This window comes from Actinoplanes sp. NPDC049548 (assembly GCF_040676695.1).
Lineage (GTDB): Bacteria > Actinomycetota > Actinomycetes > Mycobacteriales > Micromonosporaceae > Actinoplanes.
Window position 1 is genome coordinate 1 of record NZ_JBFAPM010000024.1, and the last position, 56,316, is coordinate 56,316.

Sequence of the window (56,316 nt, forward strand, 5' to 3'; positions counted from 1 at the left end):
GATCAGGTCGTCGGTGGGTTCGCCGCGGCCGGAGTAGCGGTGGGCGAGGTGTCGCGCCAGCGGCAGCCAGGCCTCGATCGCCCGGTCACGCAGCGCCGCGCGGCGGCGGTCCCCGGCGGGGACGTCAGCCATGGCGTTGAGGAGATCGGCGGCGCTCTCCGTTGCGGAGTCACTCGCCGTGGTGGCAGGGATCGCGGTAGCGGTCATTGAGGAGGTCCTCCATCAGCGGGCAGAGAGCCGTGCCCGCACGCGGCGACCGTTCACTCCGCACCACGCTAGCCCTTCGGACCACCGTTGACCAGCCGAAAGTATGAGTCACGTACCGTCACGCGGACGATATGCCCCGCAAGGGGGACGATCCGCTCACGGCGTGAGGACGATCTTGCCGGCGACCGTTCCCGACTCGGCCAGGCGCAGCGCCTCGGCGGCCCGGGTCAGCGGCAGCTCCGCGGCGACCCGGGCGGTGAGCCGGCCCGCGGCCATCGCCTCGAGGACGGCGGTGAGGTCGGTCCGCAACCGGGCCTGGAACCGCTTGCGGTTCAGGGCCCGGCCGCCCCAGACGTTGTAGAACGAGGCACGCCGGCCATTGGGCAGCAGGTTCCACAGGTACAGGCGGCCGAGCAGCTTGAGGACCGGGAGCTGGCGGTTGCCGGTGTCGTCACGGGTCGACGCCGTGCCGTACGAGACGAGGGTGCCGCCGCGCCGCAGCAGCTTCCACGACGCGACGATGCCGGGGCCGCCGACGTGGTCGAACACGGCATTCACCCCGTCCGGCGCCACGGCGCGGACCTGGGTGGTGACGTCGCCGCGGTAGTCGACCGGGATGACGCCGGCGTCCCGCAACGCGTCGTGGTGCCGGGGTGATGCGGTGCCGATGACCCGGGCACCGGCGAGCCGGGCGAGCTGCACGAGGGTCGAGCCGACACCGCCGTTGGCGCCCAGCACCAGCACGGTCTGCCCGGCGCGTACCCGCGCGTGACGGTGCAGCATCTGCCACGCCGTGATGCCGTTGACGACCACGGTCTCGGCGTCGGCGGCCCGCAGCCCGGCGGGAACGGGCACGAGGTCCGCGGCGTCGCGCACCGCGTGGGTGCTCCAGCCACCGATCTTGGTCAGCGCGGCCACCCGGGTGCCGACCAGGCCGGGGTCCACTCCCGGGCCGGTGGCGGCGACCGTGCCGACGAGGTCGTAGCCCGGGATGAAGGGGTACGCCGGCTGGTCGTAGTAGCGGCCGCGGCGCATCTGCTGCTCGGCGAAGGAGACGCCGGTGGCCTCGACGCGCACCAGCGCCTCCCCCGGTCCGGGCGTGGGCACCGGACGGCTGCGGACCTCCAGGCCCTCGGGCTCGACGACGCCGGGGAGGATGATCTCGGTCATGATCATATCACTGCTCCGTTTCGTTAGAGGTTATAACTCGAGTATGCACTCCTCACCGAGGTGGGCGCAAGGCCCGTCGGCGGCGGATGGCACGATTCGATCCCGGGTGTGCGTGGGTACACACGGTGGAAACACATGTGAGACGGAGAGCGGGACATGGGCATCCTGGGCATCGACATCGGCGGGTCCGGAGTGAAAGGCGCACCGGTCGACACGGTGCGTGGGGAGCTGCTCGCGGAGCGGGTCCGGATACCCACACCGCAGCCCTCGGACGTGGCGAGCGTCGTCGAGGCGGTCGCCGAGGTCGCCGCGCAGTTCGGGGACTACGAGCGGGTGGGCATCACCTTCCCCGGCGTGGTGGTCGACGGGGTGACCCGTACCGCGGCGAACGTGGACAAGTCCTGGCTCGAGGCACCGGCCGCGCAGTTGTTCTCCGAGCGGCTCGGCAAGCCGGCGTCCGTGCTGAACGACGCCGACGCCGCGGGCGTCGCCGAGGTCGCCTTCGGCGCCGGCAAGGACCAGCGCGGCCTGGTCATGATGCTGACCTTCGGTACGGGCATCGGCAGCGCGCTGTTCCTCGACGGCACGCTGATCCCCAACACGGAGTTCGGCCACCTGGAGCTGGACGGGGCGGACGCCGAGCTGCGCGCCTCCGACCGCGCCCGCGAGCAGGAGGATCTCGGCTGGGAGGAGTGGGCCGGCCGGGTCCAGCGCTACCTGCGGCACGTCGAGATGCTGCTGTCCCCACGCTTGTTCATCGTGGGCGGCGGGGTGAGCAAGAAGTCGGACAAGTGGCTGCCGCTGCTCGACGTCCGGACCCCGATCGTCCCGGCGACCCTGCTGAACAACGCCGGCATCATCGGCGCCGCCGTCACCGCCGAGCAGGCGGCCGGGCACCCGGGCGCCGTCCAGGTCGAGGCCGACCGGCCGGGCGTCGTCGGCGCCGCGGTCGGCGAGAGCTGAGGAGCGTCGTGGCCCGCAGCATCGCCACCAACAAACGCGTCGGCCGCGAGGAGCTGCTGGAGTTCCTCCGCCCGCGGCATCACGCGATCCTGATGACCACCCGCGCGGACGGCCGGCCGCAGTCCTCGCCCAACACCTGCGGCGTCGACGCCGAGGGCCGCATCGTGATCTCCACGTATCCCGAGCGGGCGAAGGCCAAGAACATCCGCCGCAACCCACGGGTCAGCGTCTGCGTGCTGTCCGACGAGTTCGGCGGGGCGTGGGTGCAGGTCGACGGCGTCGCCGAGGTGCTCGACCTGCCGGAGGCGCTGGAGCCCCTGGTCGAGTACTTCCGGGTGATCTCGGGTGAGCACCCGGACTGGGACGAGTACCGCAAGGCCATGCAGGAGCAGGGCAAGTCCCTGATCCGCATCACCATAGAGTCCTGGGGCCCGATCGCCACCGGCGGCTTCCCCGCCAGACTGTGACATGGTCGCGCCTCCGACACGACATGGATTGCGCCCCGAGGAGGCGGTGTCGAGGACACCGAAAATGACCACGGCAAAGGGCGCCTTGTCATTTTCGGCGCCCTCGACACCGCCGGGCGCAATCCGTGGTGGTCAGCGTCCAGGCACCGAAGCCGTGGGAAGCAGGTAGAGCAGGTCGTCGCGGTGCATCTCGGCCACGGGCTCCAGGAGGTCGGGGTGGCGCAGGAGGAGGGCGGCGGCCTGCTCGCGGGCGTCGGGGGCGGTGAGCCGGCGGAACTCGGCCGGGAGGTCGCGGGCGGAGCGGCGGGGACGCGGGCGGGGGCGGTCGTCGGCGGTGTCGCTCGCCGGGGGTACGGCGGCGGCCACGGCGTCGACGGCGCGGGCGGCCAGGAGCGGGTCGGCGAGCAGGCAGGCCGCCCAGCTGACCACGACCTCGTCCACCCAGGTGCGCCAGCCCTCGTCCTCGGCGTGCTCGTCATCGGGCTCGCTGCCGGTGCGCCAGTCCAGGACCGCGGAGCCGCCCGGGCCGGCCATCGCCACCAGCTCGGCGTCGACCGGGGTCGGGTAGCGCAGCCACGCGGCCACGGTGACCGCCTGGCGGGCCTGCAGCTCGTTGAGCGTGGCCGCGGCGCTGTCGGCGCCGGTCCAGGGGTACGCCCGCACCAGCCAGTGCGTGCTGGCCGCGATCACCGGCGACAGCGCGGTCGACGGACCCGCCATGTGCTTCCCCCAGGGCTCGGTGCGCCCCTGCCTGGGGTGCGTCACCGGTACTCCTCGGCGCCGGGCCGGGGTGCTTGAGTAGCCTCCCCCCGATGGCAACGCACGGCAACCGACGGGCAACGATCTTCGCGCGGGTGGCGTCGGGGACCGCCACGCTGGAGCCCGACCCCGCCCGGGAGCAGGGCTGGACTGTGTGCGTGGACGGGGTGCCGCAGTCGTATGTCGATCTCGGCGATCCCACGTTTCTCGCCTTCGGATACGTGCGCCGCGTCGCCACGGTGCTGCGGTTGGTCGCGCCTGCGGCCGTACCGTTGACGGTTCTGCATCTGGGGGGCGGCGGCCTGACGCTGCCGCGCTGGGTCTCCACGACGCGGCCCGGGTCGGTGCAGACGGTGGTGGAGCACGATCCGTTGCTGCTGGCGGTCGTGGCCCGGACGCTGCCGTGGCCGGAGGCGGTGACGGTCGAGGTCGGTGACGCGCGGGCGTTCGTGGACGCGGCCGCGCCAGGTGGCTACGACGCGGTTGTGACGGACGTGTTCCAGGGAGCGGCGATGCCGGCGAGCGTCGCGGGGGTGGGTTTCGCGGCCGCTGCGGCCCGGCTGCTGCGGCCCGGCGGCGTGCTCGCGATGAACCTGACGGACCTGCCGCCGCTGTCCTACTCGCGGATCCAGGCGGCGACGCTGCGCGCGGCGTTCGGCGACGTCGCCCTGGTCGCTCCGCCGGGTCTGGTGCGGGGGCGCCGGGCCGGCAACGTGGTACTGGCGGCCGGCGTGGTTTCCGGCGATCTGCCCGTTTCCCGGCTGGCCGCCGCGATGGCGCGGGACCCCGAGCCGGCCCGGGTCTGGCACGGCGACGATTTGACCGAGTTTCTGGGTGGAGCAAAGGCGCGCCTCGACGGGTACGCGTGAGCGCGCTCCGGTAGGTTGAGGGCACCGGGTGCATCGCCGTTTGCGTTCCTCCACTGCGGAGAAACTAGCGTGGACGGTCGCTGCATTTCGCCCGTCTCCAAGTCCCCTCCCGCGCTTCCTGACTACGGTGGAGATCATGACCGGACGCTTTCCCATCGAAGACGTCACGCCGTCCGTGTCCTGCGGCCGCTATCCGGCGAAGGCGGTGGTCGGCGAGCTCGTGCCGGTCTCCGCGGTGTCCTATCGGGAAGGCCACCACGCGCTGGGCGTGAACGTGGTATGGACCGGCCCTGACGGCGAGGCCCAGCCGTTCACCCGGCTCAGCCCCGGCGAGCCCGGCCTGGACCAGTGGCACGGCGTCATCAAGCCGGACCGGGTGGGCCGGTGGACGTTCACGGTCGAGGCGTTCGACGACCCGTACCAGACCTGGCGCAACGCCGTCACCAAGAAGATCGGCGCCGGGCAGGGGCTCGAGGACCTGGCCAACGACCTGGCCGAGGGCGCCGAGGTGCTGGACCTGGCCGCCAAGATCGTGCCGCACGAGGAGGAGGAGCGGGTCCGCGACGCCGCCGCCGCGCTGCGCGACGACAACCGCTCGCTGTTCGCCCGGGTCTCCCCCGCCCTCGAGCTCGAGCAGCTGCTCTGGCACCACCCGGTGCGCCAGCTCGTGACGACCACCCGCTCCTACGCGCTCTGGGTGGACCGCCAGCGCGCCCTGTTCTCCGCGTGGTACGAGTTCTTCCCGCGCTCGGAGGGCGCGGAGGTCGGCCCGGACGCCACGCCGATCAAGCACGGCACGTTCGCGACCGCCGCCGAGCGGATCCCCGCCGTCGCGGCGATGGGCTTCGACGTGCTGTACCTGCCGCCGATCCACCCCATCGGCAAGGTCAACCGCAAGGGCCGCAACAACACCCTGGTGGCGCGCCCCGAGGACGTCGGCTCGCCCTGGGCGATCGGCTCCGACGAGGGCGGCCACGACGCCATCCACCCCCAGCTGGGCACGCTGGAGGACCTGCGGGCCTTCATCCGTACGGCGAACGACAACGGCATCGAGGTCGCCCTGGACCTGGCGCTGCAGGCCGCACCCGACCACCCGTGGGTCCGCGAGCACCCGGAGTGGTTCACCACCCGCGCCGACGGCACCATCGCGTACGCGGAGAACCCGCCCAAGAAGTACCAGGACATCTACCCGCTGAACTGGGACAACGACCCGAAGGGCCTGCGCGAGGAGGTCCTGCGCGTCGTCCTGCACTGGGTCGAGCAGGGCGTCAAGATCTTCCGCGTCGACAACCCGCACACGAAGGCGCTGAACTTCTGGCAGTGGTGCATCGCCAAGGTCAAGGCGGTCGACCCCGACGTGCTGTTCCTCGCCGAGGCGTTCACCCGCCCGGCGATGATGAACGGGCTCGGCAAGATCGGGTTCACCCAGTCGTACACGTACTTCACCTGGCGCACCACGGCCTGGGAGATGCGGGAGTACGTGAACCAGCTCAAGGCCTCCATCGACTGGATGCGCCCGAACTTCTGGCCCAACACGCCGGACATCCTGCCCGAGCACCTGTGGCACGGCGGCCCGCCGATGTTCAAGATCCGGACCGTGCTGGCAAGCATGCTCTCGCCGTCCTGGGGCATGTACTCCGGGCTGGAGCTCTTCGAGCACGTGCCGCGGCCGGGCTCCGAGGAGTACATCGACAACGAGAAGTACGAGCTGAAGCCGCGCGACTGGGCCGGTGCGGAGCGGGCCGGGCGGTCGCTGGCCCCGTACATCACCCGTTTGAACACCATCCGGCGTGAGAATCCCGCACTGCAGTGGCTTCGCAACATCGAGTTCCACGAGATCGACAACGGCGAGCTGCTCTGCTGGTCCAAGCGGGACCCGGAGAGCGGCAACACCGTTCTGGTGATCTGCTCGTTCGACTCGGCAAACGTGCAGTGGGGCAACACGACCCTCGACATGCCGGCCCTGGGGATGGACTGGCACGAGCGCTTCGACGTGGTCGACCAGATCACCGGGGCGGCGTACGAGTGGGGCCAGCACAACGCCGTACGGATCGACCCGTACGTCGAGCCGGCGCACGTGTTCGTGGTGCACCCGCGTCGCTGACGGCGCACGCGATTCAGTTCCTGCGGGGTGGGGTAGGTGAACGTCTGATGGACCTGGTCAACGATCTCGACGCAACCGTCGAGCACGATCCCGCGGAGGGCAGTCACGTCGAGGACGGTGTGGTCGAGCACCCCACCGCCGACGACTTCGGGCACGCCCGCACGCTGCCCGCGGACCGGACGTGGTTCAAGCGGGCCGTGTTCTACGAGGTGCTCGTCCGCGCGTTCTACGACTCCAGCGCCGACGGGTCCGGCGACCTGCGCGGCCTGATCGAGCGGCTCGACTACCTGCAGTGGCTCGGCGTCGACTGCCTCTGGCTCCCGCCGTTCTACGACTCGCCACTGCGCGACGGCGGCTACGACATCCGCGACTTCTACAAGGTCCTGCCGGACTTCGGCACCGTCGAGGACTTCGTCGCCCTGCTCGACGCGGCCCACAAGCGCGGCATCCGGGTCATCACCGACCTGGTCATGAACCACACCTCGGACTCGCACGCGTGGTTCCAGGAGTCGCGGCGCGACCCCGACGGCCCGTACGGCGACTTCTACGTGTGGAGCGACACCTCCGACCGGTACAAGGACGCCCGGATCATCTTCGTCGACACCGAGGAGTCGAACTGGACGTTCGACCCGGTGCGCCGGCAGTTCTACTGGCACCGCTTCTTCAGCCACCAGCCGGACCTGAACTACGACAACCCGGCCGTCCAGGAGGCGATGCTCGACGTCCTGCGCTTCTGGCTGGACCTCGGCATCGACGGCTTCCGGCTGGACGCGGTGCCGTACCTGTACGAGCGCGAGGGCACCAACTGCGAGAACCTGCCCGAGACGCACGCGTTCCTCAAGCACTGCCGCAAGGTGATCGACGACGAGTTCCCCGGCCGGGTGCTGCTGGCCGAGGCGAACCAGTGGCCGGCGGACGTGGTCGAGTACTTCGGCGACTCCGAGACCGGCGGCGACGAGTGCCACATGGCGTTCCACTTCCCGCTCATGCCGCGCATCTTCATGGCGGTCCGCCGCGAGTCCCGCTTCCCCATCTCCGAGATCCTGGCCCAGACGCCGCCGATCCCCGACATGGCACAGTGGGGCATCTTCCTGCGCAACCACGACGAGCTCACGCTCGAGATGGTCACCGACGAAGAGCGCGACTACATGTACTCCGAGTACGCCAAGGACCCGCGGATGAAGGCGAACGTGGGCATCCGCCGGCGGCTCGCCCCGCTGCTGGAGAACGACCGCAACCAGATCGAGCTGTTCACCGCGATGCTGTTGTCGCTGCCCGGCTCGCCGGTGCTGTACTACGGCGACGAGATCGGCATGGGCGACAACATCTGGCTCGGTGACCGCGACGGCGTCCGCACCCCCATGCAGTGGACACCCGACCGCAACGCCGGGTTCTCCACGGCCAACCCCGGCCGGCTCTACCTGCCCGCCAACCAGGACCCGGTGTACGGCTACCAGGCCGTCAACGTGGAGGCCCAACGCGACAGCGCGACATCGCTGCTCAACTGGACCCGTACCATGCTGGCCGTGCGGCGGCGCCACGAAGCGTTCGCCGTCGGCACGTTCCGCGAGCTCGGCGGCTCCAACCCGTCGGTGCTGGCGTACCTGCGCGAGGCCGGCGACGACGTGGTGCTCTGCGTCAACAACCTCTCGCGCTTCCCCCAGCCCATCGAGTTGAACCTGCAGCACTGGAACGGGTACACGCCGGTCGAGCTGACCGGGCACGTGAACTTCCCGCGCATCGGTCAGCTGCCCTACCTGCTGACCCTGCCGGGACACGGGTTCTACTGGTTCCAGCTCTGCGGGTCCGAGGAGAAGCAATGACGCTGCCCTTCGCCGAATGGCTCCCCCAGCAACGCTGGTACGCGGGCCGCAGCCGGACCCTGTCCGCCGCCGAGCCGGCCTCGGTCACCGCCCTGCGCGACGACCTCGACCTGATGCTCGTCGACGCGACCTACACCGACGGCAGCTCGGAGCGCTACCAGGTGCTGGTCGCCTGGGACAACGGGCCGATCTCGGAGTACAGCACCGTCGCCACGATCGGCACGGACCACGACCGGACGGGCTACGACGCCCTCTACGACACCGGCGCGGCGAAGCACCTGCTCGGCATGATCGACTCCGGCGCGACCGCCGGCGACATCGTGTTCACCAAGGAGCCCGGCATCACGCTGCCGCTGGACGCGGCGCCGCGGGTCTTCGACGCCGAGCAGAGCAACACCAGCGTGATCTTCGAGGAGGAGGCCATCCTCAAGGTCTTCCGGCGCGTCGACTGCGGGATCAACCCCGACATCGAGCTGAACAGGGTGCTCGGCCGGGCCGGCAACCCGCACGTCGCGCGGCTGCTGGGCTCCTTCGAGGTGGCCTCCGACAGCGCGCCGTGCCCGCTCGGCATGGTCACCGCGTACGCGGCCAACTCCGCCGAGGGCTGGGCCATGGCCACCGCCAGCGCGCGCGACCTGTTCGCCGATGCGGAGCTGCGCGCCGACGAGATGGGCGGCGACTTCGCCGGAGAGTCGTACAGGCTCGGCGAGGCCGTCGCGTCGGTGCACCGCACCCTCGCCGACGAGCTGGGCAGCGGCCCGTCGCCGTTCCCGGTCGACGCGGTGGTGGCCCGGCTGACCACCGCCGCCGGCGCCGTACCGGAGCTGCGCGAGTACGTCCCCATCATCGAGGAACGGTTCCGCAAGCTCACCGGCGAACAGGTGACCGTGCAGCGGGTCCACGGCGACCTGCACCTCGGTCAGGTGCTGCGCACCCCGCAGGCCTGGCTGCTCATCGACTTCGAGGGCGAGCCGGGCCAGCCGCTGGAGGAGCGCCGGCTGCCCGACTCGCCGCTGCGTGACATCGCCGGCGTGCTCCGCAGCTACGAGTACGCCGCGTACCAGCTGCTGGTGGACCAGGACGACGACGAGCACCTGGCAGCGCGGGCCCGCGAATGGGTCGACCGCAACCGGGCCTCGTTCTGCGACGGGTACGCGGCAGCCGCCGGCGCCGACCCGCGCGAGCATGCCGCGCTGCTGGCGGCGTACGAGCTGGACAAGGCGGTCTACGAGGCCGCGTACGAAGCCCGGCACCGGCCCGGATGGCTGCGCATCCCGCTGCGGTCCATCGCCCGGCTCGTCGGCTGACACCCCGGAGGAAAGAACCGATGATCGGGCAGACCACGCCACCGCCCTCGCCCGTCCCGGGCGGCGCTGACCAGCGCCTCATGCACGCCGTCATCTCCGGCGACACGCACGACCCGCACTCGCTGCTGGGCGCGCACCCCAGCGGCGGCCGCACGGTGATCCGCACCATGCGCAAGGGCGCCAAGAGCGTCTCGGTGGTGGCGGGCGACGAGCGCACCGAGATGACCCAGGTGCACCCCGACGGCGTCTTCGCCGTCGAGCTGCCCGACACCGTGCTCGACTACCGCGTCGACGTGGACGGGACGGTCTGCGACGACCCGTACCGGCACCTGCCGACGCTGGGCGAGCTGGACCTGCACCTGATCGGCGAGGGCCGGCACGAGAAGCTGTGGACGGTGCTCGGCGCCCACCCGCGCGGTGAGGGCGTCGCGTTCGCCGTCTGGGCGCCGTCGGCCCGAGGCGTGCAGGTGATCGGGGACTTCGCCGGCTGGGGCCCGTACGACGGCCTGCCGATGCGGTCGCTCGGCGGCAGCGGCGTCTGGGAGCTGTACGTGCCGGGCGCGTCCGCCGGCACCAAGTACAAGTTCAAGATCCTCGGCCGGGACGGCGTCTGGCGGGAGAAGGCCGACCCGATGGCCCAGCACACCGAGGTGCCGCCGGCGACCGCGTCGGTCGTCTTCGAGTCCGCGTACGAGTGGAACGACGGCCAGTGGCTGGCCGAGCGCGCCACCCGGCAGTGGCACCAGGAGCCGATGAGCATCTACGAGGTGCACCTGGGCTCGTGGCGGCCCGGCCTGTCCTACACCGAGCTCGCGACGCAGCTGGTCGACTACGTGGTCGACTCGGGCTTCACGCACGTCGAGATGATGCCGGTCATGGAGCACCCGTTCGGCGGCTCCTGGGGCTACCAGGTCACCGGCTACTTCGCGCCGACGTCCCGCTTCGGCAACCCCGACGAGTTCCGCTACCTGGTCGACAAGCTGCACCAGGCCGGCATCGGCGTGATCCTCGACTGGGTGCCCGCGCACTTCCCCAAGGACGAGTGGGCCCTGGCCCGCTTCGACGGCACCCCGCTCTACGAGCACGGCGACTGGCGGCGCGGCGAGCACCCCGACTGGGGCACGTACGTCTTCGACTTCGGCCGCAAGGAGGTCCGCAACTTCCTGGTCGCCAACGCCCTCTACTGGTGCGAGGAGTTCCACGCCGACGGCCTGCGCGTCGACGCGGTCGCCTCGATGCTCTACCTGGACTACTCCCGCAAGGACGGCGAGTGGACCCCCAACCAGTACGGCGGCCGCGAGAACCTCGACGCGATCAGCTTCCTGCAGGAGATGAACGCCACGGTCTACAAGAACAACCCCGGCGTGGTGACCATCGCCGAGGAGTCGACGGCGTGGCCGGGCGTCACCCGCCCCACCCACCTCGGCGGGCTGGGCTTCGGCTTCAAGTGGAACATGGGCTGGATGAACGACACCTTGTCCTACATGGAGAAGGAGCCGATCTACCGCCAGTGGCACCACCACCAGATGACCTTCGCCACCGTGTACGCCTGGAGCGAGAACTACATCCTGCCGATCAGCCACGACGAGGTCGTGCACGGCAAGGGCTCGCTGACCGGCAAGATGCCCGGCGACCTCTGGCAGAAGCTCGCGAACAACCGCGCCCTGCTCGGCTTCATGTGGGCCTTCACCGGCAAGCAGCTGATCTTCATGGGCGCCGAGATGGGCGACGAACGCGAGTGGAGCGAGGAGCGCGGCCTCGACTGGGACCTGCTCGCCGACGAGAGCCGCGGCGGCGGCATCCACCGCCTCGTCAAGGACCTCAACCGCACCTACCGTGAGACGCCGGCCCTGTGGACGCAGGACACGACGCCGAGCGGCTTCCGCTGGATCACGTCGGAGGACTCGCAGCACAACACGTTCTCGTTCCTGCGCTTCGCCCCGAACGGCGACACCCTGGCATGCGTGGTGAACTTCGCGGCGATCCCGCACGAGGACTACCGCATCGGCCTCCCGCGGGCCGGCGTCTGGCGCGAGGTCATCAACACCGACAGCACCCTGTACGGCGGTTCGGGCGTGGGCAACATGGGCGAGGTGCACGCCGAGGCGCTGCCATGGCACGGGCTGAACGCGTCGGCGGCGCTGCGGGTGCCGCCGCTGGGCGCGGTCTGGCTGCGCTTCGAGGGCTGACCTCGCTGTGCCTCACGGGCGCCTCCTGCCTCGGGTGGGAGGCGCCCGCTACTGTTCGCGGCATGCCTGACCCAGGGACTGTCCGTGAGTGGCACGAAGACGAGGGCTGGGGCGTGATCGACTCCGCCCGGACGCCCGGTGGCTGCTGGGCGCACTTCAGCGCCGCGGCCGTCGACGGATACGCGGCCTTCACCGCCGGTCAGCGGGTGTGGCTGGAGTGGGAGACGCCCGGCCAGGACGGCTTCGCCTTCCGGGCGGTGCGGCTGTGGCCGCTCGATCGTCAGCCGTTCGAGCGCCGGCCCGGCACCGATGGCGGTGCGTACGCCAGCAGGCTCTCCCTCACCTTCGACCCGCCCGCCGAGACCTCCTGAGCGCAACTGCGGCCGCAAACCCGGCTTCCTCGCCGCAGATGCGAGGCTTTAGGCTGGCAGAGTGACGCTCTTTCGGATCGGTGAGGCGGCGGAGCTGCTCGGCGTCAGCGCCGACACCATGCGGCGCTGGGTCGATGCCGGCCGGCTGCCGGCCGAGCGGGACGAGCAGGGCCACCGGATGATCAGCGGAACCGAGCTGGCGGCGTTCGTGCGGGCGCAGGCCGCGCAGCCGGACGGGCGGCTGGGCGCGTCGTCGGCGCGCAACCGGCTGCGCGGGATCGTGACCGCGGTGGTCAAGGACACCGTGATGGCACAGGTCGACATCCAGGCCGGCCCGTTCCGGGTGGTGTCGCTGATGAGCCGGGAGGCGGTCGACGCGCTCGACCTCGAGGTCGGGTCGGTGGCCGTCGCGGTGATCAAGTCGACCACGGTGGTGGTGGAACGTTGAAGGCACTACGAGCCGCGGCTCTGGCAAGTCTGCTCACCATCGGTGCGACCGGTTGCGGAGGCGGCACGGCATCCCCGGCAGGGAGCACGCCCGCCGGAACGGTGACCGTGTTCGCGGCGGCATCGCTGACGGAAACCTTCACCACGATCGGCAAGCAGTACGAGTCCGCGCATCCGGGGACCAGGGTGTCGTTCAACTTCGCCGGCAGCTCCGCGCTCGCGACGCAGATCAACCAGGGTGCACCGGCGGACGTGTTCGCCTCTGCCGCGCCGAAGAACATGGCCACCGTCACCGATGCCGGCAACGCCGCCGGCGCGCCGGTCACGTTCGCGAAGAACCAGCTGGTCATCACCGTGACCAAGGGCAACCCGAAGAAGATCGCCGGGCCGGCGGACCTGAGCAAGCCCGGCCTGAAGGTTGCCCTCTGCGCCGAGGCGGTGCCCTGCGGAGCCGCCGCCAAGACCGCACTGGAGGCGGCCGGGGTGAAGCTCATGCCGGTCACGCTCGAGCAGGACGTGAAGGCGGCGCTGTCCAAGGTCAAGCTCGGCGAGGTGGACGCCTCTCTGGTCTACCGCACCGACGCCAAGGTCGCGTCGGCCGACGTGGACGCCGTGGAGTTCCCCGAGTCGGCCAAGGCGGTCAACGAGTACCCGATCGTCGCGCTGAAGAACGCGAAGAACCCCGCGGAAGCGCAGGGCTTCATCGACTACGTGCGGTCCGCCGACGGCACGAAGGTGCTGACCGAAGCCGGCTTCCAGGCGCCATGAGCGGAGACCGGCCCCGGACCACCCGCGTACCGGTCGTGCTGCTGGTGCCGGCGGTGGCCGGGGCCGGGTTCCTCGTGCTGCCGCTGGCCGGGCTGCTGGCCCGTACCCCTTGGGCGACGCTGCCGCAACGGCTCACCGAGCCGGGCGTGCTGACGGCGCTGCGGTTGTCGATGGTCACCGCGACCGTCGCCACCCTGCTGTGCGTCGCCCTCGGGGTGCCGCTCGCCTGGCTGCTGGCCCGGGTCGACTTCCCCGGCCGCCGCCTGGTCCGGGCCCTGATCACCGTCCCGCTCGTGCTGCCCCCGGTGGTCGGCGGCATCGCCCTGCTGCTGGCCCTCGGCCGGCGCGGCCTCCTCGGCTCCTGGCTCGACGCCGCCTTCGGGATCACGCTGCCCTTCACCACCGCGGGCGTCGTCATCGCCGAGTCCTTCGTGGCCCTGCCGTTCCTCGTCATCGCCGTCGAGGGAGCACTACGCGGATCCGACACCCGGTACGAGGAGGCGGCCGCCACCCTCGGCGCCACCCGTTGGACCACGTTCACCCACGTCACCCTCCCGCTGGTCGCCCCCGGCATCGCCGCGGGCGCGGTGCTGTGCTGGGCCCGCGCCCTCGGCGAGTTCGGGGCCACGATCACCTTCGCCGGCAACTATCCGGGCGTCACCCAGACCATGCCCCTGGCCGTCTACCAGACCATGGAGAGCGGCGACCTCGAAGGCGCGGTGGTGCTCAGCCTCATCCTGCTGGCCGTGTCCGTCACGATTCTCGCCGCCCTGCGCGACCGCTGGCTGACCGCGCCGTGACCGGCCCCCTCCTCGAGGCCCACCTCGTCGTCCGCCGCGAGACGTTCGTCCTCGACCTCGACCTTCGCATCCACCCCGGCGAGACGGTCGCCCTCCTCGGCCCCAACGGCGCCGGCAAGACCACCGCCCTGCGCGCCCTGGCCGGCCTCACCCCGCTGTCGGCCGGGCATCTCCGCCTCGACGGCCGCGACCTCGACCGGCCCGGCGCGCGGACCTGGACCCCGCCGGAGAACCGGCCGATCGGCGTCGTGTTCCAGGACTACCTGCTCTTCCCCCACCTGAGCGCCCGCGACAACGTGGCCTTCGGCCCCCGCCGCCACGGGGCCGACCGGCGTACCGCCCACACAGTGGCCGACCGCTGGCTGGACCGCGTCGGCCTCACCGACCACGGGCGCCGCAAACCCCGGCACCTGTCCGGCGGTCAGGCCCAGCGGGTCGCGCTCGCCCGGGCACTCGCCGTCGACCCGGTCCTGCTGCTCCTCGACGAGCCCCTCGCCGCGCTCGACGCCCGTACCCGTCTCGACACCCGCGCCGAACTGAGCCGCCACCTGGCCGCCCACCCGGGCGCCACCCTGCTGGTCACCCACGACCCGCTCGACGCCCTCGTCCTGGCCGACCGGCTGGTGATACTCGAGAACGGCCGCGTCGTCCAGGAAGGCGACGCCGCCACCATCACGGCCCGCCCCCGCACCGACTACGTCGCCCGCCTCGTCGGCCTGAACCTCTACCGAGGCCACGGCACGGGACACACCGTCGAACTCACCGACGGCTTCACCCTCACCACCACGGACACCGTGCACGGCGACGCCTTCGTGGCCTTCCCGCCGTCCGCCGTGGCGCTGCACCCCCGGCAGCCCGACGGAAGCCCCCGCAACACCTGGCCGGCGGTCCTCGCCGACATCCAACGCCACGGCGACAACCTGCGAATCCGCCTCGACGGCCCGATCACCGTGGCCGCCGACATCACCCCGGCGGCCGCCGCCCACCTGCACCTGGAACCGGGGCGGGACCTGTGGGTGGCGGTCAAGGCCACCGAGACCCGCGCCTATCCCGCCACGCCCTGACCGCCGGCGGCCAAGGCCCGCGCCTACCCCACCACGCCTGACCACCGGCCGCCGAGACCCCGCTCCTACCCCGCCACGCCTTGACCACCAGCCGCCGCGAAGATCCGAGCGAAGATCCGGTCGATGACGTCGTTCTTGGCCAGGCTGTAGTCGCCGGGCCGGTCGGCGGTGTCGAGCGCCAGGTTCCGCTTGGTCGAGGCGTACAGCTCCCGGTCCTCCGGGTGCGAACGCAACCAGTCACGAAAGAGCCGGTGCCGCACCGGTTCGGGTGCATCCCGCGGCCAGACGTGCAGGTGGACGCCTTCGGCCGCGTCGACCAGCATCCGATGCCCGTACCACCACGGCTCACGTAGAACGAGCCGGTACCCGACCCGGTGGAGAGCGGGAAGGTAGACGGACTCGTCCGCGGTGTCCTCGAGCAGCAGATCGATGTCCACGATGGGCTTCGCCGCCAGACCCGGCACGGACGTCGAACCGACATGCTCGATGCCGACGACCAGCGCCCCGAGAGCCGTGCTGATCAGCTCACGCGTGGCGGCGAACCGGCCCGCCCACCGCGGGTCGTAATCCTCGATGACGACCGACTGCCACCTCGCGGGCGGCGCGCCGACCAGGCCCGCCGCATGGTGTTCAGCAGTGCCGTGGAAGCGCTGCAGGACTTCCGGTGGATACTCCGTCACTCTGACCTCCTAAAAGAAGCAAAGTCGGCCAGGATACGACATCAGCGCCGCGCGGAGGCAACGCATCGACTCCCCTCGCCTCGCCTCGTGGCACCGAATGAGATGATCATCGGTATGCCTCTGCTCTTCTCGTACGGCACGCTGCAGGATCCCGCAGTCCAGAAAGCCACCTTCGGGCGCGAGCTCACCGGCCACCCCGACGCCCTCGTCGGATACAGCTTGACCCTCCTCGAGATCACCGACCCCGACGTGATCGCCGTCAGCGGCCAGACCCACCACCCGATCGTCACCGCCACCGGCAACACCGGCGACCGGGTGCCGGGCACCGCCTTCGAGGTGAGCGACGATGAGCTCGCCGCCGCCGACACCTACGAGGTGGACGACTACCACCGCGTGCTCGCGCCGCTCACCTCCGGCGCGCAAGCCTGGGTGTACGTCGACTCCCCCGCCTGATCCGCGCAGGCTCGCGCCGAGGGACGCCGGGCGCACGTCAGCACACACCTGGCGCAGGCCGACGCGCATCTCTCCGCCCAAGGCGCACGCCCCCGCACGCCCCCGCACGCCCACGGGCACAAATAACCGCCTGCCGGAGCGCGAACGGCCGGGCGACAGCGTCGGCCGTCTAGCGGGAGGTCCGCAGGGTCTTCGGCGCCACGGTGTTGAAGGCGTCCTCGCACAGCTCCGCGATCTCGTCCCAGTCCACCTCGCCGTCCAGGCGCACGCCCAGCCAGCCGCGATGCCCCACGTACGGCGGGCGGAAGAAGCGGTCGCCGGCGGCGGCGATCAACTCTTCCTGCGCGCCCGGGGGCGCCGCGCACCACAGCTGGGGGAAGTCGGCGTCGTGGTGGCCGTCGGCCATCAACGAGACGAAGGTTCGTCTGCCGCGCACGAACCAGGTGGGTGAGCCGTGGCTGAGCCGTTCCGTCACCTCCGGCAGCGCGAGGCAGATCCGGCGGACCTCCTCCAGCACGGGTCAGGCCTGCGGGGCGGTGATGTTGACCATCCAGTAGATGCCGAACTGGTCGCGGCAGCTGCCGAACTCGTCGCCCCACATCTGCTTCTCCAGCGGCACGCTCACGGTGCCGCCTGCGGACAGCTTCTCCCAGTAGGCGTGCAGCTCGTCGGCGTCCTCGCCGCTGAGGCTGACCGAGATGTTCGAGCCCTCCACGATCTCCATTCCCGGAGGTGTGTCGGAGGCCATCAGCGTCAGCCCGGCCGGCGTCTCGAGCATGGCGTGCATGACCTTGTCGGCCAGGCCAGGCTCTGGCGCGCCGAACTCACCGAAGGTGTTGACCCGCAGGTCACCGCCGAAGATCGAGTGGTAGAACTCCATCGCCGCGCGGGCGTTGCCGTCCGGGAACGAGATGTACGGGTTGAGGCGAACGGGCATGACCGGCTCCTTTGCCGTGATCTACCTGGGCTTTTGTATCTCCGCACGATAGCCCTGCGGCGGCCTTCGGGGCCCTTGTCCGTTCCGGGGTTGTGGATAAAAAGTGGGCCTGTGGACAAGGGCGGGACGGCGGGCCGGCGCCCGTAAGGTCGGTGACGTGACTACCGCGACCCGGTCGGCCACTCGTCCGACAGCAGCCCATAAAGCAGGTCGTCCGTCCACTCGTTCTTGATCCACGTGTGCTGCCGCAGGCAGCCCTCCCGGGCGAACCCCACGCGCTCCAGCAGCCGCGCCGAAGCCGAGTTCCGCGCATCGCACTCGGCCGAAACCTTGTGCAACCCCCGCACCCGGAAGAGGTGATCGACCACTGCACGCACCGCCTCGGTCGCGTACCCCTGGCCCTGCCAGCGCGGCGCCAGCGTGTACCCGATCTCCGCCTGCCGCAGGTTGTCCGCCAGGTTCACCCCGACGTCACCCATCAGCGTCTCCTCGTCGGCGAGCTCCACCGCGTACTGGAACCAGCCGGGCTGTCCCGGGTCCGCGGCGACCATCGTCTGGACCGCATAGCGGGCCTTGTCCAGGGAGTACGGCGAGGTCCACGACTGGTAGCGGGCGACCGCCGGATCCGACCGGTAGGCCGCCAGCGCCGCCGCGTCCTCGAGCCGGAATCGCCTCAGCACCAGCCGCTGCGTGGTGAGCATTACTCGAGGTCCGCGACGATCACGGTGACGTTGTCGGGAGCGCCGGCCTCCAAGGTCCTGGCGATCAGCTCGGCGGCGCACACCTGCCGGTCCGGGTACGCCCGCAGCGTCGTGGCGATCACCTCGTCCTCGACGTAGTCGCTGAGCCCGTCGCTGCAGAGCAGGAACCGGTCGCCCGCGCGTACCGGAACCATCCGGCCCGCCGGCCGGAACGGGCCGCCCTGGACCGCCTGGGTGACCAGCGCGCGCTGCGGGTGCCGGCGGGCGTCGTCCGGGGTCAGTACGCCCTGGTCGACGAGGGCCTGCACGTACGTGTCGTCGCGGGTGATCTGGGTGAGCACGCCGTCACGCATGAGGTAGCAGCGGGAGTCACCGACGTTGAGCGCCGCAACCCGGTCACCGGCGAGCAGCAGGGTGGTCACCGTCGTGCCCATGCCGTCGCGGGCGTCGTCGTCGGCGACGGCGGCCTCGATCCGCTCGTTGGCCGTCGCGAGCGCGGCGATCAGGTCCTGCAGAGGCTCGTCCGATTCCGGGAGGTCATCGACGACAGCAACCGCCTTCACCAGAATGTCGCTGGCGAGCTCCCCGGCGGGCAGGCCGCCCATGCCGTCCGCCACGACCAGCAGCCGCTCGCCGACGAAGACCGCGTCCTCGTTGTTCGACCGGACCAGCCCCTGGTCGGAGGCGGCGACCGCACGCAGTACCAAGCTCATGACCGGGCCTGCCGTGGCATGGAACCGTCACGGCCGTCGTCGGCCACCGCTGAACGCGGTTCGGTGCAGTCGCTCCTGACCGAGCCGTCACGGCCGTCGTCGGGTACCGCTGAGCGCGGTTGGGTGCAGTCGCTCATGCCACAAGACTGCCAAAGGCCGAAGAGCATGTCTGTAGTACGTAGTACGTAGTGTTGAGTGGTGATGCCGGTACCGATGGTGGGCCGGGCGGCCGCACTCGACGAACTGCGGCACGCCTGGGAGCAGGTGCGCGGCGGCGGCCGGTGCGTCCCCGCCGTCGTCACCGGGCTGCCCGGAACGGGCAAGAGCACGCTCGCCGCGGCTGCGGTGCAGGTCGCGGCCCCTGAGGTCGTGCTCTCGGGCTCCGCGCGGCTGCACTCCCCCGCACCGTACGACTGGCTGGCCGCCGTGCTCGCCGCCACCGGACCGCACCCGGGTCTTCCTGTTCCGCCCGATGCGCTGGCGTGGCTGGCCCAGGACCCGGATGTCCCCCGGGAGCGGTACACGCCCGACGCGCTCTTGCGCCTGGCGGTCACCACGGTCCGCACGCTGGTCGGCAGGCGCCCGGCGGTGCTGGTCGTGGAGGACCTGCACGCGCTCGACCCGGCGAGCCTCAGCCTCATCGCGGAGCTGGCCGGTGCGGATCTTCCCGCCCTGCTCCTGGTGACGTCCCGCCCGCCCGATGCGGCTGTCAACCCCGCCCTCACCGTCCGTGCGCTGGAACGCCTCGCCGGCGCGCCCGGGGCCGTCCGCCGCCATCTGGGTGCCCTCAGCGCCGCGCAGGTGGGCCAGATCCTCGATCACGTGTACGGGTCCCGCGAGCTCGCCGACGCGGTGTGGCGGCGTACCGGCGGAAACCCGTACCGGATCACCGAGCTGCTGGCCGTCGCCGGCGGCCCGGACGCTCTCGCCGAGCACCTCCGGCAGCCGGTGGAGCTGACCGCCAGGGAGCGGGAGGTGCTGGGCTGCCTGGCCGAGGGGATGTCCAACAAGCAGATCGCGGCCGCGCTCGGCATCTCGGTGCGCACGGTGACCGTGCACGTCTCCAACCTGCTCCGCAAGACCGGTGCCGTGTCGCGGACCGAGGCCGCGTTGTGGGCGGTTCAGCGCGCCCTGCCCGCCGACACGCGCACCCGGACCGGGTGATGATCAGCTCGTCGTGCGCGGGGTGCCGCGACAAGTGTCGTACCCCTCGGTCACAATCGTCCGCGTGACGACAGCCATCCATCAGCGCATCGCCCAGGAGCTCGGGGTCCGTGAGGGCCAGGTCTCGGCGGCCGTCGAGCTGCTCGACGGCGGTGCCACCGTGCCGTTCATCGCCCGGTACCGCAAGGAGGTCACCGGCACCCTCGACGACCAGCAGCTGCGGGTGCTGGAGGAACGGCTCGGCTACCTGCGCGAGCTCGAGGAGCGGCGCACCGCGGTGCTCGAGTCGATCCGCTCGCAGGGCAAGCTCGACGACGCGCTCGAGGCGCAGATCATGGCCGCCGAGTCCAAAGCGCGGCTCGAGGACATCTACCTGCCCTACAAGCCGAAGCGCCGCACCCGCGCGCAGATCGCCCGCGAGGCCGGCCTGGAGCCGCTCGCCGACCTGCTGCTCGGCGACCCCGCCCGCGACCCTCGCGAAGAGGCCGCCGCCTTCGTCGACGCCGACAAGGGCGTCGCCGACGCGCAGGCCGCGCTGGACGGCGCCCGGGCCATCCTCATCGAACGCTTCGCCGAGGACGCCGACCTCATCGGTGAGCTCCGCGAGCGCATGTGGACCCGCGGCCGGTTGGTCGCCAAGGTGCGCGAGGGCAAGGAGACCGAGGGCGCGAAGTTCGCGGACTACTTCGACTTCGCCGAGCCGTACACGAAGCTTCCCTCGCACCGCATCCTCGCCATGTTCCGCGGCGAGAAGGAGGAGGTCCTCGACCTCACGATGGAGCCGACCGCCGACGAGGCGGACGCGCCGTCGTTCGAGGCCGCGATCGCCGGCCGGTTCGGCATCACCGACCAGGGTCGCCCCGGCGACCGCTGGCTCGCCGACACGGTCCGCTGGGCCTGGCGCACCCGCATCCTCATCCACCTCGGCGCCGACCTGCGGGTCCGGCTGTGGCAGGCGGCCGAGGACGAGGCCGTGCGGGTCTTCGCGGCCAACCTGCGCGACCTGCTCCTTGCCGCGCCCGCCGGCACGCGCACGACCATGGGCCTCGACCCCGGATTCCGTACGGGTGTGAAGGTGGCCGTCGTCGACTCCACGGGCAAGTGCGTGGCCACGTCGACCATCTACCCGCACGTGCCGCAGAACAAGTGGGACGCGTCGATCCACACCCTCGCCGAGCTGGCCAGGCAGCACAACGTCGACCTGGTGGCGATCGGCAACGGCACGGCGTCGCGCGAGACCGACAAGCTGGCGGCCGACCTCATCAAGCGGCACCCCGAGCTGAAGCTCACCAAGGTGATGGTCTCCGAGGCGGGCGCCTCCGTGTATTCGGCTTCGGCGTACGCGTCGCAGGAGCTGCCCGGCCTCGACGTCTCGCTGCGCGGCGCGGTCTCCATCGCCCGGCGGCTGCAGGACCCGCTGGCCGAGCTGGTGAAGATCGACCCCCGCTCGATCGGCGTCGGGCAGTACCAGCACGACCTGTCCGAGGTGAAACTGTCCCGCTCCCTCGATGCCGTCGTCGAGGACTGTGTGAACGCGGTCGGCGTCGACGTCAACACGGCGTCGGCTCCCCTGCTGACCCGGGTCTCCGGCATCGGCGCGGGTCTCGCGGAGAACATCGTGCTGCACCGCGACGCCAACGGCCCGTTCCGCAGCCGCTCCGACATCAAGAAGGTGGCCCGGCTCGGCCCCAAGGCGTTCGAGCAGTGCGCGGGCTTCCTGCGCATCCCCGACGGCGACGACCCCCTCGACGCCTCCAGCGTGCACCCGGAGTCCTACCCGGTGGTCCGTACGATCCTCGCCGCGGCGGGCACCGACCTGCGCACCGCCATGGGCAACAGCCCGATCCTGCGCGCGCTGAAGCCCGAGCAGTTCGTCACCGACACGGTCGGCCTCCCCACGATCACCGACATCCTGCGCGAGCTCGAGAAGCCGGGCCGCGACCCCCGGCCCGCCTTCACCACGGCCACCTTCGCCGAGGGCGTCGAGAAGATCGCCGACCTCAAGCCGGGCATGGTCCTGGAAGGCGTGGTCACGAACGTCGCCGCGTTCGGGGCGTTCGTGGACGTCGGCGTGCACCAGGACGGCCTCGTCCACGTGTCGGCGCTGTCGAACACCTTCGTGAAGGACCCGCGCGAGGTGGTCAAGTCCGGCGACGTGGTCAAGGTACGCGTGGTCGACGTGGACGAGGCCCGCAAGCGCATCTCGCTGACGATGCGGCTGACGGACGAACCCCGCCAGGGCGGCGACCGCCGCGGTCCGGGAGGCGGCGACCGCCCAGCCCGCGACGGCGGCGCGCGGGACGGCGGGCAGCGCGGCAGCCGTGACGGCGCGCAACGCGGCGGCCGCGACGGCGGGCAGCGCGTCAGTCGTGACGGCGGGCAAAGTGGCGGCGGGCAACGCGGCGGCCGTGACGGCGGGCAGCAGCGCCAGGGCGGCGGCGGTGCCGGTCAGGGCCACCCGCGGCAGGGCGGCGGGCAACAGCGGCGCGGCGGCCAGCAGCCGGCCGGAACGAGCTTCAACGGCGGCGCGATGGCCGATGCGCTGCGGCGGGCCGGCCTGACGAAGGACTGACGCAGACGCACGTCCCCGGGCCACGCCGGCCCGGGGACGGTGCGGCCCGGAGACGGCCGAATGTCACCAGCCGTGCCCTCACATCGAAGGTTGACGTCCCCTTCGCTGACCCTCGACGCCAGCCACGCCGTCGAGGTCGGGGTGGCACCGAGCCCTGTCAGTGGTGGAAGCTCGAGGCGGTCGCGCCGTCGTGCTGCGGGGAGTGCTGCTTCTCCAGCCTCGGGAGCTGCCGCTTGAGGTCGTCGACCAGCATGTCGGCCAGGTCGTGGGTGAAGCCTCTCCGGACGACGATCCGCAGCGCCGAGAGGTCCTGCCGGTTCTCGGGGAACTGGTAGGCCGGCACCTGCCAGCCGCGTTCGCGCAGCGCCCCGGAGACGTCGAAGACCGTGAAGTTGCCGATGTCGTCTCGCACCTTGAAGGCGAAGACCGGCAGTTGGTCGCCGTGGGTGAGCAGCTCGAACGGGCCGAGCTCGGCGATCCGGCCGGCCAGCCGGGTGGCGACGTCCCGGGCGTACGAGTGGACGCGGCGGTATCCGGCGTAGCCCAGCCGGAGGAAGTTGTAGTACTGGGCGACCACCTGCGCGCCCGGCCGGGAGAAGTTCAGGGCGAACGTCGGCATGGTGTCACCGAGGTAGTTGACCCAGAAGATCAGCTCCGGGGGCAGGGCCTCGGCGGTACGCCACACCACCCAGCCGACGCCGGGGTAGACCAGGCCGTACTTGTGGCCGGAGGCGTTGATCGACGCGACCCGCGGCAACCGGAAGTCCCAGAGCAGGCCGGGGTCGAGGAAGGGTGCCACGAACGCACCGGAGGCGCCGTCGACGTGCACCGGCACGTCGGTTCCCGTTCGCTCCTGGAGGTCGTCGAGCGCCTGACAGATGTCCGCGACCGGCTCGTACGAGCCGTCGTATGTGGAGCCGAGGATCGCCACCACTCCGATGGTGTTCTCGTCGCAGCGCCGGACGGCCTCCTCGGCGGAGAGGGTCAGCCGGTCGCCCTCCATCGGGACCAGCCGCATCTCCACGTCCCAGTAGGCGGCGAACTTCTCCCAGCACACCTGGACGTTGATGCCCATCACCAGGTTCGGCCGGTCCGCCGGTGCACCCGCGGCACGGCGGCGCTGCTGCCAGCGGCGTTTGAGCGCGAGCCCGGCCAGCATGGCGGCCTCGCTGGAGCCGGTGGTCGAGCAGCCGGTCGCCTGCGCCGCCTCGGGGGCGTGCCACAGCCGGCTGAGGATGCTGACGCAGCGCATCTCCAGATCGGCGGTCTGCGGGTACTCGTCTTTGTCGATCATGTTCTTGTCGGCGCACTCGGCCATCAGCCGGTCCGCCTGCGGCTCCATCCAGGTGGTGACGAAGGTGGCCGCGTTGAGGCGGGCGTTGCCGTCGAGCATCAGCTCGTCGTGGATGATCTGGTAGGCGACGTCCGGCGGGAGCTCGTCCGGCGGCAGCTCGTATCGCGGGATGACCAGGTTGCCGGTGCCGAACCGCGGATCCGGTGCCATCTCGTCGCGCCCGGACGGCATGGTGCTCGGATGCTTCAGCATGTCCTCTCCTCACCGTTCGGTGCCGAGCGTCACCGTCGTGCCGGCCTGCTTGCCGCCGCGCGTGTAGGTGACGGTGACGGTGTCGCCCGGGTTCTTGGTCAAGGTGACGGCGGCAAGGTCGGTGGTGCCGGTCACCGGCGTACCGTCGATGGCGGTGATGATGTCGCCGGCCCGCAGACCCGCCCGGGCCGCGGGGCCGTCGGGTACGACCGATCTGATGTAGACACCGCCGCTCGGCACCGTGACCACGCTGACGCCGAAGTACGCGTGCGTCACCGTCCCGGTGGCGATGATCTCGTCCGAGATGGACTTCGCAAGGTCGACCGGGATGGCGAAGCCGAGCCCGATGTCGCCCTCGCTGCCCCCGCCGCCCGGGCCGGAGCTCGGGATGGACGCGCCGGCCGACGGCACGCCGACGAGCTGAGCGTCGCAGTCGACCAGTGCGCCCCCGCTGTTGCCGGGGTTGATGGCGGCGTCGGTCTGCAGCGCGGAGACCAGAAGCGCCGTCTCGCCGCCGTCGCCGGGCACCTGGATGGTCCGGTCCAGCGCGCTGACGATGCCCGAGGTGACGGTGCCGGACAGCCCGAGGGGCGCACCGATGGCGACGACCGGCTGACCGACGTGGACGTCCGCCGACCTGCCGAACGGGATGACCGGCAAGGACGGCTGGTTGTCGACCTTGATGACCGCCAGGTCCGCCTTGGGATCGCGGCCGGTGATGGTGGCCGGCACGGTCCTGCCGTCGTTGAACAGCACCGAGACCTGGCCACCGTCGGCGGCCAGGGAGACCACGTGGTTGTTCGTAAGGATGTAGCCCTCCTCGCGGACGACCTCACCCGATCCGGTGCCGCCGGCCTCGCCGTTGGTCACGCTGATCGTCACCACCGACGGCAGGGCCGTCTCTGCCACCTTGGTCACCTCGCAGGCGGTGGCGACCTGCTGGTCGGCGGCGGCCGGTGTGCTGCCCGCGTCCGACGTGTTCGCGGCCACGATGACGCCGCCGATCACCGCGCCCAGGACGGCCGCGAGCGCCATCCCGAGCCAGGTCAGCCAGCCCCCGCCGCTCCGGGGTTGCCTCTCCGTCATCCGTGCAGCACATACCGCCGGAGGCAGCTCTGACATCACCCTCGGCGAAGGAAGTGTGCACCGGTTCGCGCAACCGAAGTCGGCTACCACGAGGGAGCAACGCGAAAGGGGGTACTTGGCCGGCGGCTATGGCCTTGGGCGGCACCGAGGGGAAGAGTGGCCGCATGGCCGGGATGCCCGTGGTCAACGGTTACGTCGTGTCGAGCAACCCGCGGGTCACCTGCGTGCACGAGCCCACGCAGGCCGTGACTCAGGTGATGGTGCACGGCGGTTGGGGGCACAGACTCCGGGACGAGGTGTCGTGGGTGCTGCGGGCGTGTGTCGCCGAGACTCCCCGGGTGCTGCTCGTCGATGCGGCGCGGCTCGATGATCCCGCCGGTGAGTCGGCGGCGACCTGGCGGATAGCGGCGCGCTATGCCGCGGAGAGTGATCCGCCGATCAGTGTGATCGTCTGTGCGGCGGCGGGCGGCCTGCGGCGTCGCCTGGCGACGGGTGGGGTGGAGCAGGTGCCCAGCATGGCAGCCGGCCTTGCCGCGGTGGCGCGGGCGGACGACCGGGCGGCAGTGACGCATCACGTGTCGTTGCCGGCGCAGCACGGCGTGGCTGCGCTGGCTCGAACGATGGCTGCCGACACCTGTGTCGCCTTCGCTCTGCCGCATCTGGACTATCCTGCGCGGCTCATCGTGTCGGAGCTGGTCGGGAACGCCGTCGAGCATGCCGGCACCAATCTCGACGTGTGGGTGTCGATGCGCGGGGCGATGGTGCATCTGGCCGTCCAGGACCGCAGCCCGGCTCTTCCGCCGCTGCTGGATGCACGTCCGGGGAACGTGCGGGCGGGGGGCATGGGTCTGCGGATCGTCGCTGCCACGGCTACCGCCTGGGGTGCGTTGCCGTGCGCGGTCGGCAAGGTGGTGTGGGCGACCCTCGCCACCCGGCTGAGGCGGGTGTCATGACGTACTTCGGCGACGGCGGAGCCCGGCTGCACGTGGCGGTGCGGGGCGATGCCGACCAGCTGACCATCACTCTCACCGGGGAGCTGGACCGGGTCAGTGGTCCACCGCTGGCCGATGTGCTGGTCGGGGCGATGGACACCGGGGTACGCAGCGTCTGGGTGTCGATGGCCCAGGTGGGGTTCGTCGACGTCGCCGGCGTTCGGGTGCTCGTGGACGCGTACGAGGCCGGTGCGGGACGCGGGGTGGTGCTGCAGCTGCGGGATCCTCAGCCGCACATCGTCTGGCTGCTCCAGGAGACCGAAGCCGCGCATCTGCTCAGTGCGCAGGCGGCCCCCGTACGCGATCTCGGCAGGCGCATCGCACCCCATGGGGACGCGTGGGCGGACGAACGGGACCGGCTCCTGCGGGAACGTCAGCAGCGGACCGCTGAGCACCAGCGCTGGGAGGACGTCCGCGAAGATCTCGCCGACGCCCGGGAACGCGACCTGGACCGCCGGGAGGACCGGCGCTAGGCGACCGGCCAGAGCTTGATGTCGGTGAACGCCACCTCGTACGGTCCGACCGTCGGCGCGTACTGCTCCGTGTAGATGCCCAGGGACACCCGGCCGCCCGTGATGTCCTTGTCGTTCACCATGACCGTGCCGACGAGCTCGCCGTCGCGGAGGATCTCGAGGTTCTCGCCGTGCATGGTCAGCGTGATCGTCGTCGGGGGCGCCGACACATCGATCGGGGAGTCGTCGAGCGGAAAGGTCTTGATGACCTCGATGTCGGTGGACTTGTGCGTGCCGACGTACACGTTGCGCTCGCACACGCGTACCTGATAGCCCTTGTTGCTGCGGAAACGCATCCAGACGGCGGCGCAGCTGTCCGCGGTGAGGAGCTGGATGCCCACGCGGACCTGCAGGTCGGACGGCTCGGCGTCGGCCGGGCCGCGGCAGCGGAAGACACCCGTGGTCGCGCGGCGCACGACGAGGCCGTCCCGGAAGAAGCAGCTGGCCCGCTCGTCGGGGTCGTCGGACGCCTTCCACAGCCGCGGCTGCCGCAGCGAGTCGGCGAGCAGCGGCGGCGGCTCCTGGTCGACCACGTCGGCGTCGCGGGCCCTGGGCCAGAACACGGCTGCGAGGCCGCCCGCGGCGAGCAGGGCGACCGCCAGCAGGATGACCGCCATGGGCAGCACCCAGGGGCGCCGGGGGTGCGGGTCGTGGGTGAACGGGGTCGCCGGGCCGGCCGGGGAGACCGGTACGGGCTGCGTGACGATCGAGTCCTCGGCGTAGCCGACGAGGTCCGCGGGCGTCGCGAGCGCGGTGAGCTGGCGGGCACTGTGGTAGCCGGTGGCCGCCTGCGCCTCCTCCGCCGCCACCCGCAGCCCCGGCTGGTGGGCGAGCGCCGCCGCGGCCGGGGCCGGCTGCTGCGGGCCCGCCACGAGCAGGTCGAGCAGCTCGCGGGCGGTCGGGCGGTTGGCGGGGTCCTTGTCCAGGGCGTGCGCGACCAGGTCGCGCAGCGGCCCGCTCAGGCCGGACAGGTCCGGCGGGCGGGTCAGGATCCGGGCGGCGGTGGCGGGGGGCGAGTCGGCGCCGAACGGGGTACGGCCGGTGCCCGCGTACGCCACCACGCCGCCCCACGCGAACACGTCGGCGGCCGGCGTGAGCAGCGTCGTGTCCTCGCCGAAGCGCTCGGGCGCCATGTACGCGACCGTGCCCACCATCTCGTGCGTGTTGGTGTGCCCGTCGGTGGCCTCCAGCGGGCGGGCGATGCCGAAGTCGATCACCTTGGGGCTGCCGGGCGCGAGCAGCACGTTGCGGGGTTTGAGGTCGCGGTGGATGATGCCGGCGCCGTGGATGGCCGTGAGCGCGGTCGCCACCCCGATCGCGACGCCGTGCAGGTTGGCGGCGGTCAGCGGGCCGCGCTCCTCCACCACCTGGGCGAGGCTGGGACCGTCGACGTACTCGACGACCAGGTACGGCTGTTCGTGGTCGGGGTCGGCGTCGAGGACCTCGGCCGTGCAGAACGGCGGTACCTGGCGTACCCGGTTGACCTCGCTGCGGAAGCGGCGGCGGAAGGCGTCGTCGGGTGCCAGGTCGGCGCGGATCATCTTGACGGCGACGAGTGTCCCCGACTCCGCGCGCGCCAGGTAGACGGTGCCCATGCCGCCCTCGCCCAGCCGGCCGAGCAGCTCGTACGGCCCCAGCCGGCGCGGGTCGCGCGAGCGCAGCGGGCTCGTCCGCTCCTCCGCCATGCCGCTGCTCCTACGCCACCGGACGGCGCGATCGCCGCCCTCCCCGCGCCACGTGGGCGCGGGACATCACCCCCGACAGGGAGGAACCCTATCGGGCTGTGTCACTGCCTGCGAAGACCCGTGGCCCGGTTGCCGCCTAACCGACACTCGAGATCGTCACAGCGACCGGATGTCGACGTCGCTGAACGTCGCGGCGTACGGCGGGTCGGTGTCCTCCGCCTCCGCGATGAGCCCCAGCCGCACCTCGCCGGCGTCGGGGCCGCCTTCCGGCAGGGAGATCTCGCTCACGAAGTCACCGCCGAGGAAGACCTGGGCGACGCCCTCGCGCACGACGAGGTGGACCCGGGTCGTCTTCTTCAGCGGGATCCGCTGGTCGAGCCGCACGTCGTCGTAGACGCGCCGGTCGTCGGGCATGTCGGCGGCGACCGAGATCTCGTCCTGGCAGACGCGCAGCACCTGCCCGCCCTTGTCGTCGCTCCAGTGGAACCAGATGGCGGCGCAGCTTCCCGCGGTCTGCAGGGTCGTGGTGACCTGGACGCCGAAGTCGTCCTCGATGTCCTCGGTCGGGCCGGCGCACTGGTAGGTGCCCCGGTCGACGCGTTCGGGACGCATCACGCCGCGGATGAAGCAACGGGCCTGCTCCTCGCGGATCTCGCTGTCGAGCCACAGCCCCGGCTGGTTCAGCGGGTCCTGGAGGATCGGTTCCCCGCCGGACGGCTCGACGGGCACGGGCGTACCGCCGCCGGTCGGCGTCGGCTCCGGCTCGTCGGGCGCCGAGGTCTCCTCGCGCGAGGGTTCGGGGGCTCCGGCCGCCGAGCCGCCGTCCGCCGAGGGGGTCCCGGCCGCCGGGGTGCGGTTGCGGGCGTTGGCGTGCACCACGAGACCGACGGTGGTCAGGCCGGCGATGACGAGCAGGACGGCCAGCGCGGCGAGCAGCGGGTGCCCGCGGCGGCTGCGCTCCCGCGGCGGTTCGTAGTCGTCGTAGCGCGGGTCGGCGGTCACCTCGCTGAGCAGCGACTCCGTGATGACCGTGGTGCGCTGCCGGGCGACGGCCGGGCGTGGCGCGGGCCGGTCTCCGAGGAGCATGTCGAGCAGCTCCCGCGCCGTGGGCCGCTCCTGCGGGTCCTTGGCCAGCGCCAGCTCCACCACATCGCGCAGGGGCTGGGGCAACCCTTCCAGGTACGGCGGCTGCGTCAGGATCCGCGCCGCAGTGGCCGGGGGCGAGTCACCGTGGAACGGCGTCCGGCCCGTGCCCGCGTACGCGACCACGCAGCCCCAGGCGAACACGTCCGCCGCCGCGGTCAACGGGGTGCCCGGCTGCGACGAGAACCGTTCGGGCGCCATGTAGGCCACCGTGCCGACCATCTGGTCCGTGCGGGTGTGCTGGCTCGTCGCCTCGAACGCCCGCGCGATGCCGAAGTCGATCACCTTCGGGCTGCCCGGCGCGAGCAGCACGTTGTCCGGCTTGAGGTCGCGGTGGATCACGCCCGCGCCGTGGATGCCGACCAGCGCCGTGGCCACGCCCACCGCCAGCGAGTGCAGGCTGGCGGCGCGCAGCGGCCCGCGTTCTTCGACCACGTCGCCGAGGCTCGGCCCGTCGACGAACTCCACCACCAGGTAGGGCGGGTGGTGGTCGAGGTCGGCGTCGAGCACCTCGGCCGTGCAGAACGACGGCACCTGCCGTGCCCGCTCCACCTCGCTGCGGAAGCGGTCGCGGAACTCCGGGTCGTCGGCCAGCGACGCGTGGATCAGCTTGATCGCCACGTACCCGCCGTCGGGGTCCTCGGCCAGGTAGACCACGCCCATGCCGCCGGAACCGAGCCGGCCGGTCAGCCGGTAGTCGCCGAGCCACTCGGGGTCACCCCGGCGCAGTGGACTCACGCGGTACGCGGTGTCCACGATCAACTCCCCACTGAGGTACGGCGGCGACGGGCCACCAGGAGCGCTGCCAGCACGAGAACGGCCAGCAGCACCGTGAGCCGGCCCGCACCCAGCTTCCCGACCAGCCCACTCAACTCGTGCTGGGCAGCGCTGGCAAGACTCACGACGGGATCTTGCCCGGAAATCCGCCGATCCCTGGTGAGACGGATCTCGTACCAGCCGTAGTAGGCCACGTAGGCGCCCGCGATCAGGAGCACCGCCCCGCCGGCCCGGGGCACGTACGCCGCGGCCCGGCGCAACCGGGCGACCGCGGAGACCCGCACCAGGGCGATCGCCACCGCCGTCACGCCGATGACCAGCCCCATCCCGGCCGCATAGCTGACGAACAGGGCCATACCCTCGCCGATCGACCCGGCACGCAGGCTCGACGCGACCAGCGCCAGGAAGGGCCCGATGGCACAGCCGAGCGACGCCACCGCGTACGCCATCCCGAAGAGCACCATCGACGCCGCCGTGCCGGTCAGCCGCGGTGCCCGCAGGGCCCGCCCCGGCGCCGGCAGCGACCGGCCCGCGAGCAGCCAGCCGCCGAGCAGCGCGAGCCCGGCACCGAAGACGACGGTCAGCCACGGCAGCCGGGGCTGCAGCCATCCCGCGAGCGGCGTGAGCAGCAGGCCGAAGCCGGCGAAGACCGTGACGTACCCGAGGGTCAGCGCGGCCGTGCAGCGCAGCGCCCGGCCGACTGCCGCGACTCCCGGTCCGCTGCGGTCACCCGCCACCAGGACCGACAGGTACGCCGGCAGCAGCGCGAAGCCGCACGGGTTCACCGCACCGAGCATCCCGGCGGTGAGCGCGAGCAGCAGCGGCGCTTCCACGCCTCAGGCCACCAGCGCCTTGACCTTCGACGTCAGCTGCAGGTCGTCGAGGTAGCTCTGGACGACGACCCGGCCGGTCCGGTCGAGGATGACGTACGTGCTCTGCTCGGTGATGCCGAACTTGCGCCAGATCGTCCCGGGCTCGTCGTCGAGGTGCGGCACGGCGCCCACCTCGAGGTCGGAGACGAACTCGTGCATCTCCTTGTTGCCGCCCATCCCGGCGATCCCGAGGATGTTGAGCCGGCCGGCGTACTCCTTCTGCAGGTCGGAGATCGACATGGCCTCGCTGGCGCAGGTCGCGCACCAGGGCGCCCAGAACCACAGGATCGTGGGCTTGCCGGCGAGCGTCGACGCGTCGAACTGCGTACCGTCCAAGGTCTTGCCCGTGAAGGTCAGCGCCGCGGGAGCCGCGGCGGCCGGCGGCGTCGCGGGCGCAGCGACGCCGCACCCGGCCAGGAGGGCGGCCGCGGCGACCGTCGCGAGCAGGACCTTGAGCCTCACTTCTTGCCCGCCTCCGTCAGTCGCAGGGCCAGCGCCGGGCACACGTTCACGGCCTTGCGGGCGCCGTTCTCCAGCCACGGCGGCAGCGGGGTCTGCGGGAACGCGGGGAAGCCGTTCGCGTCCAGCCGGATGATCTCCGGGGCGACCGCCGAGCAGAGGCCGTGCCCGTCGCAGCGCGACCAGTCCAGCGCCAGCTTCCGCGCGCCCTGCTGCTGGTGGTACGGCAGCGGGAGGATGCCGCGCACCTGCTTGCCGCAGCCCTCGCCGTTGGCGTGCAGCTCCACGTCGCGGGCGAAGACCTCGAGGGCGGACAGGGCGAACCGGGAGGTGCCGTCGGGGTGGCTGCAGGCGCCGCGGCCCTTGACCACGCCGGCCGCCTGCCGCACGTTCTCCAGGGCGCTGCCGCCCAGCGCCACCAGCGTCACGGCGCGGGCCAGGTCGGGCAGGCCCAGCCGGCACGGCCCGCACTGCCCGGCGGACTCACCGGCGAGGTACTGCACGACCTGGGCGACCTCGCCGAGCGGGCAGGTCTGCGAGCCGATCGGGATGAGCATGCCGGCGCCGAGCGTGCCGCCGACCTTGGCGAAGCCCTTGCGGGAGATGGTGACCGTCTTGGCCGCCTCCGCGGTGATCCACTTGCCGTGGTAACCGCCGACCAGCAGGCCCGGGCCGATGTCGGCGCCGCACATCTCCAGCACCTCCATGAGCGGGGTACCGGTCGGCGCCTCCACCACGGCGGGCGCGGTCGACGAGCCGCCGACGGTCAGCATGACGGTGCCGGGCTCCTCGGGGATGCCGACGGAGTTGTACTCCCACGGGCCCAGCCGGGCCGCGATGGCGAGCTGCGAGTACGTCTCGGCGTTGGACAGCAGAGTGGGCAGGCCGGCCACGCCGTTGTCGCTGGAGCGCACCTTGCGGCCGGGCGGGATGTGCGCCTCGCCGTTGATGCCGCGGACCAGCGCGCCGCCCTCACCGGAGATGAAGCGGTGCGGCACGGTGACGATCCGGGTCGGCACCGGCATCCGGCGCTCGGCCAGGGCCGCGGCCAGCGACTCCATGCCGATGCCGTCGTCGGCGACCCCGATGACGATCTCCTCGGCGTCGAGGGCGGCCGCGGCCAGCGCGGCACCGTCGAGGATGAGGTGCGGGCCGCGGGTCAGGACCGCCTTGTCCTTCCAGGACGGCGGCTCGCCCTCGGTGGCGTTGACCACGATGATCGGCGGCAGGTCCTGGCGGCGGCACGAGTCGAGCACCGCGCGCAGCTTGCGGGCGAACGGGAACCCGGCCCCGCCGCGCCCGCGCAGCTCGATCCGGTCGGCGAGCCCGATCAGCTCGCCGCTGGACAGGGCCGCGAACCCGCCGTGCACCTCCTGGTGCGCCAGCAGGTCGAGCCGCCCGTACTCGTCGAAACCCGCGGTGATCCGCGGCGTCCCGATCGACGTCACGGGCGGAACCTTGGCGTTACTCACTGAGCTTCCCCTCGCAGCTGCGCCCAGTACCGGTCGTCAGCCGCCTCCTCAGCCGTGCGGCCACGGGATCGCGTACGGGCCCCCCGGCCCGACCCCGTGCGCACGGGTTCCTGCTGTGCTGCCCTGCGGGCGCGGCGCTGCGCCATGTCGACGAGCGTCGGCGTCTCGTCGGGTTCCAGGTAGTTGGGATCGTCGGCCAGGTCCACGAACTCACTGCGGCTGTGCCGTCCCGAGTCGGCGCGATCGATGTCGGCGCCCCGGTCGCGCCGGGCCCGGGGCGCATCCTCGCCGTCCTCGGCGTAGCGGGACGACCGGGACGGGCGTGGCGGCTCGTCGTCGGCGTACCGGGCGGCGCGGCGGCGGGGCGGGGTCTCGTCGTACCGGTCGTCGTCGGCGTAGCGGCGGCGCGGCATGTCGTCGTCGGGGGCGCGCCGGGAGCGCGGGGCCGGCAGGTCCTCGTCCTCGGCGTAGCGGCGGCCGCGGGAGCGCGGTGCCGGCTCGTCGTCGAGGTCCGTGTCGGCGTAGCGGCGGGAGCGGGGCCGCGGCGCCTCCTCGTACGCGTCGTCCGCGCGGCGGCGACCCCGCGGTGCGGGAACCTCGTCCTCGTCGGCGTAGCGGCGCATGGCGCGGGTGGGCTCGTCGAACCGCTCGGCCACGGCGGCGCGGCGCTGGCGGGGCGCCGGGGCGTCGTCCTCGTAACGCCGTGAGCGCGGCGCCGGCATGTCGTCCTCTTCCTCGAACTGCCAGCGCTGGGTGGGTGCGTCGTCGAAGTCGCGGTGGCGCCGGGCGCGCTCGTCCTCGTCCACGTAGCGGCGTGGGCGGCGCTCCTCGCGCTCGGCGGCCGGGGCGGCGCTCACCGGCGCCGGGGCCGCGCTGACCGGCTTGGGGGCCGGGGCGGCGGCGACGGGCGCCGCGGGCCGGGCCGGGGCGGCGGGAACCCACGCCTCGACGGCGTTGCCCCGGTCGGAGACGAGGGCGTCGTCCCGGCGCTTGCGGCCGCCGCGTCCCTTGGTGATCGGCGCCGTCGGAGCCAGCTTGCCGACCGGCTTCATGCCGCCGGTGCCGCCCGCGGTGCCGGTCTGCGAGGCGAAGTCCTTGCGGCGGTTCAGGCTGACCGCGATGCGCACCGCGAGCCCGATCAGCACGGCCAGCACGCAGATGACGTAGCTGACGATGACCCAGACGGCGGCGGAGCGACCGGCGTTCAGGCCGTGCAGCAGGGCGATCGGCCACATCAGATAGGAGATGCTGTGCACGGCGCGCCACATCCAGGGCTTGCCGCGGCCGATGAAGCGGGCCCGGGCGATGCCGGTCCACATCACCATCACCATGATCCAGGCCGAGAGCGTCCCGAACCCGACGAAGACCTTGTTGGCGCCCGGGTACAGGAACGGGATCACGATGTCGATCAGCCGGATGTGGCTCTCGGCGAACTTGGTCCACAGGTGGATGCCGAGGGCGGAGACGGCCATGACACCGGTGGTCCGGTGCGCGGACTGCAGCAGCAGGCGCTGGCGGATCGACAGGACCAGCCGGTCGGTGGAGACCAGGCCGATCATGATCGTGATCGAGAGCGACACGAGCGTCAGCACGCCCATGTAGAACTCGAGGTAGAAGAAGATGTAGACGTACGCGACGCGTCCCGCGGGGATGAGCATCATCAGGGCCCAGATCGCCGCGAGGATGGACGTGCCGAACAAGGCGACGGTGAGCTTGGAAGGTGGGGTCGGGCCACCCGTGGAACCCATCTCGACGTCCACGCGACTGGCGGATCGTTCTTTCGTCTTCGTCCGGGCCATAGCTCCTCGTTCTCCGCAGCGGTGTGGCGTCCGTCGTGGGCGTTCGCAGACGCCGGCATCCGTGGGGGATGCCCCGCGCTCGTTACTGTCGGGCCGTCCGGTGACCTTCCTTTCCTTACCGTGCGTCGTCCCCGGTCCGTGCCCTCCCCCATCTACGTGTGCGGGGCCGGTTCGGATGAACGTTCGGGCACTTCTTCGCCGGAAAGTTTGCGCGACTCTGCTACCCCACTCCTGCGGACCATCGCTGACCAGGGAAGACACCGGTTCGAAACCCCCGGCTAAGGCAAAAATAAAAGTGCCGCGGGAGTGATCCTTCGCCTCGGGTGAACCTTTCGCGCCGCTGCACCGAACTACTGGACGATGCGCTCCATTTGGTGACGTTGCGTGAGGAGATGATTGCTGTGCGGCATCGCGTGGCGCTGGTGACGACCGTCCTGGCCGTCGCCCTGGCAGCCCTCGCCCTGCCCGGCCGGGCCGGTGCGGCGGAGCCCGGCTTCAAGGTGACCATCACCGAGCTCCCGGCATCGTTCGGGGCCGGCGCCGACGCGCGGACACTGACCGTCGTCGCGTCCACCGACCGCGTCCGCTGCCGCAAGGTGCGGTGGTCGCTGGTGATGCAGGTGACCGGCGCCGAGGTCGACGAGGTCGACGTCCGGCGGGTGGAGGAGACCGGCGAGTTTCCCGTACGCGTGCAGACGGACGACGACGTCGCGCGCATCACCGACGAGCAGCTCGACCCCGGCGAGCTCTGCCGCGGCCGCACGGTGACGGCCCGCTACGAGATCGGCTTCGACGACGACGCCGGCACCGGCCGGGTGATCTTCCAGCCGCAGGCGTTCGACGCGGCGGGCACCCTGCTGCAGGAGGCCTCGGGGCAGAGCTCGGTGGTGGGCGAGGACCCGCAGGCGACCGAGTCGCCCACCGATTCGCCCACTCCCTCCCCCTCGTCCTCGTCCGAGGAGTCGGACGACGCCGAGTACGGAGACCCCGGTACCGACCCGACCACCGAGCCGGAGCCCGCGAAGTCCCGCGACGCCATCGGAGCCGTCCCCGCCTCCTCGGACGGCGGCGCCCCGTCGCTGCTCGGCCCGGGCCTGATCGTCGGCGCGGTCCTGGTGTTCCTGGGCGTCGCTCTGCTGCTGCGCCTGCGGATGCGCAACCGCGACAGCCGGCACGGCGCCCGCACCAGCTTCTACCCCACTCGGTAAAGTTCCTTTACTGTCGGGGAGTGCGTCGTCTCCCCGTCCTTCTGGCGCTGCTCACCGCGGCGGCGTTGATCTCCGGCTGCGATGCGCCCCGGCCGCCGGGGCCGACGGCGACCGCCGCGGTGTCCCCTGAGTTCAACGACGCCGACCTCACCTTCGTGCGTGCGCTGATTCCGCACCACCGGGCCGGCACCGAGCTCGCCCGGATCGGCGCCGACCACGCCTCCCGGCCGGAGCTGCGCACCCTGGCCGCCGCGGTCGTGACCACCCAGCAGGACGAGGTCACCCGGCTGACCGGCTGGCTCACGGTGTGGGGCCGGCCGGCGCCCTCGGCCCCGGCCGAGCCACCGGCGGGGGCGGCGGCGCTGGCCAAGACGTCCGGCACCGCGTTCGACGGTACGTTCGCCCGCCTGCTGACCGACCACCAGCGGGAGGCGGTCCGGCTGGCCGAGGCGGAGACGGCCGGCGGGCGCAACCGCGAGGCGCTGGCCTTCGCACGGCAGGTGCAGGCCTCCCGCACGGCACAGATCGACGCTCTTCACGTTTTTCTGCGGAAGACTTGAGACACAGTTAAGACACGGTCGCGCACGGTAGCCCTAAGGTGAGTTCCGCGTATCCCACAGTGGACGCGGAGACCTTTCCGAGGGGCCGGATGCCGGCGTCCCGCCGGTGCGGCGGGACGCCGGCGTCTTCTCAGTTCAGGAGCGCCTCGAGGAGCGCGGTGCGGGCGGAGGAGTCGGCGGTCCGCTGCCACGGGCAGGCGATGTCCAGCACGGCGACCCGCCCGGTCGCGCGCAGCCGGCGCACCGCGGCCACCACCTCGGACGCCGGCGGGCCGCCGGGCGCCGGGAAGAGCAGGCCCGGGAGCTCCGCCGGGTCCACCACGTCCACGTCGACGTGCACGATCAGCGGGCCGTCCGGCACGTCCGCGGCGGACAGGCCGGTCACGGTCGTACGCCGGACCCGGCTGGCGGCCAGGAACGCCACCTCGGGCGGGTCGAGGTCGCGGGCCCCGACGAGCACGACCCGCTCCTCGGCCACCGGGCGCAGGCCGAGACGCTTGCCCACCAGGGCGGGATCGCCGCCGAGGGCCAGCCGCAGCGACAGCCCGCCCGGATAGCCGGAGGTGGTCGAGGCGAGGGTGTGCACGTCGCCGTGCGCGTCGAACCACACCAGGGCCGGATCGAGGCCGGCGCGCTGAGCCCCGGCCAGCGCGGCCACGCCCAGCAGGCAGTCGCCGGACACCATGGTCACCGGTTCGCCGGCGGCGGCCACCGCCTGCGCCACCTCCTCGTCGAGGGCGGCCACGCGGGTCCACAGGTCGCCCGGCGGCAGCTCCGGGTCGACGACGGTGGCCGGTCGCCCGGCGGGCAGGGGCAGCAGTGCGGCCGGGAGCCGCTCGTCCTGGTGGTAGGGGACGACGATCAACGCCATCGGATGAGCCTAGGCCCCGGGAGCGTCCAGACGCAGCACCGTCTCCTCGATGTCGCGCCCTCGTGCCGTCGCGTACGCGACCTCGGTGCCGATCTTGCGGAATCCGGCCTTGCGCAGCACCCCGAGCGACGCGGCGTTGTCGCTGGCCGCCCGGGCGGTGATCGGCCGCACCGGCACCGTGCCGAGGAACTTCCGGACGGCCGCGGTGGCGACACCCTGTCCCCACCACTTCCGGCCGAGCCAGTACGTGATCTCGGTATCCCCCTCCACCACGAAGCTGGCGATCGTCCCGGCGAGCTCGCCGTCCACCGTGACGGCCCGCAGATCGATGCCGGGTTCCGACCGCAGGCGGCGCAGGTGCGCGTCGAAGGCGTCCCGGTCGTCGGGGTCCTCGGCGGTGAAGGCCGCCATGTGGACCGCCTCGGGGTCACGCATCTGGTCGTAGATGGTGTCCAGGTCCTCGTCGCGGACCGGGCGCAGACCGACGTCAGTCATCGCCGCCTCCTGTCTCGGCGCGGATCACCGCGACCGTCGTGTTGTCCTCGCCGCCGGCGGCCAGCGAGTCGGTGAGCAGCGTCTCCACGGCCCGGGCCGGGTCGCCACCGCCGCTGAGCACCCCGGCCAGCCGCTCGTACCCGACCTGGTCGGTGAGCCCGTCGGTGCACAGCAGATAGACGTCGCCCGGGCGCACCGTCACGCTCAGCACGTCCGGCTCGGGGGCACCGGGGTGCCCGGCGTAGCGGGTGAGCCGGTAGCGCGCGGCATGCGCCTCGGCGGATCCGGCCGGCCACCAGCCGTGGACCGCGCCGAGCCAGGCGACCGTGTGGTCGGTGGTCAGCAGCTCGAGCAGGTCGTCACGCAGCCGGTAGACGCGCGAGTCCCCGAGCTGCACCAGCCAGGCGCCCGGCGACCGCTCCCCGGCGACGAACGCGGTCAGGGTGCAGCCGGTCAGCTCGCCGAGCCCGGCACCGGCGGCGCGCACCCGGGCCTGCACCTCGGCGACGGCGGCCCGCAGACCGTCCGGCTCGGGCACCACCTTGCCGACGAACGTGTCGACGGCCGTACGCCCGGCGACCGCGCTCCCCCGCCCGTCGCCCATGCCGTCCGCGACGACGACCAGCGGGTGGACGGCGTCGATGTGCAGGACGTCGAAGTTGGCGGGATAGCGGTTGCCGACGACGGTGCCCCCGGCCATGGACAGGCGCATCCCCGCGGCACGCGTCACGGCCCGCCGCACCTCGATCTGCTCGATGACCGCACCCCCGTCTCCCGGTGGCGGCAGCCTACCGGGCGGGGCCTGCCGCGGTGCGCTCCCTCCGCATCCGAAAAGTTTCGGTGCGGTTACGTATTGATGCGGTGGGAGCGCTCCCATACGCTGAAGTCCGTCGCCGAGGTCGACAGGCTTCGATCCCCCGGCGGTCTCTTCCGGCCGCGCCTGCCCCGGGCGCTGCCATGTCCCGAGGAGCACTCGCGCATGAGACCACGTCCCCACAGTGTGGCCCGCGGCCTGACCGCCGCGGCCGCCGTCACCCTGCTCACCGGCGCCGGCATCGCCGTCGCCGCCGCCCAGGCCAGCGCCGCGGCCGGCTGCCGGGTCACTTACTCGGTCAACCAGTGGAGCACCGGCTTCACCGCGAACCTCGCGGTGACCAACCTCGGCGACCCCATCTCCGGCGGCTGGACCCTGGCCTGGGACTTCGCCGGCAACCAGCGGGTCACCCAGGGCTGGAACGGCACCTTCACCCAGTCCGGCCGGCACGTCAGCGTGGCCGCTCCGTCGTACGCGAACAGCCTCGCCACCAACGCGACGGCCACGCTGGGCTTCAACGCCGACTACTCGGGCACCAACACCGCCCCGGCTACCTTCACCCTGAACGGCACACAGTGCACCGGCACGGTACCCACCGACCCGTCGACACCCCCGCCGTCGGATCCGACCACCCCGCCGCCGCCCGGCACCAAGGTCGACAACCCGTACGCGGGAGCCCGCGGTTACGTCAACCCGGAGTGGAAGGCGAAGGCCGACGCGGAGCCCGGCGGCAACCGGGTCTCGAACAACCCGACGGCCGTCTGGCTGGACCGCATCGCCGCCATCGAGGGCACCGCGGACTCCAGCTCCAACGGGGCGATGGGCCTGCGCGACCACCTCGACGCGGCGGTCGCCCAGGGCGCCGGCTACGTCCAGTTCGTCATCTACAACCTGCCCGGCCGCGACTGCTCGGCGCTCGCCTCCAACGGTGAGCTGGGCGTCGACGACCTGCCCCGCTACAAGGCCGAGTACATCGACCCGATCGCCGCGATCCAGGCCGACCCCAAGTACCGCAACCTGCGCATCATCAACGTGGTCGAGATCGACTCGCTGCCCAACCTGGTCACCAACACCAACGTCGCCACCTGCGCCACGATGAAGTCCAACGGCGGCTACGTGCAGGGCATCGGGTACGCGCTCAACAAGCTCGGCGCCATCCCGAACGTCTACAACTACGTCGACGCCGCCCACCACGGCTGGATCGGCTGGGACACGAACTTCGGCCCGACCGCGGACATCATGCTCGAGGCCGCCCGCGCCTCCGGCAACGTCCGCAACGTACACGGCTTCATCACCAACACGGCCAACTACTCCGCCCTGACCGAGCCGTACTTCACCATCACCACCACGGTGAACGGCACCTCGGTACGGCAGGCCAAGTGGGTGGACTGGAACTACTACGTCGACGAGCTGACGTTCGCCCAGGCGTTCCGGCAGAAGCTCGTCTCGATCGGTTTCGACCCCGGCATCGGCATGCTGATCGACACCTCCCGCAACGGCTGGGGCGGCCCGGACCGGCCCACCGCGGCAAGCACGTCCACCGACGTCAACACCTTCGTCAACCAGTCCCGCATCGACCGCCGCATCCACGCCGGCAACTGGTGCAACCAGGACGGCGCGGGCCTCGGCGAGCGTCCGAAGGCCGCCCCCGCGGCCGGCATCGACGCGTACGTCTGGGTCAAGCCCCCGGGCGAGTCGGACGGCTCGAGCACCCTGATCCCCAACGACGAGGGCAAGGGCTTCGACCGGATGTGCGACCCCACCTACACCGGCAACGAGCGCAACGGCAACAACCCGAGCGGCGCCCTGCCCAACGCCCCGATCTCCGGCGCGTGGTTCTCGGCGCAGTTCCGCCAGCTGATGGCGAACGCGTACCCGCCGCTTTCCTGAGATCCCCGAGAGGGCGGCCCGGCACCGGCCGGGCCGCCCTCGCCCGTCACTGGAACAGCTTCGCCGCGGTGATCGCGGTCTGCACGACGCCGTACCCGAGCAGCACCGCAATCAGCGCCCAGGAGATCACCAGCCGGACCGCCGAGGTCTTCATGCCACCGCCTCCTTCTCCTCGGCGCGCTGTTCGTGGAAGCGCGACGGCACGGGCCGGATCAGCAGGTTGGCGACGAAGCCGACCAGAAGCACCGCCACCATGGTGAACAGCGCCGGCCGGTACGCCGCCGCGGTGAGCGTGCCCGGCTTGCCCTGGGCGTCCAGGAAGCCGTTGACGATCAGCGGCCCGGCCACCCCGGCGGCCGACCAGGCGGTCAGCAGGCGGCCGTGGATGGCACCCACCTGGTACGTGCCTAACAGGTCACGCAGGTATGCCGAGACCGTGGCGAACCCGCCGCCGTAGGACGACAGGAGGCCACCGTGGACTTGCCGCCGCTGTCGCGGAAGCTGAAGCCGGGCGGCGCCACGGAACGCCTACGATCCAGCGCGGTGACCATGGCCCATCTTCAGCCCGGTGGAAAGTTGCCGCAACAAGTAGCGGACCGGCGGACAGAAGCAGGTGTGACAGCAGAGACCGAGCGGCGCACCGACGACCTCGGCGACGAGGCCGGCTTCGGCGACCTCTTCGACCGGCACTCGCGTGCCGTCTACAACCACGCGTTCCGGCTGACCGGCTCCTGGAGCACGGCCGAGGACGTCACCCAGGCGACCTTCCTCATAGCGTGGCGCAAGCGCGACAAGGTACGCCTGGTCGACGGCTCGGCCCTGCCGTGGTTGCTGGTCGTGGCCGGCAACTGCGCCCGCACGGAGCACCGTTCGGCCCGGAGACGCCGGGCGTTGCTCGGCCGCGTCGCGCCGGAGCAGGAGCGGGACCCGGCGGACGACGTCGCCGGGCGGCTCGACGACGAGCGCCGCATGCGGGAGGTGCTGGCCGCGGTCCGGCGGCTGCCCCGTGCCGAGCGGGAGGCGGTCGCGCTGTGCCTGTGGTCCGGCGTCTCGTACGCCGAGGCCGCCGCCGTCCTCGGCATCACCGAGGTGGCGGTCCGCTCCCGGGTCAGCCGCGCCCGGTCCCGTCTCACCGGAATCCTCGACCCGACGGAGCAACGATGAGCGATCTGATGAACCTCCCCACCGAGCGTGACCTGCCGCCCGCCCGCGCCGACCGGATGCGCCGCGACCTGCTGCGGGCGGCGCACGGCCGGCCGCGGCGCAGCTACCGCAGGCTCGTCGCCGTCGCCGCGGCGGCGGTCACCCTGGTCGCCGGTGCCGCGCTCGTCCACCGGGTACGGGACGAGCCCGCCACCCAGGTCCTGGCGATGGGCCCGGGTGAGCTGACGACGTCCCTGCGGCGGGCCGCCGACCAGTGTCTCGACTGGCTGGCGCGCCACGACGGGGATCCGCTGGACACCGGGCCGCAGGTGCCGGCCACGATGGCCGACCTGGCCGTCTCCGCCCGGCAGGGTCACCGGACCGGGATCCTCTTCCTCAACCCCACCGGGTATGTCGCCTGCGACTACGACGACGGTGGCAACGAGACGACCGGTAGCTTCGGCGCCGAGGTGTGGCCGCAGCGGGACTGGCTGCCCGGGCCGGTGCAGCGGCTGAGCCTGTCCTCCTCGGACGCCGATGGCGGCGCCGTTTCGGTGCTGGGCCGGGTGAGCGCCCGGGTGCACCGGCTGGTCCTCGAGCACGGCACCGGCCGCACGACCGAGGCCCGCCTGCGCAACGGCGCGTTCGGGATCGTGACCCGCACCGCGGACGTCCGCGCGGACGCGGAGCTGGTGAGCTACGACGCGGAGAACCAGGAGATCGACCGCCGGCCGCTGTTTCCGGCACCCGGCCGGCCCGAGCCGTGCTTCACCGGTCCGGCCGGCACGGTGCTGTACGGCTCGGCCGGCCCGGACTGCCGTCCCGCCGAGCCCTGGGGCCGGTAGACGCCGAAGGGCCGGGCGCGGAAAGCTCCGCACCCGGCCTCGGGGTGACCGGTCAGTTGCCGGAGGCGTACAGCTCCTTGATCTCGGTGTCGGACAGCGCCCGGTCGTAGAGGTGGACCTGGTCGACCGTGCCGTCGAGGAAGTCGACGGGGTTGCCGTTGTACTTGCCGCGGCCGATCACCGTGTGACCGGTCGGCGCGGCCTGCGGCAGGCAGGCGTTGGTCCGGCCGGCGAGCTCACCGTCGACGTAGAGCCGCAGCTCGCCCTTCACCGAGTCGCGGACGCCGGTCAGGTGGTACCAGCGGCCGACCTCCGGCTTGACCGGGCCGAGCGCCCGTACGCCCGCGAAGCTCATCGCGAAGCGCTGGTCGGCGCCGGAGTACTGCAGGAAGAAGTCGCTGACGGTCTCGCCGTCCTGGCTGACCACGGTCTGGAAGGCACCGTCGGCCTTGTCGAGCTTCACCCAGGCCGACGCGGTGTAGTCCGAGGCCGTGTTCAGGATCGGGGCGCCGGTGTCCACGTACTGCGACGAGCCGTTGAGCTCGAGGCCCTGGCCCTTCTTGGCGTTCACGAAGCCGGGGTTGCCGACCAGCGTGCCGTCGTGGTCGCCGGCCGCGTCCTCGGCCGTGCCGTCGAGCGGGTAGAACGCCACACCGGTCAGGCCGGGCGTGCCGGGCGGCGGCTGCGGGACGTTGCCGGCGCTGCCGTCGGCCTTGGCGATGATCTCGCGGTTGATGGCCCGGACCTGCTGGAAGTCCATCTTGCGAACCTGGCGGTCGTACGTCCAGAAGCCGTTGAGCTCGCCCTCTACATCGGTGATCTGAGTGTAGATCGCCGCGCTGATGCCGCAGGAGCGCGCCGAGTCGATCACCGCCCGCTGGTTCGCCACGTACTTGCGGGTGAGGGTCTCGGAGTCGGGTTCCATCTCGTAGGCGTGGCCGTCGCCGAACCACATGTGGTTGGAGACCTTGAGGCCGAAGCCGCCGTGCTCGCCGTCGATCGCGGCCCGGTTCGCGTCGGGCGACGGGGTGGCCGGTCCGAGGTACTGGTGGAAGTCGATGACGTCGCCCCTACCCGAGTCACCGTGCGAGTTGCAGCAGTTCACGCCGCTGTGCGCGTTGACGAGGCGGCTCGGGTCCTGCCGCTTGACGTCGTCGGCGATGCGGCCGGTGGCGGCGCGGTCCCACTCGCCCCAGCCCTCGTTGAACGGGATCCAGGCGATGATCGAGGTCCAGCTGCGGTGCTCGCGGACCATCTCGTGCAGCTCGGCCTCGAACTGGTCGCGCCACTCGGCCGGGATGGGGCCGGTGTTGGCGGCGGGCATGTCCTGCCACACCATCAGTCCCAGCTTGTCGGCCCAGTAGTACCAGCGGTCCGGCTCGACCTTGATGTGCTTGCGGACCGCGTTGAAGCCCATGACCTTGTGCTGCTGCAGGTCGAACTTGAGGCCCGCGTCGGTGGGCGCGGTGTTCAGCCCGTCCGGCCAGAACCCCTGGTCGAGGGTGGCCATGTTGAACAGGATCTTGCCGTTGAGGGCGATCCGCAGCTTGCCGTCGGCGCCCTTGGTGGTGCCGATCTCGCGCATGCCGAAGTACGACTGCACGGTGTCGACGGCCCGGTTGCCGTCGAGCAGCGTCACCTCGAGGTCGTACAGGAACGGGTCGTCGGGCGTCCACAGGTGCGGCCGCGGGACACCGACGCTGAGCTGCGTACCGGCGGCTCCGGAAGCCCGGCCGACCACCCGGCCGTTGCTGCGCGCGACCGCGCGCACCGTCAGGCCCTCGCCGTTCACGGCGCTTGTCGTGACCTTCAGCGAGGAGGTCTTCAGGTCCGGCGTGAGACCGAGGTCGGCGATGCTGGAGGCGGCCACCGGCTCCATCCAGACGGTCCGCCAGATGCCGGAGCTGCCCTGGTAGAAGATGCCGCGGTCGCTGACCCGGCGCTGCTTGCCGATGGGCTGGCCGGTGGCGTCGGTGAGGTCCTCGGCCCAGACGATGAGCTCCTGCGGGCCGGTGCCGGTCAGCGCGTCCGTGACGTCGACGTCGAAGCCGTCGTAGCCGCCGCGGTGGGTGGCCACCTGCTTGCCGTTGACGAAGACCTTCGAGTCGTAGTCGATCGCGCCGAAGTGGAGCTGCAGGCGCTGTCCCGCGCCGACCTTCCAGGACGACGGGACGGTGAAGGTGCGCCGGTACCACATCCGGTCCTCGTGCCGCTGGATGCCGGAGAGCGCACTTTCGATCGGGTACGGGACCAGCACGCGCTCGCCCAGCGACTGACCGGCGGGCACCGCCTGGTTGACCTCGGCCTTGGCGAACTCCCACACCCCGTTGAGGTTCTGCCACCTGCTCCGGACCAGCTGGGGACGGGGGTACTCGGGCAGGGCGTTGTCCGGGCCGACCGCCGCGGTCCACGGGGTGGCGATCGGCGGGATGCCCTTGTGCCAGGCGGGCGCGGCGGGTGCGGGTGCCGCGCCGGCGGGCACCGCGGCACCCACGGCGAGAAGAGTGACGGCGGCCACTGTCAGGCCGTACCGCCGGCGGGTCCGTGCTGTTGTCACGCGCGTGGTCCCTTCGGAGCGGAAGTGACGCGGGCAGCGCGGGGTCGACCCTCCACGGTGGACGACGGGATCACCGGGAGCGCCTCGGCGGACCGCCCATGAGTTCACACATTTCAACAAGGCCGATCAGGTAACGTCAAGATTTCCGATGAAGAACTTCGATGGTCAGACAGTTTCCAACATGGACGCGCAGATCGCCATGCCCGCCGTTCAGCGGGGTGTGGGACGATTCCGCGGTGCCGGATGCGATCTTGGAAGTCATCGCGCTGACCGCCGTCGATGCGGTGGCCGCGCGCAAGGGTGGTGCCGACCGGGTCGAGCTGGTCGCCGACATGCGCCGGCAGGGCCTCACCCCGGCGACCGGGACGTTCACCGAGGTCCGGGAGCTGTCCGGCCTTCCGGTCCGGGTCATGCTGCGCGGCCAGGACGGGTACGCGCCCGGCGACACGGCCACCCTCACCCGGGCCGCGGCGGATCTGCGGGAAGCCGGAGCCGACGAGTTCGTGCTGGGGTTCCTCGACGCCACGGGCGCCGTCGACCTGGCCGCGGTCGAGGCGGTGCTCGAGGTCATCGAAGGTTGCCGGTGGACGTTCCACCGGGCCATCGACCACGCCGCGGACCGTGCCGCGGCGTGGCGGGCGCTGGACGGGCTGCGGGGCCTCGACTTCGTGCTCACCGCGGGCGGTCCCGGGCACGTGGGCGCCGGGCTCGCCACGCTGGCGGCCGAAGCGGGCCGCACGCCGCGGGTGCTGGCCGGCGGCGGGCTGCGTCCGCACCACGTCGCTCCCCTGCTCGGCGCGGGCGTCGACGCGTTCCACACCGGTAGCGCGGTCCGTCCGGGGGGTCGCTGGGACGCGCCCGTGGACGCCGCGCTCGTGCGGGCCTGGCGCGACCTCCTACCGTGACGGCGCGACGACCCGCACCGTCGACGTCATGTCGACGGTGCCCGCGTCCACGTGCCCGGCCAGGGGGCGCAGCACAACGGCCAGCGGCCCGCCACCGTCCGCCAGCTGCCGCCAGAGCGCAAGGTGCGCGTCGACCAGCCGGTCCCGGTCGCCGGCGGCGGCGCTGATCGACACCACGACGAAGCCACGGGCGACCAAAGCCGCGCCGGACTGCTCGTCGTACCCGTCGACCTGAAGGAACAGCGGCAGCCTGCCGGTGATCGTGGGCGGGTAATGCACCTGCGCCCGCAGCTCGCCCACGTCGTAAGCGGCGGCCGCGACCTCGCCCGGCTGCTCCACGAGGAACGCGACCGGCCGGGGCGCATCCTCGACCTCCGAGCAACCGCCGAGGAGGGCGACCACCACCACCGCCGCAGCGGCGGCCAGGGAAAGAGTCCGCATGGTCCTGCACGCTGGCAGGCCATTGTCAGGAACCTGTGCGGATTCAGCGCCCGGTGGGCGTCAGGTAGCGGTAGCCGAGCCGGGTGAGCCGCTCCCGGTCCAGCGTGTGCCGGCCGTCCAGGATCACCGGGGTACGCATCAGCGACGCCAGCTTGCCCCACTCGAGGTCTACGTACTGAGCCCATTCGGTGACCAGCACGACCGCGTCACTGTCGTCGAACACGTCCGCCACGTCGTCGGCCAGGTACTCGACCAGGTCCGGCTGCTCGCGCCGGAACCGCTCGGCCGCCACCGGGTCGTGCAGGCGGATCCGGGCGCCGCGCTCGAGGAGCATCCGGGCGATGTCCAGCGCCGGGGCGTCCCGCATGTCGTCGGTGTCCGGTTTGAAGGCGAGCCCGAGCAGGCCGATCCGGCGCCCCTTGAGGATGCGCAGCTCGTCGAGGAGCCGGTCCACGACGAGCCGCCGCTGGAGCTGGTTGACCGTCCGCGCGGCGGTCACGATCGGCATCTCGTGGTGATACTCGGCCGCGGTGGCGATGAGCGCGGCGGTGTCCTTGCCGAAGCACGAGCCGCCCCAGCCGATGCCCGACTGCAGAAACCGGGAGCCGATCCGGGTGTCCAGGCCGATCCCCCGCGTGACCTGCTTGATGTCGGCGCCGACCCGGCCCGCGAGCTGCCCGATCTCGTTGGCGAAGCTGATCTTCAGGGCGAGGAAGGCGTTGGCCGCGTACTTGATCAGCTCGGCCGAGGCGAGGTCGGTCGAGACCATCGGCACCGCGCCGAGGTCGGCGGGACGCGGCAGATACGTCGGCGGGGTGAAGGTCTGGTTGAGGATGGTGAGGTAGAGGCGGTTGAGCACGTCGAGGCTGCGGGGGTTGTCCGAGCCGACGACCACCCGGTCGGGGTAGAGCGTGTCCTGGATCGCCGCGCCCTGGCGCAGGAACTCCGGGTTCGAGGCGACCGAGAACTCCCCGTCGCTGCGCCGCTCGTGGCTGCGCTCGAACGACTCCCGCAGGATCGAGTCGACCCAGTTGCTGCTGCCGATGGGCACGGTCGACTTGTTGACCACCACGGTGAAGTCACCGCCGATGTGCTCGCCGACGCTCTCCGCGGCCGACCGCAGGTACTGCAGGTCCGGGTTGCCGTCCGGGAGCGAGGGCGTCTGCACGGCGATGAACACCACGTCGGCGTCCGGCACCGCCTTGCTGTAGTCGGTGGTGAAGGTCAGCCGCTCGCCGGCGTCGGCCAGCAGCGCGTCCATGTGCGGCTCGTAGATCGGCGAGCGACCCGCGCTCAGCAGGTCGACCTTGGCCTTGTCGAGGTCGACGCAGGTGACGTCGTGACCGAGAAACGCCAGGCTGACGCCGGTGGTGAGACCCACGTAGCCGGTTCCGACGACGCACACCCTCATATCCGCACTCCTTCTCCTCGGTCGCCGCCGGCGGTTACCCCGACGTCCGAAACGGTAATCTGTCGTGTCCCGTACCACGTCACCCGCGGATGCTCAGGCGCGTCGCCGCGCTGCCGATCCTTGAGCCGTGACCCTGGGCAGTCCGCTACGTACGCCGGGTGGCGGCCTCGCCACCGGCGCGCTGCTGCCCGTCCTGGACGAGCAGGCCCAGCTGCTGGCCGACCTGGTCGAGGTCATGACCCGGGACATCCCGTCGCTCGACCACATCCTCGGTATCGTCGACCGGCGGCTGAGGGTGACGTGCGGCATGACGGCCGCGACCGTATTCACCCTCGACCCCGACGACGGCAGCCTGCGCGCGGCCGCCACCCGGGGCCCCGCCGCCGACGACGACCTGCGCCTGGCCGGCCGGGTCTTCCGTGTGTCGGCCGGCGCTCCCCCGGTGCGGGTGGGCGACCGCATGGCGATCCGCCTGCGCATCGGCGGCCAGACCGTCGGCGTCCTCGTGCTCACCGCCACGGACCTGGACATGCTGCGCCCCGAGACGGCCGCCGGCACGGCGCTGCAGGTCGCCGCGACCCTCCAGGTCCTCTCCGCCGAGGTGCACCGGCAGTACACCGAGCACGCCACCGCCACGATCCGCAAGCTGTTCGAGGACGGCGCCACGGCCACCTCCGTCGAGGCGGCGGGCCAGCTGCTCGCCAAGGCGACCGGCGAGGCGTTCCGCACCGAGAAGGCGGCCGTGCACCTCCTCGGCCCCGACGGCACCATCCGGCACGCGATCGGGGTCGGGCTCACCGAGGCCATGACCGAGACGCTGCAGCGCAACCTGATCGGCCGGCGGGCCGCCGACTCGCCGGTCTGGCAGGTCATGCAGAAGATCGACGGTCCGGTGCTGGTCTCCGACACCACCAAGACCGACGTCCGGGTGGGCGGCTTCGTCGAGACGATGCAGCTGCGCTCGTTCCTCGCCATGCCGCTGATGTCCGCGTCCGGCCCGGTCGGCGTCGTGATGTGCGGCGACAGCAGGGTCCGTACCTGGAGCGGCCGCGACCACAGCCTGGCCCGGCAGGTCGCGATGGAGGGCGCACTCATCGTCGACGGCGCCCGGATGCGCCAGGCCGAGCGGCAGCACATGGCGGAGCTGACCCGGCAGGCCTACCACGACGCGCTGACCGGCCTGCCGAACCGCTCGCACCTGATGGAGCGGGCGGAGCGCGAGGTCGAGATCGCGATGGCCACCAGCGGCCGGATCGCCCTGCTCCTGCTGGACCTCGACGGCTTCAAGCGGGTCAACGACACCGTCGGCCACCACGCCGGCGACGCCCTGCTGCAGGCGGTCGGGATGCGGCTGCAGACGGCGCTGCGCGACCACGACGTGGTGGCCCGTCTCGGCGGCGACGAGTTCGCCATCCTGCTGACCCGCAACCCCGACGGCGACTCGGCCGCTGCCATCGCGGCGCGCATCCACGCCCGCCTCAGCGAGCCGTACGACATCGAGGGCCGCGAGGTGAAGGTCGGCGCCAGCATCGGCATCGCCCTGTTCCCGGCCGACGCCGACGACATGACCACACTGATGCGCGGCGCCGACGCCGCGATGTACCGCGCCAAGCGCGGCGGCGGCGGGGTGTGCGCGGCCCGCTGACCCGCTCAGCGAGCGGTACGCCGGGCCAGCAGGCCCCGCACGCTCATCGGGTCGCCGGCGGCAACGGGTGCGCGACGTCGTTGGCGTGATCCATGACGGCGGCGCCGGTCAGCTCCGCGCGTACCGGAAGAATCTCCAGGCAGCGGCGGACGGCCGCGGCCATCATGGGGTTGGGCACGCGCAGCGAGACGGTGCAGTGCGGCACCCACCGTCCGGGCCGATAATGCCCCCACACCTCGACCCCGGCGGCGGCCAGCCGTTCGTGCACCGCGCGATGATGCGCGAGCAGCTCCTCGGTCGCGGTCACCCCCAGCCAGAGCACCCGCCCGACGAACTGCCCGGCGAAGTCCAGGCCGACGGTGAGCCCGCGGCCGACGACCATCCCGTCGAGCGCCTCCGCGACGGTCTCGGCCGGAAGCGTCCGCGCGGCGGCCAGTGACACGTGCGGCCGGTGCCGCTCGTGCAGCGACGCCATCGTGGGAATGCCCTCGGCCTCGAGCGCCGTCCACAGGGTCCGGATCCGCCGGGTGGCGTCGACGTCGAGATAAAGCTCCAGCGCGGCGACCACGTGATCACCGTACCGGCAGTCAGGCCGGGACCCTGTCCCCGGTCCGCAGCTTCCGGGCCAGGACGCCCACGTCCGGCTGGTCGGTGAAGAGCCCGTCGATTCCGGTACGCAGGAACGCGACCTGCTCGTCGAGCGCCCGCCCGTACCCGTCGGGTTCCGTGCCGATCCGGTAGTCCGCGGGCAGGAACTGGTTCTCCGCCCGGAACGTGTACGGCATGACCTTGAGCCCGGCGGCGTGCGCGTCGGCGACCAGGCGGGTGGGCGTGCCCAGCGTGTCATCGGCCGCCCGCGGGATCACCTGGTTCTTGTCCGGCCCGACACCGTCGACATAGCGGGCCAGCCGCCGCAGCCCGGCCGGCGTCAGGTACTCGGCGTAGGTCGTGTGGTCGCCGAACGGTCCGCCCGTCGCGGATGTCAGGAAGACCGACGGGGCGCGCAGCCCGTAGTCCTCGCGCAGCTGCCGCAGGTTCCGGGCCTCGAACGACTGCACGAAGACCTTGGCGCCGGGCCGGTCCAGCCGGTGCCGGCGCAGCGCCCGCACCAGCGGCGTCTCCAGGTCGAGCCCGAGCCCGCGGAAGTACGTCGGGTGCTTGGTCTCCGGATAGACGCCGATCGCCCGGTCCAGCTCCCGCGACAGGCGCTCGCGCAGGGCGAGGACCTCCTCGAACGTCGGCACCTCGAACAGTCCGTTGTAGAGCGTGTTGTGCCGGCGTACCCGGGGGATCCGCTCGACGGCCCGCAGCGTCTTCAGCTCCGCCAGGGTGAAGTCATGGGTGAACCACCCGGTCACCGCCACACCGTCGAGCACCACGGTCCGCCGCCGCGATGCGAACTCGGGCCGCGACCCGACATCGGTGGTCCCGCCGATCTCCGGCTCGTGCCGTGCGACGAGCACATGGTCCTTCGTCGCCACGAGATCGGGCTCCATGTAGTCGGCCCCCATCCGCGCGGCCAGCTCGTACGAGGCCAGGGTGTGCTCGGGCCGGTACCCGGACGCCCCCCGATGCCCGATCACCAGCGACCGGCCGGGCCGATGCGGCGCGGCCTCCGCGGTCGCCCCCGTCGCCCCCAGCACGGTGGGCACCCCGGCGGCGAGCGCACCGATCCGCAGCACCTGTCGGCGGTCTGCCACGATCTCCTCCACGGGCTCGCCCGGCGACGGTCGCGGGTGCCCCTGCGGCAGTCCAGGCGATCACCACGACGCCCCGGCGAAGACGCCGTGACCACCCGGGAAACGCCGCCGGAAGATCACCGGTGGTGTACGAACCCCCGTTCCGGGGAAGGACATCGGTCAGACCAACCCTTACGGTTGTGGTCCGAACGCTCACCGTGAAAAGCCTTCGTGGAGTGACACCATGGGATTTCTCGAGCGTCGCGCCGGCCAGCGCCGGCACCCGCCCGCCGACGACCGGTACGGGTCGAAGCCGGGCCCCCGCACCGGCGGCTCCAACGACCCCCTCCACGGACCACCACCGCCCCGCCGTACCCCCACCGACCCGGTCGGCCGGCCACCGGCGCGCACCGACCTGACCGTGCTGCTGGGCCGCACGGTCCTCGAGGCCCGGGTGCAGCAGATCTGTCACGAGTACGGCCTCATCCCCCGCTCGGGCGCGGCGGTCGGCTCGGGTTTGTCACGCTCGTACCTCGCGCGCGAGTCGGGGGTCGAGCTCGCCGCCGACGCCCACGGCACGGTGACGACCATCTTCCTGCACTTCCACGGCGACGACGGTTTCCGCTCGTTCCAGGGCGATATCCCGGGCGGCGCGGGCTCGGTGCCCCGGAGGGCCGCGCTGTGGGCCGCATTGGGCCGCCCGGACGAGTCCGGCGATCCGTACCGGGACCGCTTCCTCGGCGACTACGGCCCCTGGGACCGCTGGACGCTGCCGGCAATCAGCCTGCACGCCCAGTACGCCGCCGACGGCGAAGCCCTCACCCGCGTGACCCTCACCCTGCCGTGACTCGGTCAGACGGTGAGCGCAACGAAGCGGGCGACAGGGCGAGGCGACGCCGCTACAGCCACAGCTCGCGCCGACCCAGCGCCTCCTCGCCTGGCGTCACGCGGCATTCGCGAAGCACATCGCGAATGTCGGCCGAGGAGCAGGTGAGCGCCGCGAAACCACCATCACCCCAAGGCTCAAGCTCGGCTATATCCACGTACGCGTCGCCGATACGGACGCCGATGTCCGTGTTCGAGGGTAGGGCCGCCAGCCGCGCCAGAAGATCGTCCCGCATCACCGGAGTAGCCCTCTCCTTCGATTGGAGCGCCGCTTCGCGCCGAGCGTCATGAGTGGACGTGTCACCGGCATCGCCCGGGTGGGAGCTTGAGCCCACTCCTCACGAGCCGCCTTCAGGAGACGATGCCGCGCCGCCTCGCGTTCTTTCCTCGTCCTGACGCGCGGCGGCTCCAAGTATGGTTTCGCGTCGACGCACCCACCGACGGCGCAGCACCTCATCGCGGATGAACTCAACGGCCCGCAGGACTCTCGCCCCTGCGGTCGTAGAGCCTTGCCGAGCAAGCGGTTGCATACGCCCTCCCTGCAGAACAGGATTGTGAGGCATGTCGAATTGCCTCTGTCGATGAGCCAAAGCTACGGACCTCAATGGAGGTACAGAACTGACCGTCAGTACGCGTAGCCGGTATGAATGAGGAACGTGGAGAGGAGCTTCCATGGCACGCCGGTCGGTCACTCTGACTCGTGGTCAGGGTTCGCGGCACTACGGCCTCATTTCGGGTTTCGTCTTGAGGCTTGCTCGCCAGTCCGCAGCCATGACCCAGGAGACGTTCGCCGAATTACTGAGCGTCGACGTCACGACCATCCAAGGGTGGGAATCAGGGCGCCGGCCACTTTCAGCGGTCGCTGCCGGGGACTTTCTCCAGTTGTGCGGTCAGCTCGCTCGAATCGGAGCTCCGGCTTCGACCGGTCGACACCTTCGCGAGGCAATCGAGGCGGACCAGGTTCTGGCAACGGGTATCACTGCCGGCGCCGCCTGGGTGAACCCCACCAGGCACCCTTTGGCAGCAAGCGTCCACCGCTGGACGATCACCAACCTGATCCTGTGGCCGATCATCGAGAAGACGCCGGTGCATCTTCACGTCTTCGTGCCTCGAACCGCCCGACGCGGCCCCATGTCGGCGCACCCCACGTTGAGCGCGGAGGAGCGAACACGCTTTCTCGACCATCTGTCGACCGTGGCGGAGCGCGCCGATCATGCAACTGACGCGCTGCTACGTCGTCAGGCCGTGTATCTCCTCGGTTTCGACGGCCGACCGGATGCGATCCGATGGCTGCGGACCGAGTGGAACCGGGCTGGCAGCCGTCGACCGAGGGACGGGAACATCACGGAGCTTTTGGAGGCGCGCTCTGCCTCAGTTGCGTTGGCCGTTGCCGGTGACAGCAGCTACCTTCACGATTTCGTCGATCGCATGCGAGGCCAGACCGGGGACGTGGCCAATCTCAATTACTGGGCCTACTGGATCGGCGAGCTCGGTGACGAACAGGCGAACGACAATTTCATGGCGAACGCCGACACGCGGTCATGGGCGGGAGTCCGGCTGTTGCAGCACCTGATGCAACGGATCGATCCCGCGTCGCCTCAGCTGCCACTGAACCTCGCGACCCTGCACGCCCTCGTTGCGTCGCGACCGTCCTTGCTCAGCAGTCACCCTGCCGCTCGACGCTCGCTTGCCGGCGCACTCGATAAGCTCGCGTCGTGCAGCGATCTCGCCCGCAGCGAGCGTGATCAGCTCGCAGGGCTTCAATACGCCGTACGTGCCGCCGAGGGATGAGGGTGATCAAACGTGCCAGAGGACGCGCAAGGACTCGCCGGCTTCGGGTACGAGCTCGGACTGTTGAAGCGGGTACGGCGCTCGGGCTGGTGGCATGCCGGGGTCAAGGATCCTGAGTCCGTCGCCGATCACACCATGCGCGCCGCGCAGCTCGCCGCCCTCATCGCGGCCGAGGAGGGAGCGGACCCGGCGCGGGCCGCGCTCCTGGCGCTGTGGCACGACACTCAGGAGACCCGCACCGGGGATCTCCCGCATACCGCCGGTCCGTACCTGGCCAAGCCCGACCCCCGCCGGATCACCGCGGACCAGACCGAACGGCTCCCGGAACGATCGCGCAGCCTGGTCCGGAAGGCCGTGGACGAGTACGAGGCGCGCGAGACGCTCGAAGCGCGATGTGCCAAGGATGCGGACAAGCTGGAGATGCTGCTGCAGGCCGTCGAGTACCGCGATGCCGGTGTGGCACGAACGGACGGCTGGATCGACTCAGCTCGCAAAGACCTCCACACTGACACCGGTCGGCGCATCGCAGAGGCAGCGGTCACTCTGTCGCCGCTGTCGTGGCGCGACCGCTGACGGCCCGCGAGCCGGCCGGCGGGACAGCCCACCGATGGCCGCTCGTTGACAGTATGTGACCGTCCGGCAACTGAAACCGCCCGTTTGCGGCGGGCCGGGAGATCATCGCGGCAAGGCTCGCGCCAAAGCGCGGACGCGCATGCCGACCTGGGTTAACTACGCTCTGCTAGCAGCCCCCACGGACGGAGATCCATGCGCGCGAAGCGTCTTCTGGCCGGCGTTCTCGCCGGTGCCACCGCACTCACCGTGATCGGTGGCTGCGCCGCACGGCAGATCGAGGCGCTGGAGCCGAAGCTGGAACTGCGCAACGCCGCCCAGCAGCTGACCGGCGCGCAGCAGGCCGGCGTCACCCTCGCCGTCACGGGCGACCCCGAGGACCTGATCAGCGCCCTCGAGCTGCTCCCGAAGGCCGACTTCGACGCCGAGGACAGCAGCATCGTGCGGAAGCTGTTCGACTCCTCGCTCACCATCGCGTACGACAAAGCCGGCGCCGGCCCGGAGGACGACCGGTCGATGATCGCCGCGACTGTCAACGGCGTCACCGGCACCGAGATCCGCTACCTGGACGGGACGCTGTACGCCAAGGTGCCCGTGGCCGAGCTGGCCGCCGAGTTCGGCACCGCCACCTCCGCCGAGGCACTCAGCGACGCGGCCGCCGGCAAGCTGCCCGACCTGGAGCCGCTGTTCGAGGGCAAGTGGGTCGCCATCGAGAGCAAGAAGCTCACCCACCTCGCCGGGGCAGGCTTCGGCCTACCGACGCAGGACCTGAAGAGCGAAGCTATGGTCGAGCAGCTGACCACCGCCGCCACCAACCTGCTCGACGGTGCGAGCGTCGTCCGCGACAGCGCCGACCCGCATCACCTGATCGTCACCTCGTCGACCGCCCAGGCGTACGCCGAGGCCAAGCGTTTCGCCGTCACCGTCGAGAAGGACCTCGCCGGCGAGCTCCCGGACGCCCCCGCGGACCGGCCGATCGTCCTGGACCTGTGGATCGACGGCGGGAGGCTCACGGCCGCCGAGATCGACATCCTGCAGTTCATCGACGGCGCCACGGGCCATGTCGCGATCCGGCTCGACCTGACCACCGGCACCCCGATCACCGCACCGGACGGTGCTGCCAAGATCGACGTCGACAACTTCCTCGGCGCGGACCCCGCCGACCTCTTCGGCAATGAGAGCACCGGCCTACTCGACCCCGACACGATCGCCATCCCGTCGGAGACCGACTGACCGCGGACCGAAACCGGCCTGCACAGCCCGAGCTATGCCTTCGCCGGCTTTCCCGGCCGAGGTGAGGGCTTCAGCGCCGGGTCCTCGGGCACCTCGGTGGCCGGGATGGCGCTGCTCGCCCGGGTGATGGCGTCCTGCGCGAGCCGTTCGCTGAATCCCGCGATGAACGCCACGCCGATGAAGAAGTAGGTGAGCTTGAGGCCCTGCACCGTGACGGCCACGGGCAGCAGGCTGGCGGCGATGAAGATGTACAGGGCGAGGCCGAAGATGGCACCGATCACCGGCCGGAAGCCGCCCGCCAGCCTGATCAGCATCGGGCCCGCACGGCTGTCCACCGACAGCTTGCCGGAGGTCAACCTCGTCATCACGCTCATGATCGCGCCGACGCCGCCCGCGATCGCTACGCCGACGAGTATGCCGTCCGGCAGGTTGCGCAGTATGCCGAACCAGTTGAAGGCCAACCAGAACGCGCCCCACAGGCCGAAGACGCCCATGAGCATGC

General features: G+C 71.7%; 54 protein-coding genes and 1 pseudogene (1 of these 55 only partly in view). 28 read left to right on the plus strand and 27 right to left on the minus strand.

Annotation, left to right across the window (positions count from 1 at the left end):
- Positions 1-207 (minus strand): annotated as a pseudogene (locus tag AB0J80_RS33055) (RNA polymerase sigma factor SigF); the annotation flags it as partial.
- Between the two features lie 156 nt (positions 208-363).
- Complete coding sequence (locus AB0J80_RS33060; RefSeq protein ID WP_364712992.1) at positions 364-1,377, minus strand: medium chain dehydrogenase/reductase family protein; 1,014 nt, start codon at positions 1,375-1,377, stop codon at positions 364-366.
- Positions 1,378-1,533: 156 nt separating this feature from the next.
- On the opposite strand from AB0J80_RS33060, the gene ppgK reads away from it, so the two are divergent.
- Together ppgK and AB0J80_RS33070 are read left to right on the plus strand one after the other, a co-directional pair.
- Complete coding sequence (gene ppgK, locus AB0J80_RS33065) at positions 1,534-2,340, plus strand: polyphosphate--glucose phosphotransferase (RefSeq protein ID WP_364712995.1); 807 nt, start codon at positions 1,534-1,536, stop codon at positions 2,338-2,340.
- Positions 2,341-2,348: 8 nt separating this feature from the next.
- On the plus strand, positions 2,349-2,807 hold the full coding sequence (locus tag AB0J80_RS33070) for a PPOX class F420-dependent oxidoreductase (RefSeq protein ID WP_364712996.1): 459 nt from the start codon (positions 2,349-2,351) through the stop codon (positions 2,805-2,807).
- Between the two features lie 132 nt (positions 2,808-2,939).
- Here the strand turns inward: AB0J80_RS33070 and AB0J80_RS33075 are convergent, their stop codons facing one another.
- Positions 2,940-3,572: a hypothetical protein gene (locus AB0J80_RS33075; protein WP_364712999.1), complete on the minus strand. Its 633-nt coding sequence runs from the start codon at positions 3,570-3,572 to the stop codon at positions 2,940-2,942.
- Between the two features lie 47 nt (positions 3,573-3,619).
- On the opposite strand from AB0J80_RS33075, the gene AB0J80_RS33080 reads away from it, so the two are divergent.
- The 10 genes from AB0J80_RS33080 to AB0J80_RS33125 all read left to right on the plus strand — a co-directional run bounded on the left by AB0J80_RS33080 (position 3,620) and on the right by AB0J80_RS33125 (position 15,308).
- On the plus strand, positions 3,620-4,435 hold the full coding sequence (locus AB0J80_RS33080; protein WP_364713002.1) for a fused MFS/spermidine synthase: 816 nt from the start codon (positions 3,620-3,622) through the stop codon (positions 4,433-4,435).
- A 136-nt stretch (positions 4,436-4,571) separates the two neighbouring features.
- Complete coding sequence (locus AB0J80_RS33085) at positions 4,572-6,539, plus strand: alpha-1,4-glucan--maltose-1-phosphate maltosyltransferase (RefSeq protein ID WP_364713005.1); 1,968 nt, start codon at positions 4,572-4,574, stop codon at positions 6,537-6,539.
- Between the two features lie 47 nt (positions 6,540-6,586).
- Entirely contained in the window at positions 6,587-8,362 is a 1,776-nt protein-coding gene (treS, locus tag AB0J80_RS33090; protein WP_364713006.1) for a maltose alpha-D-glucosyltransferase, read from the plus strand.
- On the plus strand, positions 8,359-9,669 hold the full coding sequence (locus AB0J80_RS33095; protein WP_364713009.1) for a maltokinase: 1,311 nt from the start codon (positions 8,359-8,361) through the stop codon (positions 9,667-9,669). The genes treS and AB0J80_RS33095 overlap by 4 nt, the downstream gene beginning before the upstream one ends.
- Positions 9,670-9,749: 80 nt before the next feature.
- Positions 9,750-11,858, plus strand: a complete 2,109-nt coding sequence (gene glgB / locus AB0J80_RS33100; RefSeq protein WP_364713249.1) for a 1,4-alpha-glucan branching protein GlgB — start codon at positions 9,750-9,752, stop codon at positions 11,856-11,858.
- Between the two features lie 62 nt (positions 11,859-11,920).
- Positions 11,921-12,229, plus strand: coding sequence for a cold shock domain-containing protein (locus AB0J80_RS33105; RefSeq protein WP_364713010.1), 309 nt, complete (start codon positions 11,921-11,923; stop codon positions 12,227-12,229).
- A gap of 61 nt (positions 12,230-12,290) precedes the next feature.
- Positions 12,291-12,677 (plus strand): helix-turn-helix domain-containing protein, encoded by a 387-nt coding sequence (locus tag AB0J80_RS33110; RefSeq protein WP_364713013.1) that lies wholly within the window; start codon positions 12,291-12,293, stop codon positions 12,675-12,677.
- The gene (gene modA / locus AB0J80_RS33115; protein WP_364713015.1) at positions 12,674-13,444 is read left to right on the plus strand and encodes a molybdate ABC transporter substrate-binding protein; all 771 of its coding nucleotides are present in this window, start codon (positions 12,674-12,676) and stop codon (positions 13,442-13,444) included. Before AB0J80_RS33110 ends, modA begins: the two co-directional genes overlap by 4 nt.
- Positions 13,441-14,244 carry an ABC transporter permease gene (locus AB0J80_RS33120; protein ID WP_364713018.1) on the plus strand — a complete coding sequence of 268 codons (804 nt, stop codon included), beginning with the start codon at positions 13,441-13,443 and terminating at the stop codon, positions 14,242-14,244. Before modA ends, AB0J80_RS33120 begins: the two co-directional genes overlap by 4 nt.
- A complete protein-coding gene (locus AB0J80_RS33125; RefSeq protein WP_364713251.1) occupies positions 14,226-15,308 on the plus strand; it encodes an ABC transporter ATP-binding protein in 1,083 nt (360 codons plus the stop codon). Before AB0J80_RS33120 ends, AB0J80_RS33125 begins: the two co-directional genes overlap by 19 nt.
- A 65-nt stretch (positions 15,309-15,373) precedes the next feature.
- Here AB0J80_RS33125 and AB0J80_RS33130 read toward each other — a convergent pair whose 3' ends face one another.
- Positions 15,374-15,988 (minus strand): GrpB family protein, encoded by a 615-nt coding sequence (locus tag AB0J80_RS33130; RefSeq protein WP_364713020.1) that lies wholly within the window; start codon positions 15,986-15,988, stop codon positions 15,374-15,376.
- A 114-nt stretch (positions 15,989-16,102) separates the two neighbouring features.
- Here AB0J80_RS33130 and AB0J80_RS33135 point away from each other — a divergent pair, with 114 nt between their 5' ends.
- Positions 16,103-16,441, plus strand: coding sequence for a gamma-glutamylcyclotransferase family protein (locus AB0J80_RS33135; RefSeq protein ID WP_364713023.1), 339 nt, complete (start codon positions 16,103-16,105; stop codon positions 16,439-16,441).
- A gap of 169 nt (positions 16,442-16,610) precedes the next feature.
- Here the strand turns inward: AB0J80_RS33135 and AB0J80_RS33140 are convergent, their stop codons facing one another.
- The 4 genes from AB0J80_RS33140 to AB0J80_RS33155 form a co-directional block, all read right to left on the minus strand.
- Positions 16,611-16,958: an MmcQ/YjbR family DNA-binding protein gene (locus AB0J80_RS33140; protein ID WP_364713026.1), complete on the minus strand. Its 348-nt coding sequence runs from the start codon at positions 16,956-16,958 to the stop codon at positions 16,611-16,613.
- Between the two features lie 3 nt (positions 16,959-16,961).
- Positions 16,962-17,378 (minus strand): VOC family protein, encoded by a 417-nt coding sequence (locus AB0J80_RS33145; RefSeq protein WP_364713028.1) that lies wholly within the window; start codon positions 17,376-17,378, stop codon positions 16,962-16,964.
- Positions 17,379-17,539: 161 nt separating this feature from the next.
- The gene (locus AB0J80_RS33150; RefSeq protein ID WP_364713030.1) at positions 17,540-18,058 is read right to left on the minus strand and encodes a GNAT family protein; all 519 of its coding nucleotides are present in this window, start codon (positions 18,056-18,058) and stop codon (positions 17,540-17,542) included.
- Between the two features lie 20 nt (positions 18,059-18,078).
- Positions 18,079-18,792, minus strand: coding sequence for a protein phosphatase 2C domain-containing protein (locus tag AB0J80_RS33155; protein ID WP_364713033.1), 714 nt, complete (start codon positions 18,790-18,792; stop codon positions 18,079-18,081).
- Between the two features lie 201 nt (positions 18,793-18,993).
- Here AB0J80_RS33155 and AB0J80_RS33160 point away from each other — a divergent pair, with 201 nt between their 5' ends.
- Positions 18,994-19,956 carry a helix-turn-helix transcriptional regulator gene (locus AB0J80_RS33160; protein WP_364713252.1) on the plus strand — a complete coding sequence of 321 codons (963 nt, stop codon included), beginning with the start codon at positions 18,994-18,996 and terminating at the stop codon, positions 19,954-19,956.
- A 64-nt stretch (positions 19,957-20,020) separates the two neighbouring features.
- Entirely contained in the window at positions 20,021-22,528 is a 2,508-nt protein-coding gene (locus AB0J80_RS33165; RefSeq protein ID WP_364713036.1) for a Tex family protein, read from the plus strand.
- Between the two features lie 157 nt (positions 22,529-22,685).
- Here the strand turns inward: AB0J80_RS33165 and AB0J80_RS33170 are convergent, their stop codons facing one another.
- Positions 22,686-24,074, minus strand: coding sequence for a glutamate decarboxylase (locus AB0J80_RS33170; RefSeq protein ID WP_364713039.1), 1,389 nt, complete (start codon positions 24,072-24,074; stop codon positions 22,686-22,688).
- Positions 24,075-24,083: 9 nt separating this feature from the next.
- On the minus strand, positions 24,084-25,160 hold the full coding sequence (locus AB0J80_RS33175) for a trypsin-like peptidase domain-containing protein (RefSeq protein ID WP_364713041.1): 1,077 nt from the start codon (positions 25,158-25,160) through the stop codon (positions 24,084-24,086).
- 164 nt (positions 25,161-25,324) lie between these two features.
- Between AB0J80_RS33175 and AB0J80_RS33180 the strand changes: the two genes are divergently transcribed.
- Positions 25,325-26,113, plus strand: coding sequence for an ATP-binding protein (locus AB0J80_RS33180; protein WP_364713044.1), 789 nt, complete (start codon positions 25,325-25,327; stop codon positions 26,111-26,113).
- On the plus strand, positions 26,110-26,625 hold the full coding sequence (locus tag AB0J80_RS33185; RefSeq protein ID WP_364713047.1) for an STAS domain-containing protein: 516 nt from the start codon (positions 26,110-26,112) through the stop codon (positions 26,623-26,625). Before AB0J80_RS33180 ends, AB0J80_RS33185 begins: the two co-directional genes overlap by 4 nt.
- On the opposite strand, the gene AB0J80_RS33190 is transcribed toward AB0J80_RS33185, so the two are convergent.
- From AB0J80_RS33190 to AB0J80_RS33215, 6 genes are all read right to left on the minus strand, one after another.
- Positions 26,622-28,349, minus strand: a complete 1,728-nt coding sequence (locus AB0J80_RS33190) for a serine/threonine-protein kinase (protein ID WP_364713050.1) — start codon at positions 28,347-28,349, stop codon at positions 26,622-26,624. The genes AB0J80_RS33185 and AB0J80_RS33190 overlap by 4 nt on opposite strands.
- Positions 28,350-28,505: 156 nt before the next feature.
- Entirely contained in the window at positions 28,506-30,248 is a 1,743-nt protein-coding gene (locus tag AB0J80_RS33195; protein ID WP_364713052.1) for a serine/threonine-protein kinase, read from the minus strand.
- A gap of 2 nt (positions 30,249-30,250) precedes the next feature.
- Positions 30,251-31,102 (minus strand): cytochrome c biogenesis protein CcdA, encoded by an 852-nt coding sequence (locus AB0J80_RS33200; RefSeq protein WP_364713053.1) that lies wholly within the window; start codon positions 31,100-31,102, stop codon positions 30,251-30,253.
- 3 nt (positions 31,103-31,105) lie between these two features.
- On the minus strand, positions 31,106-31,603 hold the full coding sequence (locus AB0J80_RS33205; protein ID WP_364713056.1) for a redoxin domain-containing protein: 498 nt from the start codon (positions 31,601-31,603) through the stop codon (positions 31,106-31,108).
- Positions 31,600-33,072, minus strand: coding sequence for an NADH-ubiquinone oxidoreductase-F iron-sulfur binding region domain-containing protein (locus tag AB0J80_RS33210; protein ID WP_364713058.1), 1,473 nt, complete (start codon positions 33,070-33,072; stop codon positions 31,600-31,602). The genes AB0J80_RS33205 and AB0J80_RS33210 overlap by 4 nt, the downstream gene beginning before the upstream one ends.
- Positions 33,069-34,832: a translation initiation factor III gene (locus tag AB0J80_RS33215; protein WP_364713061.1), complete on the minus strand. Its 1,764-nt coding sequence runs from the start codon at positions 34,830-34,832 to the stop codon at positions 33,069-33,071. The genes AB0J80_RS33210 and AB0J80_RS33215 overlap by 4 nt, the downstream gene beginning before the upstream one ends.
- A gap of 413 nt (positions 34,833-35,245) precedes the next feature.
- On the opposite strand from AB0J80_RS33215, the gene AB0J80_RS33220 reads away from it, so the two are divergent.
- Positions 35,246-36,079, plus strand: coding sequence for a hypothetical protein (locus tag AB0J80_RS33220; protein WP_364713063.1), 834 nt, complete (start codon positions 35,246-35,248; stop codon positions 36,077-36,079).
- 20 nt (positions 36,080-36,099) lie between these two features.
- Positions 36,100-36,639, plus strand: coding sequence for a DUF305 domain-containing protein (locus AB0J80_RS33225; RefSeq protein WP_364713065.1), 540 nt, complete (start codon positions 36,100-36,102; stop codon positions 36,637-36,639).
- Positions 36,640-36,769: 130 nt separating this feature from the next.
- Here the strand turns inward: AB0J80_RS33225 and AB0J80_RS33230 are convergent, their stop codons facing one another.
- The 3 genes from AB0J80_RS33230 to AB0J80_RS33240 are packed head-to-tail and all read right to left on the minus strand — an operon-like array spanning position 36,770 to position 38,735.
- Entirely contained in the window at positions 36,770-37,510 is a 741-nt protein-coding gene (locus tag AB0J80_RS33230; protein WP_364713068.1) for an arginase family protein, read from the minus strand.
- Positions 37,511-37,519: 9 nt separating this feature from the next.
- Positions 37,520-38,005 carry a GNAT family N-acetyltransferase gene (locus tag AB0J80_RS33235; RefSeq protein WP_364713070.1) on the minus strand — a complete coding sequence of 162 codons (486 nt, stop codon included), beginning with the start codon at positions 38,003-38,005 and terminating at the stop codon, positions 37,520-37,522.
- Entirely contained in the window at positions 37,998-38,735 is a 738-nt protein-coding gene (locus AB0J80_RS33240) for a PP2C family serine/threonine-protein phosphatase (protein WP_364713072.1), read from the minus strand. Before AB0J80_RS33240 ends, AB0J80_RS33235 begins: the two co-directional genes overlap by 8 nt.
- 249 nt (positions 38,736-38,984) lie before the next feature.
- Between AB0J80_RS33240 and AB0J80_RS33245 the strand changes: the two genes are divergently transcribed.
- Complete coding sequence (locus AB0J80_RS33245) at positions 38,985-40,709, plus strand: glycoside hydrolase family 6 protein (protein ID WP_364713075.1); 1,725 nt, start codon at positions 38,985-38,987, stop codon at positions 40,707-40,709.
- Between the two features lie 150 nt (positions 40,710-40,859).
- Here the strand turns inward: AB0J80_RS33245 and AB0J80_RS33250 are convergent, their stop codons facing one another.
- Entirely contained in the window at positions 40,860-41,105 is a 246-nt protein-coding gene (locus tag AB0J80_RS33250) for a hypothetical protein (protein ID WP_364713078.1), read from the minus strand.
- A gap of 219 nt (positions 41,106-41,324) precedes the next feature.
- On the opposite strand from AB0J80_RS33250, the gene AB0J80_RS33255 reads away from it, so the two are divergent.
- Positions 41,325-41,873, plus strand: coding sequence for an RNA polymerase sigma factor (locus AB0J80_RS33255; RefSeq protein ID WP_364713080.1), 549 nt, complete (start codon positions 41,325-41,327; stop codon positions 41,871-41,873).
- Entirely contained in the window at positions 41,870-42,697 is an 828-nt protein-coding gene (locus AB0J80_RS33260) for a hypothetical protein (RefSeq protein WP_364713082.1), read from the plus strand. The genes AB0J80_RS33255 and AB0J80_RS33260 overlap by 4 nt, the downstream gene beginning before the upstream one ends.
- Positions 42,698-42,749: 52 nt before the next feature.
- Here AB0J80_RS33260 and AB0J80_RS33265 read toward each other — a convergent pair whose 3' ends face one another.
- Positions 42,750-45,254, minus strand: coding sequence for a LamG-like jellyroll fold domain-containing protein (locus AB0J80_RS33265; RefSeq protein ID WP_364713084.1), 2,505 nt, complete (start codon positions 45,252-45,254; stop codon positions 42,750-42,752).
- A gap of 236 nt (positions 45,255-45,490) precedes the next feature.
- On the opposite strand from AB0J80_RS33265, the gene AB0J80_RS33270 reads away from it, so the two are divergent.
- Complete coding sequence (locus tag AB0J80_RS33270) at positions 45,491-46,159, plus strand: copper homeostasis protein CutC (protein ID WP_364713086.1); 669 nt, start codon at positions 45,491-45,493, stop codon at positions 46,157-46,159.
- Here AB0J80_RS33270 and AB0J80_RS33275 read toward each other — a convergent pair.
- Complete coding sequence (locus AB0J80_RS33275) at positions 46,151-46,600, minus strand: hypothetical protein (protein WP_364713089.1); 450 nt, start codon at positions 46,598-46,600, stop codon at positions 46,151-46,153. The genes AB0J80_RS33270 and AB0J80_RS33275 overlap by 9 nt on opposite strands.
- 43 nt (positions 46,601-46,643) lie before the next feature.
- The gene (locus AB0J80_RS33280) at positions 46,644-48,011 is read right to left on the minus strand and encodes a UDP-glucose/GDP-mannose dehydrogenase family protein (RefSeq protein ID WP_364713091.1); all 1,368 of its coding nucleotides are present in this window, start codon (positions 48,009-48,011) and stop codon (positions 46,644-46,646) included.
- A 127-nt stretch (positions 48,012-48,138) separates the two neighbouring features.
- On the opposite strand from AB0J80_RS33280, the gene AB0J80_RS33285 reads away from it, so the two are divergent.
- Positions 48,139-49,656, plus strand: coding sequence for a diguanylate cyclase (locus AB0J80_RS33285; RefSeq protein ID WP_364713094.1), 1,518 nt, complete (start codon positions 48,139-48,141; stop codon positions 49,654-49,656).
- 43 nt (positions 49,657-49,699) lie between these two features.
- Here AB0J80_RS33285 and AB0J80_RS33290 read toward each other — a convergent pair whose 3' ends face one another.
- Together AB0J80_RS33290 and AB0J80_RS33295 are read right to left on the minus strand one after the other, a co-directional pair.
- Positions 49,700-50,224, minus strand: coding sequence for a 2'-5' RNA ligase family protein (locus AB0J80_RS33290; protein WP_364713097.1), 525 nt, complete (start codon positions 50,222-50,224; stop codon positions 49,700-49,702).
- A gap of 19 nt (positions 50,225-50,243) precedes the next feature.
- Positions 50,244-51,356, minus strand: coding sequence for a glycerophosphodiester phosphodiesterase (locus tag AB0J80_RS33295; RefSeq protein WP_364713099.1), 1,113 nt, complete (start codon positions 51,354-51,356; stop codon positions 50,244-50,246).
- 223 nt (positions 51,357-51,579) lie between these two features.
- On the opposite strand from AB0J80_RS33295, the gene AB0J80_RS33300 reads away from it, so the two are divergent.
- A complete protein-coding gene (locus tag AB0J80_RS33300) occupies positions 51,580-52,182 on the plus strand; it encodes a hypothetical protein (protein WP_364713102.1) in 603 nt (200 codons plus the stop codon).
- A gap of 52 nt (positions 52,183-52,234) precedes the next feature.
- On the opposite strand, the gene AB0J80_RS33305 is transcribed toward AB0J80_RS33300, so the two are convergent.
- Entirely contained in the window at positions 52,235-52,459 is a 225-nt protein-coding gene (locus AB0J80_RS33305; RefSeq protein WP_364713105.1) for a hypothetical protein, read from the minus strand.
- A gap of 433 nt (positions 52,460-52,892) precedes the next feature.
- Here AB0J80_RS33305 and AB0J80_RS33310 point away from each other — a divergent pair, with 433 nt between their 5' ends.
- From AB0J80_RS33310 to AB0J80_RS33320, 3 genes are all read left to right on the plus strand, one after another.
- Entirely contained in the window at positions 52,893-54,011 is a 1,119-nt protein-coding gene (locus tag AB0J80_RS33310) for a helix-turn-helix transcriptional regulator (protein WP_364713107.1), read from the plus strand.
- A gap of 12 nt (positions 54,012-54,023) precedes the next feature.
- Positions 54,024-54,584 (plus strand): HD domain-containing protein, encoded by a 561-nt coding sequence (locus AB0J80_RS33315; protein ID WP_364713109.1) that lies wholly within the window; start codon positions 54,024-54,026, stop codon positions 54,582-54,584.
- A 192-nt stretch (positions 54,585-54,776) separates the two neighbouring features.
- Entirely contained in the window at positions 54,777-55,814 is a 1,038-nt protein-coding gene (locus AB0J80_RS33320) for a hypothetical protein (RefSeq protein ID WP_364713112.1), read from the plus strand.
- A 32-nt stretch (positions 55,815-55,846) separates the two neighbouring features.
- Here the strand turns inward: AB0J80_RS33320 and AB0J80_RS33325 are convergent, their stop codons facing one another.
- Positions 55,847-56,316, minus strand: partial view of a hypothetical protein gene (locus tag AB0J80_RS33325; protein ID WP_364713114.1) — the 3' portion only. The gene runs 124 nt beyond the window's last position; the window shows 470 of its 594 coding nt (coding positions 125-594); its start codon lies beyond the right edge, outside the window; the stop codon is at positions 55,847-55,849.

What these genes read in the sequence shown, in the direction of transcription:
- AB0J80_RS33060 (WP_364712992.1), bottom strand. Translation starts at nt 1,377, where the DNA reads ATGACCGAGATCATCCTCCCCGGCGTCGTCGAGCCCGAGGGCCTGGAG.
- ppgK (WP_364712995.1), top strand. Translation starts at nt 1,534, where the DNA reads ATGGGCATCCTGGGCATCGACATCGGCGGGTCCGGAGTGAAAGGCGCA.
- AB0J80_RS33080 (WP_364713002.1), top strand. Translation starts at nt 3,620, where the DNA reads ATGGCAACGCACGGCAACCGACGGGCAACGATCTTCGCGCGGGTGGCG.
- AB0J80_RS33085 (WP_364713005.1), top strand. Translation starts at nt 4,572, where the DNA reads ATGACCGGACGCTTTCCCATCGAAGACGTCACGCCGTCCGTGTCCTGC.
- treS (WP_364713006.1), top strand. Translation starts at nt 6,587, where the DNA reads ATGGACCTGGTCAACGATCTCGACGCAACCGTCGAGCACGATCCCGCG.
- AB0J80_RS33095 (WP_364713009.1), top strand. Translation starts at nt 8,359, where the DNA reads ATGACGCTGCCCTTCGCCGAATGGCTCCCCCAGCAACGCTGGTACGCG.
- glgB (WP_364713249.1), top strand. Translation starts at nt 9,750, where the DNA reads ATGCACGCCGTCATCTCCGGCGACACGCACGACCCGCACTCGCTGCTG.
- AB0J80_RS33105 (WP_364713010.1), top strand. Translation starts at nt 11,921, where the DNA reads ATGCCTGACCCAGGGACTGTCCGTGAGTGGCACGAAGACGAGGGCTGG.
- AB0J80_RS33120 (WP_364713018.1), top strand. Translation starts at nt 13,441, where the DNA reads ATGAGCGGAGACCGGCCCCGGACCACCCGCGTACCGGTCGTGCTGCTG.
- AB0J80_RS33135 (WP_364713023.1), top strand. Translation starts at nt 16,103, where the DNA reads ATGCCTCTGCTCTTCTCGTACGGCACGCTGCAGGATCCCGCAGTCCAG.
- AB0J80_RS33145 (WP_364713028.1), bottom strand. Translation starts at nt 17,378, where the DNA reads ATGCCCGTTCGCCTCAACCCGTACATCTCGTTCCCGGACGGCAACGCC.
- AB0J80_RS33155 (WP_364713033.1), bottom strand. Translation starts at nt 18,792, where the DNA reads ATGAGCTTGGTACTGCGTGCGGTCGCCGCCTCCGACCAGGGGCTGGTC.
- AB0J80_RS33160 (WP_364713252.1), top strand. Translation starts at nt 18,994, where the DNA reads ATGCCGGTACCGATGGTGGGCCGGGCGGCCGCACTCGACGAACTGCGG.
- AB0J80_RS33170 (WP_364713039.1), bottom strand. Translation starts at nt 24,074, where the DNA reads ATGCTGAAGCATCCGAGCACCATGCCGTCCGGGCGCGACGAGATGGCA.
- AB0J80_RS33175 (WP_364713041.1), bottom strand. Translation starts at nt 25,160, where the DNA reads ATGACGGAGAGGCAACCCCGGAGCGGCGGGGGCTGGCTGACCTGGCTC.
- AB0J80_RS33180 (WP_364713044.1), top strand. Translation starts at nt 25,325, where the DNA reads ATGGCCGGGATGCCCGTGGTCAACGGTTACGTCGTGTCGAGCAACCCG.
- AB0J80_RS33185 (WP_364713047.1), top strand. Translation starts at nt 26,110, where the DNA reads ATGACGTACTTCGGCGACGGCGGAGCCCGGCTGCACGTGGCGGTGCGG.
- AB0J80_RS33190 (WP_364713050.1), bottom strand. Translation starts at nt 28,349, where the DNA reads ATGGCGGAGGAGCGGACGAGCCCGCTGCGCTCGCGCGACCCGCGCCGG.
- AB0J80_RS33230 (WP_364713068.1), bottom strand. Translation starts at nt 37,510, where the DNA reads ATGGCGTTGATCGTCGTCCCCTACCACCAGGACGAGCGGCTCCCGGCC.
- AB0J80_RS33235 (WP_364713070.1), bottom strand. Translation starts at nt 38,005, where the DNA reads ATGACTGACGTCGGTCTGCGCCCGGTCCGCGACGAGGACCTGGACACC.
- AB0J80_RS33245 (WP_364713075.1), top strand. Translation starts at nt 38,985, where the DNA reads ATGAGACCACGTCCCCACAGTGTGGCCCGCGGCCTGACCGCCGCGGCC.
- AB0J80_RS33260 (WP_364713082.1), top strand. Translation starts at nt 41,870, where the DNA reads ATGAGCGATCTGATGAACCTCCCCACCGAGCGTGACCTGCCGCCCGCC.
- AB0J80_RS33275 (WP_364713089.1), bottom strand. Translation starts at nt 46,600, where the DNA reads ATGCGGACTCTTTCCCTGGCCGCCGCTGCGGCGGTGGTGGTGGTCGCC.
- AB0J80_RS33280 (WP_364713091.1), bottom strand. Translation starts at nt 48,011, where the DNA reads ATGAGGGTGTGCGTCGTCGGAACCGGCTACGTGGGTCTCACCACCGGC.
- AB0J80_RS33300 (WP_364713102.1), top strand. Translation starts at nt 51,580, where the DNA reads ATGGGATTTCTCGAGCGTCGCGCCGGCCAGCGCCGGCACCCGCCCGCC.
- AB0J80_RS33310 (WP_364713107.1), top strand. Translation starts at nt 52,893, where the DNA reads ATGGCACGCCGGTCGGTCACTCTGACTCGTGGTCAGGGTTCGCGGCAC.
- AB0J80_RS33320 (WP_364713112.1), top strand. Translation starts at nt 54,777, where the DNA reads ATGCGCGCGAAGCGTCTTCTGGCCGGCGTTCTCGCCGGTGCCACCGCA.